This is a genomic window from Candidatus Omnitrophota bacterium (genome assembly GCA_023819145.1).
GTDB lineage: Bacteria > Omnitrophota > Gorgyraeia > DTHP01 > DTHP01 > JBFWKV01.
The window spans coordinates 1-57,671 of the sequence record JAMWCW010000008.1 but is presented as its reverse complement, the minus strand read 5'-3'; the positions used below and the strand labels follow the sequence as shown (position 1 = coordinate 57,671).

At 34.2% G+C, this 57,671-nt stretch carries 54 protein-coding genes (1 of these 54 running past the window's edge); 10 read left to right on the top strand and 44 right to left on the bottom strand.

What is annotated here, in order from left to right; all coding sequences use genetic code 11:
- The 22 genes from argB to NC818_05195 form a co-directional block, all read right to left on the bottom strand.
- Positions 1-503, bottom strand: the 5' portion of a protein-coding gene (gene argB, locus NC818_05300; protein ID MCM8784168.1) for an acetylglutamate kinase. The gene continues 352 nt to the left of window position 1, outside the view; only the first 503 of its 855 coding nucleotides appear in the window; the start codon lies at positions 501-503; the stop codon falls past the left edge of the window.
- Positions 504-509: 6 nt separating this feature from the next.
- Positions 510-1,715: a bifunctional glutamate N-acetyltransferase/amino-acid acetyltransferase ArgJ gene (argJ, locus tag NC818_05295; GenBank protein ID MCM8784167.1), complete on the bottom strand. Its 1,206-nt coding sequence runs from the start codon at positions 1,713-1,715 to the stop codon at positions 510-512.
- A gap of 17 nt (positions 1,716-1,732) precedes the next feature.
- The gene (gene argC / locus NC818_05290; GenBank protein ID MCM8784166.1) at positions 1,733-2,761 is read right to left on the bottom strand and encodes an N-acetyl-gamma-glutamyl-phosphate reductase; all 1,029 of its coding nucleotides are present in this window, start codon (positions 2,759-2,761) and stop codon (positions 1,733-1,735) included.
- Between the two features lie 132 nt (positions 2,762-2,893).
- Positions 2,894-3,325, bottom strand: coding sequence for a 30S ribosomal protein S9 (gene rpsI, locus NC818_05285; protein MCM8784165.1), 432 nt, complete (start codon positions 3,323-3,325; stop codon positions 2,894-2,896).
- Positions 3,326-3,342: 17 nt separating this feature from the next.
- Positions 3,343-3,756, bottom strand: a complete 414-nt coding sequence (gene rplM / locus NC818_05280) for a 50S ribosomal protein L13 (GenBank protein ID MCM8784164.1) — start codon at positions 3,754-3,756, stop codon at positions 3,343-3,345.
- Between the two features lie 312 nt (positions 3,757-4,068).
- Positions 4,069-5,214 (bottom strand): molecular chaperone DnaJ, encoded by a 1,146-nt coding sequence (gene dnaJ / locus NC818_05275; GenBank protein ID MCM8784163.1) that lies wholly within the window; start codon positions 5,212-5,214, stop codon positions 4,069-4,071.
- 85 nt (positions 5,215-5,299) lie between these two features.
- A complete protein-coding gene (gene dnaK / locus NC818_05270; GenBank protein MCM8784162.1) occupies positions 5,300-7,177 on the bottom strand; it encodes a molecular chaperone DnaK in 1,878 nt (625 codons plus the stop codon).
- 19 nt (positions 7,178-7,196) lie between these two features.
- Positions 7,197-7,790: a nucleotide exchange factor GrpE gene (locus NC818_05265; protein MCM8784161.1), complete on the bottom strand. Its 594-nt coding sequence runs from the start codon at positions 7,788-7,790 to the stop codon at positions 7,197-7,199.
- Complete coding sequence (hrcA, locus tag NC818_05260) at positions 7,787-8,830, bottom strand: heat-inducible transcriptional repressor HrcA (GenBank protein MCM8784160.1); 1,044 nt, start codon at positions 8,828-8,830, stop codon at positions 7,787-7,789. Before hrcA ends, NC818_05265 begins: the two co-directional genes overlap by 4 nt.
- Positions 8,831-8,938: 108 nt before the next feature.
- Positions 8,939-11,413: a diguanylate cyclase gene (locus tag NC818_05255; GenBank protein MCM8784159.1), complete on the bottom strand. Its 2,475-nt coding sequence runs from the start codon at positions 11,411-11,413 to the stop codon at positions 8,939-8,941.
- Positions 11,414-11,500: 87 nt separating this feature from the next.
- Positions 11,501-11,797 (bottom strand): zinc ribbon domain-containing protein, encoded by a 297-nt coding sequence (locus tag NC818_05250; protein ID MCM8784158.1) that lies wholly within the window; start codon positions 11,795-11,797, stop codon positions 11,501-11,503.
- Between the two features lie 2 nt (positions 11,798-11,799).
- Entirely contained in the window at positions 11,800-12,333 is a 534-nt protein-coding gene (locus NC818_05245; protein MCM8784157.1) for a type II secretion system protein M, read from the bottom strand.
- Positions 12,330-13,823 carry a PilN domain-containing protein gene (locus NC818_05240; GenBank protein MCM8784156.1) on the bottom strand — a complete coding sequence of 498 codons (1,494 nt, stop codon included), beginning with the start codon at positions 13,821-13,823 and terminating at the stop codon, positions 12,330-12,332. Before NC818_05240 ends, NC818_05245 begins: the two co-directional genes overlap by 4 nt.
- Positions 13,813-14,859: a type II secretion system protein GspK gene (locus NC818_05235; GenBank protein MCM8784155.1), complete on the bottom strand. Its 1,047-nt coding sequence runs from the start codon at positions 14,857-14,859 to the stop codon at positions 13,813-13,815. The genes NC818_05240 and NC818_05235 overlap by 11 nt, the downstream gene beginning before the upstream one ends.
- Positions 14,822-15,490, bottom strand: a complete 669-nt coding sequence (locus NC818_05230; GenBank protein ID MCM8784154.1) for a prepilin-type N-terminal cleavage/methylation domain-containing protein — start codon at positions 15,488-15,490, stop codon at positions 14,822-14,824. The genes NC818_05235 and NC818_05230 overlap by 38 nt, the downstream gene beginning before the upstream one ends.
- A 4-nt stretch (positions 15,491-15,494) precedes the next feature.
- Complete coding sequence (locus NC818_05225) at positions 15,495-15,896, bottom strand: hypothetical protein (GenBank protein ID MCM8784153.1); 402 nt, start codon at positions 15,894-15,896, stop codon at positions 15,495-15,497.
- Positions 15,889-16,398 carry a hypothetical protein gene (locus NC818_05220; protein MCM8784152.1) on the bottom strand — a complete coding sequence of 170 codons (510 nt, stop codon included), beginning with the start codon at positions 16,396-16,398 and terminating at the stop codon, positions 15,889-15,891. Before NC818_05220 ends, NC818_05225 begins: the two co-directional genes overlap by 8 nt.
- 50 nt (positions 16,399-16,448) lie before the next feature.
- On the bottom strand, positions 16,449-16,907 hold the full coding sequence (gene gspG / locus NC818_05215) for a type II secretion system major pseudopilin GspG (GenBank protein MCM8784151.1): 459 nt from the start codon (positions 16,905-16,907) through the stop codon (positions 16,449-16,451).
- A 17-nt stretch (positions 16,908-16,924) separates the two neighbouring features.
- On the bottom strand, positions 16,925-18,142 hold the full coding sequence (locus NC818_05210; GenBank protein ID MCM8784150.1) for a type II secretion system F family protein: 1,218 nt from the start codon (positions 18,140-18,142) through the stop codon (positions 16,925-16,927).
- A gap of 3 nt (positions 18,143-18,145) precedes the next feature.
- Complete coding sequence (locus tag NC818_05205) at positions 18,146-20,113, bottom strand: hypothetical protein (GenBank protein MCM8784149.1); 1,968 nt, start codon at positions 20,111-20,113, stop codon at positions 18,146-18,148.
- Between the two features lie 45 nt (positions 20,114-20,158).
- Positions 20,159-20,503, bottom strand: a complete 345-nt coding sequence (locus NC818_05200; GenBank protein ID MCM8784148.1) for an EamA family transporter — start codon at positions 20,501-20,503, stop codon at positions 20,159-20,161.
- Between the two features lie 45 nt (positions 20,504-20,548).
- Entirely contained in the window at positions 20,549-21,244 is a 696-nt protein-coding gene (locus NC818_05195) for a glycosyltransferase family 2 protein (protein MCM8784147.1), read from the bottom strand.
- Between the two features lie 118 nt (positions 21,245-21,362).
- On the opposite strand from NC818_05195, the gene NC818_05190 reads away from it, so the two are divergent.
- On the top strand, positions 21,363-22,862 hold the full coding sequence (locus NC818_05190; GenBank protein MCM8784146.1) for a phospholipid carrier-dependent glycosyltransferase: 1,500 nt from the start codon (positions 21,363-21,365) through the stop codon (positions 22,860-22,862).
- Positions 22,863-24,719: a hypothetical protein gene (locus NC818_05185; GenBank protein MCM8784145.1), complete on the top strand. Its 1,857-nt coding sequence runs from the start codon at positions 22,863-22,865 to the stop codon at positions 24,717-24,719.
- Positions 24,720-24,731: 12 nt separating this feature from the next.
- Here NC818_05185 and NC818_05180 read toward each other — a convergent pair whose 3' ends face one another.
- Entirely contained in the window at positions 24,732-25,487 is a 756-nt protein-coding gene (locus NC818_05180; protein MCM8784144.1) for a polyprenol monophosphomannose synthase, read from the bottom strand.
- Between the two features lie 288 nt (positions 25,488-25,775).
- On the opposite strand from NC818_05180, the gene NC818_05175 reads away from it, so the two are divergent.
- Both NC818_05175 and NC818_05170 read left to right on the top strand, forming a co-directional pair.
- On the top strand, positions 25,776-26,585 hold the full coding sequence (locus tag NC818_05175) for a hypothetical protein (protein ID MCM8784143.1): 810 nt from the start codon (positions 25,776-25,778) through the stop codon (positions 26,583-26,585).
- Between the two features lie 122 nt (positions 26,586-26,707).
- On the top strand, positions 26,708-26,899 hold the full coding sequence (locus NC818_05170; GenBank protein MCM8784142.1) for a hypothetical protein: 192 nt from the start codon (positions 26,708-26,710) through the stop codon (positions 26,897-26,899).
- Between the two features lie 444 nt (positions 26,900-27,343).
- Here NC818_05170 and NC818_05165 read toward each other — a convergent pair whose 3' ends face one another.
- The 10 genes from NC818_05165 to NC818_05120 all read right to left on the bottom strand — a co-directional run bounded on the left by NC818_05165 (position 27,344) and on the right by NC818_05120 (position 40,779).
- Positions 27,344-30,130: a S8 family serine peptidase gene (locus tag NC818_05165; GenBank protein MCM8784141.1), complete on the bottom strand. Its 2,787-nt coding sequence runs from the start codon at positions 30,128-30,130 to the stop codon at positions 27,344-27,346.
- A 404-nt stretch (positions 30,131-30,534) separates the two neighbouring features.
- The gene (locus tag NC818_05160; protein MCM8784140.1) at positions 30,535-32,241 is read right to left on the bottom strand and encodes a GspE/PulE family protein; all 1,707 of its coding nucleotides are present in this window, start codon (positions 32,239-32,241) and stop codon (positions 30,535-30,537) included.
- Between the two features lie 91 nt (positions 32,242-32,332).
- Positions 32,333-33,535, bottom strand: coding sequence for an electron transfer flavoprotein subunit alpha (locus NC818_05155; protein ID MCM8784139.1), 1,203 nt, complete (start codon positions 33,533-33,535; stop codon positions 32,333-32,335).
- Between the two features lie 86 nt (positions 33,536-33,621).
- Positions 33,622-34,482, bottom strand: coding sequence for an electron transfer flavoprotein subunit beta/FixA family protein (locus NC818_05150; protein MCM8784138.1), 861 nt, complete (start codon positions 34,480-34,482; stop codon positions 33,622-33,624).
- Positions 34,483-34,561: 79 nt separating this feature from the next.
- Positions 34,562-35,716, bottom strand: a complete 1,155-nt coding sequence (locus NC818_05145) for an acyl-CoA dehydrogenase family protein (GenBank protein MCM8784137.1) — start codon at positions 35,714-35,716, stop codon at positions 34,562-34,564.
- 88 nt (positions 35,717-35,804) lie between these two features.
- Positions 35,805-37,190, bottom strand: coding sequence for an SLC13 family permease (locus NC818_05140; GenBank protein ID MCM8784136.1), 1,386 nt, complete (start codon positions 37,188-37,190; stop codon positions 35,805-35,807).
- Entirely contained in the window at positions 37,183-37,623 is a 441-nt protein-coding gene (locus NC818_05135; protein ID MCM8784135.1) for a CBS domain-containing protein, read from the bottom strand. Before NC818_05135 ends, NC818_05140 begins: the two co-directional genes overlap by 8 nt.
- 240 nt (positions 37,624-37,863) lie before the next feature.
- Positions 37,864-38,064: a cold-shock protein gene (locus tag NC818_05130; protein MCM8784134.1), complete on the bottom strand. Its 201-nt coding sequence runs from the start codon at positions 38,062-38,064 to the stop codon at positions 37,864-37,866.
- Between the two features lie 152 nt (positions 38,065-38,216).
- Positions 38,217-39,248: a hypothetical protein gene (locus NC818_05125; GenBank protein ID MCM8784133.1), complete on the bottom strand. Its 1,032-nt coding sequence runs from the start codon at positions 39,246-39,248 to the stop codon at positions 38,217-38,219.
- 58 nt (positions 39,249-39,306) lie between these two features.
- Entirely contained in the window at positions 39,307-40,779 is a 1,473-nt protein-coding gene (locus tag NC818_05120; GenBank protein MCM8784132.1) for a glycosyltransferase family 39 protein, read from the bottom strand.
- 123 nt (positions 40,780-40,902) lie between these two features.
- On the opposite strand from NC818_05120, the gene NC818_05115 reads away from it, so the two are divergent.
- The 3 genes from NC818_05115 (at position 40,903) to NC818_05105 (ending at position 43,252) form a co-directional block, all read left to right on the top strand.
- Positions 40,903-41,823 (top strand): hypothetical protein, encoded by a 921-nt coding sequence (locus NC818_05115; GenBank protein ID MCM8784131.1) that lies wholly within the window; start codon positions 40,903-40,905, stop codon positions 41,821-41,823.
- Positions 41,781-42,794 (top strand): radical SAM protein, encoded by a 1,014-nt coding sequence (locus NC818_05110; protein ID MCM8784130.1) that lies wholly within the window; start codon positions 41,781-41,783, stop codon positions 42,792-42,794. The genes NC818_05115 and NC818_05110 overlap by 43 nt, the downstream gene beginning before the upstream one ends.
- 155 nt (positions 42,795-42,949) lie before the next feature.
- Positions 42,950-43,252, top strand: a complete 303-nt coding sequence (locus NC818_05105; GenBank protein MCM8784129.1) for a PqqD family protein — start codon at positions 42,950-42,952, stop codon at positions 43,250-43,252.
- Here the strand turns inward: NC818_05105 and NC818_05100 are convergent.
- The 4 genes from NC818_05100 to NC818_05085 are packed head-to-tail and all read right to left on the bottom strand — an operon-like array spanning position 43,217 to position 47,909.
- On the bottom strand, positions 43,217-44,419 hold the full coding sequence (locus NC818_05100) for a nucleotidyltransferase family protein (GenBank protein MCM8784128.1): 1,203 nt from the start codon (positions 44,417-44,419) through the stop codon (positions 43,217-43,219). The two genes, NC818_05105 and NC818_05100, sit on opposite strands and share 36 nt — an antisense overlap.
- Entirely contained in the window at positions 44,406-45,344 is a 939-nt protein-coding gene (locus NC818_05095) for a glycosyltransferase family 2 protein (protein ID MCM8784127.1), read from the bottom strand. The genes NC818_05100 and NC818_05095 overlap by 14 nt, the downstream gene beginning before the upstream one ends.
- The gene (locus NC818_05090; GenBank protein MCM8784126.1) at positions 45,326-46,795 is read right to left on the bottom strand and encodes a B12-binding domain-containing radical SAM protein; all 1,470 of its coding nucleotides are present in this window, start codon (positions 46,793-46,795) and stop codon (positions 45,326-45,328) included. The genes NC818_05095 and NC818_05090 overlap by 19 nt, the downstream gene beginning before the upstream one ends.
- Before the next feature lie 10 nt (positions 46,796-46,805).
- A complete protein-coding gene (locus NC818_05085; GenBank protein ID MCM8784125.1) occupies positions 46,806-47,909 on the bottom strand; it encodes a glycosyltransferase family 4 protein in 1,104 nt (367 codons plus the stop codon).
- A gap of 35 nt (positions 47,910-47,944) precedes the next feature.
- On the opposite strand from NC818_05085, the gene NC818_05080 reads away from it, so the two are divergent.
- Together NC818_05080 and NC818_05075 are read left to right on the top strand one after the other, a co-directional pair.
- Positions 47,945-48,709, top strand: a complete 765-nt coding sequence (locus tag NC818_05080; protein MCM8784124.1) for a class I SAM-dependent methyltransferase — start codon at positions 47,945-47,947, stop codon at positions 48,707-48,709.
- A 214-nt stretch (positions 48,710-48,923) separates the two neighbouring features.
- Complete coding sequence (locus NC818_05075) at positions 48,924-50,477, top strand: hypothetical protein (protein ID MCM8784123.1); 1,554 nt, start codon at positions 48,924-48,926, stop codon at positions 50,475-50,477.
- Here the strand turns inward: NC818_05075 and NC818_05070 are convergent.
- Together NC818_05070 and NC818_05065 are read right to left on the bottom strand one after the other, a co-directional pair.
- Positions 50,440-51,168, bottom strand: a complete 729-nt coding sequence (locus tag NC818_05070) for a glycosyltransferase (GenBank protein MCM8784122.1) — start codon at positions 51,166-51,168, stop codon at positions 50,440-50,442. The genes NC818_05075 and NC818_05070 overlap by 38 nt on opposite strands.
- Before the next feature lie 14 nt (positions 51,169-51,182).
- On the bottom strand, positions 51,183-51,587 hold the full coding sequence (locus tag NC818_05065; protein ID MCM8784121.1) for a hypothetical protein: 405 nt from the start codon (positions 51,585-51,587) through the stop codon (positions 51,183-51,185).
- Positions 51,588-52,100: 513 nt separating this feature from the next.
- Here NC818_05065 and NC818_05060 point away from each other — a divergent pair.
- A complete protein-coding gene (locus NC818_05060) occupies positions 52,101-52,370 on the top strand; it encodes a hypothetical protein (protein MCM8784120.1) in 270 nt (89 codons plus the stop codon).
- 422 nt (positions 52,371-52,792) lie between these two features.
- Here the strand turns inward: NC818_05060 and NC818_05055 are convergent, their stop codons facing one another.
- The 5 genes from NC818_05055 to NC818_05035 all read right to left on the bottom strand — a co-directional run.
- Positions 52,793-53,992, bottom strand: coding sequence for a hypothetical protein (locus tag NC818_05055; protein ID MCM8784119.1), 1,200 nt, complete (start codon positions 53,990-53,992; stop codon positions 52,793-52,795).
- Positions 53,993-54,009: 17 nt separating this feature from the next.
- A complete protein-coding gene (locus NC818_05050; protein MCM8784118.1) occupies positions 54,010-54,213 on the bottom strand; it encodes an NAD(P)-binding protein in 204 nt (67 codons plus the stop codon).
- A gap of 10 nt (positions 54,214-54,223) precedes the next feature.
- Complete coding sequence (locus NC818_05045) at positions 54,224-55,396, bottom strand: glycosyltransferase family 4 protein (GenBank protein ID MCM8784117.1); 1,173 nt, start codon at positions 55,394-55,396, stop codon at positions 54,224-54,226.
- A gap of 109 nt (positions 55,397-55,505) precedes the next feature.
- Positions 55,506-56,747 (bottom strand): radical SAM protein, encoded by a 1,242-nt coding sequence (locus tag NC818_05040; GenBank protein ID MCM8784116.1) that lies wholly within the window; start codon positions 56,745-56,747, stop codon positions 55,506-55,508.
- Positions 56,713-57,671 (bottom strand): radical SAM protein (locus tag NC818_05035; GenBank protein ID MCM8784115.1); only part of this gene is annotated, 959 nt, incomplete at its 5' end. The genes NC818_05035 and NC818_05040, both read right to left, overlap by 35 nt.

Here is a 57,671-nt window from a genome sequence, read left to right as displayed (position 1 = left end):
GGAATAACTATAGGAATTGCTTTCTCTTTCAAAACTGCCTTTATCGGTTCAGAATTTACCTCTGTAATTTCACCTACAAATCCCAAATCAATCTCATCTTCTATCTTTTTAACTCTGATTATATCGTCCTTTTTCCCATCCAACCCTTTAGCTTCTACTCCTAAAAGTTTCACCATTTTTATCAGTTTCTGATTTATGTCGGTAAGGGTCTCTTCCACTATTTTTATCATTGCTTCATCGGTTACTCTCCTGCCCTCAACAAACTTTACCATTTTACCTAACTGTGCTGCTTTCTGGGTAATCGAAGGTCCACCCCCATGCACAAGCACAGGTTTGATACCTACAAAATATAAAAAATTTAGGTCTTCTAAAAGACGCCTCTGGGCATTCTCATTAAGAATTATTTTACCGCCGTATTTAATTACAAAAATTTTGTTACGGAAAGCCCTAATATAAGGCATTGCCTCAATCAAAACATCCGCTTTTTTAATTACTTCTTCCATTATAGGCTATTCGTATCCTGCGTTTATGCGTACATAATCCTCTGACAAATCGATTGTCCAGAGAGAATATTCTCCTTTACCCAGATTTAAATCTATTTCTACTTTTATTTCTCTCTTTTCTAAAATCTTCTTAAAATGCTGGAAATCTTTTCCTACAGGCTTACCGCATCTGAAAACAAATTGCCCTCCTAAACTAATATCTAACTTTTCCGGATTGAGTCTAGCCTCTGACGCTCCACAAGCAGAAATAATCCTTCCCCAGTTAGGGTTCTGACCATACATCGCAGTCTTAAACAAAGGAGAATTTGCGATGGTTCGGGATACTCTCTCCGCCTCAAATCTGTTCTTTGCTCCTTTAACTTTTATAGAAATAAATTTAGTCGCTCCTTCACCATCTAAAACAATTTGACGCGCTAAATACTCACATCCAAAACGTAATCCTTCTGAGAAAACAAGAAAATCACTCTCTTCTAAATTATCTATCCTTCTATTTCCCGCCAAGCCATTGGCCATAATAATCACGCTATCGTTGGTACTCATCTCTCCATCGATGCTAATGCGATTAAATGAATTATCTACGGCCTCTTTAAGCGCCTTCTTTAACAGTTTGGAGTTTATACTCAAATCTGTGGTTATAAAACAGAGCATAGTTGCCAAACGAGGGTTAATCATCCCCGCTCCCTTTGCCATGGCTCCAATCCTTATCTTCTTACCCTTTATTTTCAATTCCAAAGCTATATCTTTGGGTTTTTTATCGGTGGTCATTATGGCTCGACTTGCCAAGCGGTATCTATCTTTCCTTTTAGTATTTATCAAAAGAGGAATCGCTCTTTCTATCTTCTCTACGGGTAATCTCTTACCAATAATTCCTGTAGAAGCCATCAACACAAGAAATGAATTAATACCCAAAACTTTTGCTACTTTATCTGTTACCCTCTCTGCATCCGATAAACCCTTCTCTCCTACTGCACAATTAGCATTTCCGCTATTAACAATAATTGCCTGAGCTCGCCCATACCTATTCAGCCGTGTTCTATCCAGAACTACATGGTTTGCGGGGAAATGTGAAGAGGTAAATAATCCCACTGCCAAAGCGGGTTGTTGGGAGTAAATAAGCGCTAAATCTAATGCATTTCCCTTTTTTATACCACAAGAAATACCGCTTGCTTCAAAACCATGGGGGGCAGTAATCCCCCCTCTAATTATCTTCATGCTTTTAGTTTAGCAACTTATTTAAGCCCGACGGTTTCTTCCCATCCCATAATAATATTTAAATTCTGTACCGCCTGTCCACTGGCTCCTTTACCTAAATTGTCAATAGCAGATATCACAATGGCCAAATCACTCTCTTGATCTACGCTAATACCAATATCACAATAATTACTGAATTGCACTGATTTCAATTGTGGTAAATTACCCTCTTTCAAAACACGCACAAAGGGTTCATTTTTATAAAAACTATTGTAAAATTCAAGGAGATCTTTCGTAGAAAATTTTTTATTCAATTTTATATAAATACAACTCAGAATGCCTCGACTTAATGGTAAAAGATGGGGGACAAATATAGTTTTTATATCTTTATTTCCTATCAAAGAAAGTTCCTGTTCAATTTCCGGGATATGTTGATGAGCATTTATTTTATAGACACGAATTGTTTCATTAACTTCATTAAAAAGTAAATCAGTTTTTAATGTCCTCCCTGCCCCGGTTGCTCCCGATTTTGTATCTACAATAATCGTATTCTCTTTTAAAAAACTATTCTTTACCAAAGGTAAGCTTCCTAAAATCACTCCTGTAGGATAACATCCGGGATTAGCTATAAGTTTATTTTTCTTAATCTCTTCTCGATAAACCTCAGGCAAACCATAGACTGCATCTTCTAAAAATTTCTTATTGCTATGTTCAAAGTTATACCATTTTTTATAGAGCTTTTCATCCTTAAGACGAAAATCTGCACTTAAATCAATTACTATTTTATCCCTTTTCCTTAATTCGGGAACGATGGTATGGGCATAACCATGGGGAGTCGCAAGAAATACTACCTCTGATTTTTTAGCCAACTTTTCTATATCCAGTTCCTCACAAATAAGACTAATTTTCTTTTTAAATTGAGGAAAGATCTCAATTATATCCGTAGGTTTATCTATTTTTGCGGATAAATAATTTATCTCTACTTGAGGATGATTAAGTAAGATGCGGATTAATTCCTCTCCCGCATAACCCGTTGCTCCCACAACCCCAACTTTAACCTTATCCATTTCTCACCTTAAAATTAAAATAAGATAGGAAAATTCTATGCTAAAAATTTAAAATAGTCAAGAAATTTTTCGTCGGAGGCTTAGTTTATTATATATTGCTTTAGATTTTTTGAATATCAGAAGTATTTTTACCTAACGCTTCGTCCACTGGAATCTCTTTCTCGCACCTTTCTGCCCATATTTTTTACGTTCTTTTTCTCTGGGATCGCGAGTTAAGAGACCGCGTCTTTTCAGAAGAGGTCTAAAAGTAGGATTAATGAGGGTAAGGGCACGGGAGATACCTAAACGTAGAGCATCCGCTTGACCAGTCAAACCACCTCCTTCCAATTTAGCAACCACATCAAATTTCCCTAAGGTGTCAGTTGCGCGAAATGGTTCGAGGATTAGTTTTTCATAAAGCGAACGGTGAAAATAAAGATTATATGGTTTTTTATTTACTTGAATTTTCCCCGTTCCCTGAAAAAGCCATACTCTCGCCACTGCGGTTTTCCTACGTCCTGTAGCAAGAATTTTCGTTGTTTGATTTTCCTGATTTACCACATTGTCATTTTTGTCATCTACCATCGTCTTTCCTCTTTTCCTTATTTAACCATTACGGGTTTCTGTGCCAAATGGGGATGTTTATCATCAGCATAAACTTTTAATCTCTTTAGTAGAATCTTCGTTAGTTTATTCTTAGGAAGCATACCTGCTACAGCGTGTCTAATCACCTCTTCAGGCTTACGATACAACATCTCCGAAAGAGGTATTTTCTTTAAACCATCCGGATATCCCGAATAGCGTTTATAAAATTTATGGGAAAGCTTATCGCCAGTGATATTAATTTGACGAGCATTAATAACAATAACACCATCGCCATCAGCCAGATAGGGCACATACGCCGGCTTATGCTTTCCCATGAGAATCCTTGCCGCTTTAACTGCTAATTTCCCTAACACCTCTTTTTTTGCATCTATTAAATACCACTTTATATCTTCCTTATCTCTAACTGCCATTTTTACTCCTTTTCCAAATTAGAATAATAGCGTAGAATTTTACAACCATCAACCCATTTCTGTCAACAAGAAAATTAAATTTCTCCATCTTGTTAATTCCATAAATCCTCATTCCTAAATGAATGCTCCGAACATCAAAGAAAATATTTCAAAAAATAATCCTGTTAACACCAAGGTAGAAAAATTACCCTTCTAAAAACATATAATAAGTACAGAATCTTATCCGAAAGAAATTTCTCTAAAAAAGACCCCCTGAAAATAACCATAAAACATGAGCGTTAACCAGTATTTAAGAAATTTAGGCACCCTTATTTATTTAAATATATGGCGTAATTTTTCGCGGAAGGAGCGGGTTAAAGGGAGGGAATCTTCTCTTAATGCAGCAGCAAAATCACGCAAAAGTTTCTTTTGTTCAGGGGTTAATTCTGTCGGAACCTCTACCACTACCCTCACCAATTCATCTCCCTGTCCTTGGTTATGTAATCTGGGAAAACCTTTGCCTCGGATACGAAAAACTTTACCCGACTGTGTTCCTGCAGGGATCTTCATTTTTACACCACCATTTAAAGTAGGAACATCCACCTCTCCTCCTAAACAGGCAGTAGCAAAACTTATGGGAAGTTCTAAATAGATGTCATCCTCATGTCTTTCAAAGAGCGGATGAGGTTTAACATAGATTACTACATACAAATCTCCCCTTACACCAGAAACACCCGCCTCGCCTTCTCCAGTAAGACGCAGATGCGACCCTGTATCTACGCCGGGAGGAATTTTAACTTCAATTTTTCGCTCCACCTTCTCCCGCCCCTGTCCACGACAGTTAGGACAGGGAACCTGAACTTTATACCCTTCGCCTTGACAGGCAGAACAGGTAGTAGTTAAAGTAAAAAACCCTTGGGAAACCCTTGATTGCCCTGTTCCGTGACAACGCGAACATTCGACTTTTTTTGTCCCCGGTTTAGCCCCTTCCCCTCGACAAGCAGAACAAATTTCATACCGCGAAACCTCTATGGTTCTTGTAGTCCCGCGCGCAGCCTCTTCAAAAGAGATTTCCAAATCAAACTGTAAGTCCCTCCCTCTTCCTGTCTTACGAGAAGTTCTTCGCCCACTTCCAAATAAACCAAAGTCACTAAAAAGTTCTTCAAAGATGCTACCTCCAAAACCTAAATCCTCAAAGATGCTTCCAAAGTCTGCTCCCCGGAAAATATCCTCGTAACTATATCTTGAATCAATTCCCGCATGTCCAAATTGGTCGTACTGAGCACGTTTCTGATCATCAGACAAAACTGCATAAGCTTCAGAAATTTCTTTAAATTTCTCCTCTGCCTCTTTTTTCTTATCCTGCGGTGCGCGGTCAGGATGGTATTGCATTGCCAACTTACGAAAAGCAGCTCTTATCTCCTCTTTGGAGGCTCTCTTATCTACACCCAGTATTTCGTAATAATCACGTTTCGCCATTTTAGTAAAAAACCATAAACTCTAAACCCTCAATTCTAAAATTTATTTGAAATTGCTTAGAGCTTTGAATTTTGGATTTAGAGTTTTATTTCTTATCCTCATCATCTACTTTATATTCCGCATCAATAATGTCTTCTTTCTTTTCTTCTTTATTTTCCGTTTTCTCTGCTTTTTGTTCACGGTGGGTTTCTGTTTTCTGACCAGTAGCTCCCGCTTGTTTATAAACCTCTTCTGCCAGTTTGTGGGAAGCACGGGTCAATTCCTCCATATTCTTTTTGATTCTTTCTATATTCTTGTCCTTAACCGCGGTTTTTAAGTCATTAAGTTTTGCCTCAATCTCTGCCCGCTCACTCTGGCTGATCTTATCACCAAATTCTTTTAAGGATTTTTCTGTAGTGTAAATCAAAGTATCTGCTTGATTTATTAATTCTACCTCCTCTTTTCTCTTCTTATCCTGTTCTGCAAATTTCTCCGCCTCTTTAACCATCTTTTCAATATCCTCTTTCGATAACTTCTTAGGAGCAGTAATTTTCATTGATTGTTCCTTACCGGTCCCTAAATCCTTTGCCGAAACATGAACAATACCATTGGCGTCGATATCGAAAGTAACTTCAATTTTAGGAATTCCCCGTGGTGCTGGAGGAATACCAATCAAATCAAATCTTCCTAATTCTACATTATCATCTGCCATCGGCCGTTCACCTTGAAGCACACGGATAGTAACTGCAGTCTGGTTGTCGGCCGCGGTAGAAAATATTTCAGATTTACGGGTAGGAATTGCTGTATTTCTCTCAATCAATTTTGTAAAAACCCCTCCTAATGTTTCAATTCCTAAAGATAAAGGAGTAACATCTACGAGTAATACTTCCTTCATCTCTCCTTTAATAATTGCTGCCTGAACCGCTGCTCCCATAGCGACGCATTCCATCGGGTCTATTCCACGTTCAATCTTCTTCCCCACCACTTCCTCCACAAATTTCTGTACCGAGGGCATCCGGGTAGGCCCTCCCACCAGTATTATCCTGTCAATATCCCCAGCCTTAAGTTGTGCATCCGCTAACGCCTGTTCTATGGGGTGCCGGCATCGTTCAATGATAGGTGAGACTAATTCCTCTAACTTAGCGCGGGTAATGTTTATTGTAAGATGTTTAGGCCCTGTTGCATCCGCGGTAATAAAAGGAAGATTTATGTCCGTAGTGAGCGTACTGGAAAGTTCAATCTTTGCCTTCTCAGAAGCTTCACGGACTCTCTGCATAGCCATTTTATCATTATGCAGGTCTATCCCTGTCTCACGTTTAAACTGCTCAACCACATACTCAATAAGTGCATTATCCATATCCGTTCCACCCAACTGAGTATCGCCACTGGTAGAAAGAACCATAAAACCTCCTTCTTCGCCCATCTCCATAATGGTAACATCCAGTGTTCCTCCACCCAGATCAAAAACCATAATTTTTAAGCGCTTACCTAATTTATCCAAACCATAGGCAAGACAGGCAGCAGTAGGTTCATTGATAATGCGTAAAACCTTCAATCCCGCAATTTCTCCTGCGTCTTTGGTAGCGGTTCGCTGATTGTCATCGAAATAAGCAGGGCAAGTAATTACCACCTCTTCAACTTTATCTCCTAAAAATGCTTCTGCATCACTTTTGATTTTTTGTAAAATAAACGCAGAAATTTGTTGTGGAGTATACTCTTTACCATAGACTCTAAATTTGTAATCTGTCCCCATCTTGCGTTTGGCAGCAAAAATCGTCCCCTCGGGATTAATTGCTGCTTGTCTTCTTGCAGGCTCTCCCACTAGTCGTTGTCCATCTTTAGTAAAAGCGACATACGAAGGAAAAGCCTTCCCCGAAGCCACTCCAGCCCCTTCGGCAGAAGGAATAATCGTAGGTCTTCCTCCTTCTACTACCGCAGCCGCAGAATTGGATGTTCCTAAATCAATACCGATTGCTTTAGCCATTTTTTATTTCACCTCCCTTTTAATTTGTACTCTGTTGTTCGGGTGCACTACTTTTTTCTTTCCTCTTGGCTACTTTAACCACTGCAGGTCTTAACACTTTATTGTACAAAAGATATCCACTGCGAATTTCTTCTACAATAGTATCCTCAGGATGTTCTGTAGTGTCCACAATCATTAAAGCCTCGTGTCTTGTCGGGTCAAATTTTTCTCCTATTACCTTCATCCGCACCAATCCATTCTTTTCCAAAACCTCTTGCAATCTTTTATGTATTATCTTTATCCCTGTAGAAAGCCCTTCATCAATATGATTTTTTTCTAAACCTTCCAATAGACGCTCAAAATCATCCGCGATAGGTAATAACTCAGATAAGAGCTTCTGATTAGCAAAAAAAATAAAATCTTCCTTTTCCTTCTGCATTCTCCTTCGAGCATTCTCAAACTCCGCTCCTAAACGCAAAAGTTTATCATAGTATTCTTCCGCAAGATTAGCTTTTCTCCGCAGTTCTTCCCACTCAGAGGAAACTGGCTGCTCTCCAGAAGAATCTTTATGATTCTTTTTTTCCGTCGCAGAAATATCTTTAACCTCTTTTTTATCTTCCGAATCTTTCTTCATATTCCTCTATCCTGCAAAATATGCTCTAAAATTTGGGATACATACTTTACAATGCTCAAAACATGGGCATAGGCCATCCGTGTGGGACCAACTACTCCCAACGCACCAACCACTTTTCCTTCCAGATGGTAATTTGCAGTAATTAGGCTCAAAGATTTTACCTCCTCAAAAATATTCTCTTCTCCAATATGAATTTTTACACCATCTTCTTCCATATCGCGCGCAATGATATCCAGAAACAATCTCTTCTCTTCTATAAGGTGCAGTAATTTAGTCAAAGCAACCCTGTCTTCAAATTCAGGTTGAGAAATAATTTGAGTTGTTCCCTCAAAACAAAATTTTTCCTCCTCCAGTTTTTTAAACGCTTCTTCCAAAAGAGAAAAAGCGTCTTTGAAGAGATTATAGATAGAAAAATCTTCACTCAATCTCTTCTGCAGAAGATATTTCCATACTTCACTCAAATAAATTCCTTCCAATTCTGCATTAAAAAGATTACTAATTTTCTCTAGCTGACTCCGTGAATAAACCTGAGGAAAACGCAGAATTAGATTCTTAATCAAACCAGCATTGGTAACCAATACCATCAAAACGGAATTATTGCCAATATCAATCAATTCAATATGTTTTAATCTACTTTTGCTCAGACAGGGATAAACCACAATCCCCGCCTCTTCTGATAAACGAGCTAAAAGGCGACTGGTTTTATCCATGAAAGTAGATATATCTCCCTTAGAGGTAGAATATTCCCGCATAATTTCCTTTTTCTCCTGAGGAGTAAGTTCCTCTAAAGGCATTAAATTGTCTACATAATAGCGATATCCCTTATCCGTAGGAATCCTGCCTGCGGAAGTATAAGGATGCATAATATAACCTTCTTCTTCCAAATCCGCCATAATATTCCTGATGGTAGCAGGTGAAAATTTAAAACGTAACTTCCTCGCAATGGTCCGCGACCCCACCGGCTTTGCTTCTTCAATATAGGTTTCTACAATTGTACCTAAGATTTTTTCTTTTCTTGAACGTAAATCTACAACCTGCATCTCGGCTCCTCCATTTTAGCACTCTCGTAATGAGAGTGCTAAAATGATTATACATTACGTTTAAAATTTTTGTCAAGAAAAATCGTTATAGAAAAGAGAGGGAAATTATTAATGGACTTTTTGAACAACCTCTAAGAAAGCTTCTACAATACGGGAGTCGAACTGCGTTCCTGCTCCTTTTTTGATAATCCGCATTGCCTCTCTTTTGGCATAGGCTTTGCGGTAAGGACGGTTAGAAATTAATGCCTGATACACATCTGCAACAGCCACTATTCTTGCTCCTAAAGGAATTTCCTCTCCCTTTAAACCAAAAGGATACCCTCGTCCATCATAACGCTCATGATGATAGAGCACAAAAGGAATTATCTCTTTAAGAAAATGAATGGAACGCAAAATATCTGCTCCAATCTGCGGATGTTTTTTTAGTTCATCAAACTCTTTCGAGGTAAGTTTTGACTTTTTTAACAAAATTTTCTCGCTTATCCCGATCTTCCCTAAGTCATGAAGCATAGCAGCATCGCTAACTTTTTCTATCTCCCCCGGAGAAAGCCCCAAAGCCTTGGCTGTCTCTACTGCGTAAATCACGGTCTTCTCCACATGTTCTCCGGTATAATCATCTTTCAACTTGATTGTGCGGGCAAAAGCATAAATTGCTTCCCTTATACTTTGATTAGCACGTTTGGTGAGTTTATCTATCTTTTCTTTCAACATTTTGGTATCTTTAGCACTATCCTCTTCGCTAAATACCTGCTTATCTTTATGGTAAATTTCACTGGAAAAAATGTTGTTTCCTCCGTGGTCTTTTATCTTTCCTAAAAGTCTATCGGCTAGATTTACCAATTCCATACCACTAGACACTCGATCATAGGGATAAGAAGCAATCCCCATACTCACTTTAAGATGGACCCTTTGTTGGGCACTACCAAAGTTAAAACTGTTTATCTTTTCCAAAAGACGTCGCGCAAGATTTACTGCTCCCAAATGGTCCGTATCCGGAAGAATAAAAATAAACTCTTCTCCTCCAAAACGAATAACTGTATCGTATATACGCACCATTTTCTTACAAAGGTTAGCCAATTGTTTCAGAATCATATCTCCAAAATTATGTCCATATACTTCATTTATTGATTTAAAATAATCTATGTCCAGCATAATCACAGAAAGAGACAGTCCATATCTATTACTCCTCTGAAACTCTGACTCTATAACTTCCGTAAGATAACGATAATTATACAATCCCGTATGACTATCTTTTAGTGAAAGCAGCTTCAATTTTTTATTTGTCCTTCTAAGGTTAAGAGTTAGGTTATGTAATAAATCTTCTGCTTTTTTCCGTTCCGTAGCATCTCTTACATATTCAATTACTCCTTTCATCTCTCCCGTCAGAGAATCAAAGAGCGGAAAAGAATATAAATCAACCCACCCCACAGTTTCTCCTTCTGGTCCACACTTCGCGACCACTTCATATGCCTGTTTCTGAGTTTTGAGCGTCTTCTGGGTAGGACAGATAGTGCAGGGTTCTTTTCTCTTATGGTAAGCAAAATAACATTTCTTTCCCACTAGTGGCATACTATAAGCATACCATTTTTCCATAGTGTGGTTGACACTGATAATATTCAGTTCTTTGTCTAAAATACTTATTCCATCCTGAATGCTCTCAAACACGCTATAAACAAAACGCCGTCCTTCTTCTATTGCAAAATCTGTCTGTTTCCGAGCTAAAGCATTCGCTAGAATTTCCCCTACTATTTTCAATAAAAAAACACAATCATCATCCCATTCTCTTTCTTTAAACACCGAATCAAAACCCAAAAATCCGGTCACTACGCCATTTAAGAGCATCGGAACAAGTAAAGCCGATTTTGTCTGTTCTTCCCTAAACTCCTGTTGTTCTCTCAAAGCCTCGGGAGGCAATTTCTCTACTGAAGGAATATAAACCACTTCTTTTCTTTTCTCTAACCTTTCCCTCAACCAGGGAAAATCTTCAACCATCAATTCTCTAACCCTTTCCTTTTGAGGAGTAATTCCTTCCTTGCACCATTCATATGCATAATAAACTTTTGTGCGGTCTTCGCTCACGCAAAAAACATACGCGCGATCAGCTTCCGTAAACTCCCCAATTACCCGGAGTGCCTCATCGATTAACTTATCCATTTCACTCAGCCGGACACCGACAAACATGGTAGCAATATCCATCACAATTGATTCCAATCGTTTATAGTAAACAATGTCTTCTTTTTGGGCAACCATTTTCTTCCCGGTAACCAAGAAAACTTCGATTTCTTTGAGAAATGAAATATTTACTAAGAAAGGAACTTCTTCCTTTGCCCGACAAATAAGATTAAGCTGAATACAAAAATTAGAAAGATTCTTTTCTTGCATCTCCTGTAAAACATAACGTATCTTTTCTTTGTAAGAAGTAGGGACAAAGAGCTCCACCCAATATTCATTTTTTATTTCTTCTTCCACGTAAACATTGAGTTCGGGGATATGGCAGGAAAAAGTCAATATTCTACCTTCTTTGTCCAAGGAAGCTACAAAGGAAATGATGCTCTGTTTTATTTCTTCTTTTAAAGAAATCATTGGCTTTTGGGAAGGAAAATAAAAGGGCCCTCACACCATCGCCCATCCTTTAAAAAATATAACACAAAATTCCTTATCGGGCAAGACTTATTTTCTATCCCCTTCTTGAGTATAAGGGCATCCTCCCGGCGGAGGACCTTTGGGGCTATAGTCAGGAACAAAGTTGATCGGGCCCATACGCTGCAATTCATTAAGCACCTCCATGGTGGATTCTCTTTTAGATACCGAAAAACTTGAATACACTTTCTCCAATTTTCTACTTCTACAAAAATTACAGCGGTATGTTTTCCACCACAAAAAGAATCCTTCTTTTTCAAATGCAGATTTTTTATAGAGTGTAGTTATCTTGCCACAATTTAGACAACGATATTCATAAAATGGCATATTCAAATAAATATTTTAATCAGTTGTATAGAAGAGCGTAAAACATCTTGGGTTCCTGCTTTGGTATTGATGTTTAGACGCACAACTCTAAAGAGGTGTTTTGAACTTTGAAGCTCATAGAGAAAGCGCACCAGTGAGTTAATCTCGGACTCAACATCCATTCTCACCTCAAATTTATTATAAAAATCTTTGGTCTCCATTCCTGAAGGCACGATGTTAGTAATTGCCACCCCCGAAGTTCTGGCAAGTTTCTCTATCTCCTGCAATACTGAAGCCAATGCCTCTTCGCTTGAGCCTTTTACCTTAAGGTAATCTGCATAAGTCTTATATTTTGTTTCAATCTCTTTCTCCAGAGTCAATATATTTGTATACCGAGAAAGTTTATTATAGAGATTAGAAATCTGATTGTTCATACGGCGCCATCTTTTTGCCACAGGAGTCACAAAAAAATTGATTGAAACTGCTATAACAATTACTGCTACCGTAGCAAATAAAAGAAACTTTTCACGTTTTGAAAATTGACTAATTAACTTCATTTGCCTTTTAAAGGAGAAAATATTTCAAAATCGGTTAAGCCTTCTGAGCCAACTCGTTTCCTTACAAATTTTACCTGAGAATTAGAAAAGTATGGAGATTTATCCAACGTAGCCACAAATCTAAACACACTTGCCATCTCCGTAGAAGTTCCTCTCAAAGTAAGTCCTTTACCATCTTCAAAATCAAAATTTACCAAATTTATTTCTGCAGGAACTGTCTTATAAAGTTCAACAAGGATATCTAAACTTATGCTTCTATCTGAAAAAAGGTCCTTTATTAACTCTAAATTCCTCTTCTTCTCCTCCAAACCCTGTGCTCTTATATTTATTTTTTTCAACTCATCATTCAAATAACGCACCAGAGACGCCTTTTCGTAAAACTTCCTGTAAATAATTCCTACGAAAGTCAAAATAATCAGAGCAATAAGTATAATACCAAAGATAAATTGGTATTTCTTTTTCTCCTCATCCCTTCTCTTTATCTCCGGAAGGGGCAGAAGATTAAACTTATCTAAAATATCTCTCCCCAGCCCCAAACCTAATACTGAATTGAGTGATACCCGATGTATATCAAACCAGTTCTCTTCCAAAACATCTCTTTTAAATCCAATCTTTTCCAAAGGCATCTTTATCTCAATTTCTATCTCAAACTCATCCTTAAAATAATTCCTAATTCTGTCCAATATAGCAAGGGCTCCTGTAAGAATTATCTTATCCACCTTTAAATCAGCATACTCTTTCATAAAAGTAGAAAGAGAAAGTTTTATTTCATCTCTAAAATTCCTGAATACTCTAAGATCTTCATCATTTTCTAAATCCTCTACCCCTATTTTGATAGCGCGACTAAAGAGGAGTTTACCCGAAGGAACAATTATGCTTACCTCGGTATAAATTGTATCTACATCAATAAGGAAAACTGTTTCTTTACAATCAGGATAGCTAGCATAAAACCATTCACAGGTATTCAGTGTCCTAAAACTTATTCTCTCAGGTTCAATGTTACAACCTTTCAATAATTTCAAATGTTTAGAAACTGTTTCCTGATGGACAATGGCTAAGAGTATATCGGTATAGCCAGTAGAATCTATTCCTAATTTAATACAAGAATATACAATTTCTTCCTTGGGATAAGGAATCTGTTTAGTTATCTGAAAATCAAGCATCGCTGCTAGTTCCTCAGGTTTACTTGAGGGAAGTTTTATATACCGCACGGTTGTCTGATGACGGGGAAGACAGGTTAAAACCAAACCTCTTACTTTTATCTCCGAAAGCACCGTTTCCAAAGTTTTAACTATCGTTTCGTCATCTGGATGAGGAATATTCCGCGTAAATAAATAAACGAGATTCGTCGTTCCCTTTTTTCGCTCAAACTGTGCCAATTTCAGATGCGTATCGGATATTTCTAAACAGGTAAAGTAATTTGCCGAAGAAAATATCTCTTTTAAATTTTGATACCATTCTTCTAATTTTGAAAAAAAATTAATTTTCATTCCAGTAAATTATTTTTCCTTCAGGAGAACTAAAGAACGTTCTAACTGTTTTTCTAACCCTTTCTGTTTTTGCCTCTATATTTACCTGAAATACAGTGGAAGTAAAAGTAATCCAATCCCCAATTATTACGCTTAGGGAAGAAAAAAGTGCATCTTTTATTTCTTCAGGCAAAGTACTCACTATCTCCCGGATTACAGGTAAATTAAATAACCCTTGTGCAGAAGAAAAAGGGCGAAATGCAATTATCTCCTCAACCACTCTATCTAAATAAGGTGCTATTTGAGGAACAGAATGAAAAACAGAAACAATTGCGCTTAAAACTTTTTCCTCGGCAGTATTTATATTTATCTTGCCATTACCATAGATGGTAAAATATTTTTGTAAAATATTAAACTTTTCTTTATCCATTCCCTTTAATAATAACAATTCTTCCAAAATTTTAAATTCACCATTACGGTTAATATATCCATAGTAATCATTTTCAGTTTCTCCTTCAGGAGTTATTTCATCTTTATCGCGCCAGTCAATTATTGCTTCAATTATATCAGAGGTAAGAATAGTCTGACCACCTCTATTTATAATATCCATCAAATTAACCACAAACATTCTTAATGCATTTAAGTCCTTTGTATTTAAGTTAATCTTCCTTTCTTCATCAATCAACCCATAATAATAAACGGGGTTTCCCTCAGTATCATAGTGGTTTAAATATCTTATATTTACTATTGTTTCTTCAACCTCCTTATCTTTAAATACATCATTGTTCTCTTTACCTGCCCAGGTGTCATTCAAGGAATCATAAGCAGGGCTATTATCAAGATTTTTCTTTACATATCCTGCCCAATATACGCCTGCTTTTGCTGAAGAAAGTGCTTTTAGGCGAGAAGTAAATATCTTTGATATTTTCAATTCTAAAGAAATTCTCCAAGCAAAGGCAGAAACCACCAATAATAAAATAAAGAGAATCCAAAAAGCATTTATAAGAATTGTTCCTTTTTTACGGCAACACTCTTTTTGCGCTAACGATATCCACATATTTTTCTATGCTAATCTCCTGATAGTCAACTTTTCTACTTATGGGGACCAATTGAGGAATAAAAAACACAATTTTTATCTTTACCTGAGTAGGTAAATTATTCTTTTGCAAGTCAGTCTCACCCCAATTACTGAACCAGTTTTCTTCAGTATCGCTTTTCCTTTCCAAATAAGAAAACGTTAACTCTTTAACTAAATCAAATACAACCTCTCCCTGAAAATCATCTTCTTTAAAAGGTAAGGGAATGAACGGTTTTTCATCACGTTTAATTAAAAAAATATCTCTTTCTAACTCCTTGCTCTTTTCTGTGTCTTGTTCTATGCTATAAATTAGACGTCTTATCTCTCCATTCTTCAGTGTGTAAAAAATAATTTTATTGGACACCCCTTGGAAATCATAAGTTTCTACACTTGTATCAAAAGATTCTTTTAAATCTAAATCCAAAGCGTTGCGCAACTCTTGTCCCATTCTGTCCGTAAGCAATCTTAACTCCTGATAGCGTTCTAAAATTGCCTCCATCTTCCTCCAGGCAGTAATGCCCATATTAAAAACCGAATAAAGCATAACACTAACTACAGCAAAAATACTTATTGCTAAAAGTAATTCTATAAAAGTAAAACCTTTTCTCATGGAATCAAGAAGTAATTTTCTTTGGCATAATGGTTACTACAGTCAGCTCCCGTTCTCTAAAAACCTCCCTCCAGATTACAGTAACCGCTACCTGTACTAAATTGGTAGGTTTACCTTCTTTATCATATATAACCTCAACTTTTGCTATCCATCTAAAATTTTCATAATCCCCACTGAATCCGCCAGAAACCTCGCCCTCTTTCCATTCGTTAACTATATCAATTTCACCCTTTTTCTCTATCTCCGCAAGCTTTTCTTCTAAAAGGAAACTGGCATGGGTGTAATTCTTGGAAATACGCAGGGCATGAATTTCTGAACCCAAAGCATTCATCGCCAAAGTCAAACCCACCGCAAGAACAACTACCGTAATTAATGTCTCCACTAATATATAACCTAGTCTATTCATACACTTCATACACTTCTTCTAAAGTTATCCTTCCAATAACTCCTTGGGGAATAATTTGGAATTTAGTTCTTTCGTTAGAAACAATTATTTTGGGTGACTGTGAGGATTCTTTGTCGCGTTCAATAAAATCGATACTGCCATCATGACGAAAAACAAATTCTCTTGCTCCTGAAAAAATAACTTTTATAGCTTGGGGAATAGTCAAAGAAAACCTTCCCTCTAAAATTTCTCTTCCTCCTGAGGTATTTTGCGGTGGATCTTTAGTAAGAAATAATAAATTTTTCTCTTTTAAAAAATAAATTTCTACTCCTTCGGCAATCGCTTTACTCTGAGCAAAACGCAACAATGTCGAGATTTTTTTAGAAAAATTGGCCAATTCTAAAGTGCTAAAAGTGGAACGAAAGCGGGGAATAGCAATCGTTACCAAAAACGTAATTAACAAAATTATTGAGAATAATTCTATAAAGGTAAAACCCTCTCTCTTTATAAAATTTTTCACCAAAATTGATAAATTAAGTTAGACTTACCTCGTGTAAAAAATTTTTTCTCTGCTTATTCAAGCCCTTTCTCTTTTTCCTTCCAACTCGCAATATCATCGCCTTCGCCTTGCTCATCATTACCGTCGGGACCCCATGACCATAGTTTATAAATTTCTCTTTTCTCCTGCTGACTAGGGGGTGCGTATTGATAAGGATTGCCCCATGGGTCACGGATAATTAATTCGCCACCTTCCTCCTCAACGCACTTCTTAAGATAAGGCCCTTTCCAACGTTTTCCTCTTATTTCATCAGTGGGCATCTTGCACAATTCGTCAATGCTTTGAGGATAACTTCCCACATCCATCTCAAACATATCTAAGGCGGTGGCAATGCTTCCATGGATGTCTGCTCTTGCTGCCGCCTTCCTTGCCTCTTCAGAGCGCCCCACTAAACGCGGCACCACCATCCCTACCAAAATACCCAAAATAATCACTACCAACATCAATTCCACCAAAGTAAATCCTTTCCTCATTCCAAATCACCTCCCTTTTACCATGACACAAGATTTAACTGAAATATCGGTAAAAGCATAGAAATTACAATAAAGCCCACAACGGTTCCCATTACCAAAATTAACGCCGGTTCAATTAAAGAAGTAATCACCTTAACCACTCTCTCTACTTCTCGCTCAAAGGACTCTGCCACTTTCATCAGCGAATTCTCTAACACGCCACCTTCCTCGCCCACCGCAATCATATTAGAAACCAAAGGAGGAAAATATGGACTCTTGGTTATCGTTTTAGAAAGGCTAATCCCATCGCGCACATCGTTATACATCTTCTCAATCTCTTTCTTAATTACCCTGTTCCCAATTACGGGGATAACAGTATCCAAAGCTCCCAGAATAGGAACACCGTTCTTTAGAAGTGTAGAAAGGGTGCGACAGAAGCGCGCAACTTCCGACTTCTTGATTAATTCTCCAAAAAGAGGAATTTTTAATTTTAACCGGTCAAGGATAATTCCTCCTTCCGGAGTATGTGCACGCCGTTGAACAACAAAATATAAAAAGGCAAGAAAGGATAGAATAAGCCACCAGAAATCTTTCAAAAAATCACTCATTCTAATCAGCATTAAAGTAGGAAGCGGTAGACTTTGTCCTAAATCTTTAAACATCCCCGCAAGCCGAGGAATAACAAAACTCATGAGAATAAAAACTGTTGCCACTCCCACACATGCCATGAGTATAGGATAGGCAAGTGCACTCCGCACCTTTGCTTTTAATTCTTCTTCTTTCTCTAAATATTCCGCTAAACCCAAAAGAACGTCATCCAACATACCCCCCACTTCTCCTGCCTTTACTAAAGCCACATAGAGCCGAGAGAAAACCTGCGGAAACTTTGTAAGTGATTCGGAAAGTCTTTTACCATCTTTTATCTCTTTTGCAAGGGAAGAAATTAACTGGCGCATCATCACACCCGGAGTCTGTTCTTCAATAAGATTTAAAGCTCTGATTAGCGTAATACCCGAATCAATAAGGTCGGAAAGTTGACGGGTAAATAAAGTTAATTCGCTACGCTTCACTTTCCCTTCTTCACGGAGTAAAGAAAATTTTTCTCCCTCTTTCAAAACACTATCTTCGACGATGCTTAGGGGATAATAGCCCATTGTCTGAAGACGGTCTATCACCTGTTCACGACTCTCTGCCTCTATTGTCCCTTCCACTATTTTCTCTGGTTCTTCTTTTGCTTTATAAACAAATTTAGGCATAGCTTACCTCAATTTCCAGAGTAAAACAAACAGACCAAGGAAAAATATTGCTGTAAGTAATTTTATCTTTGCCAAATGCCGCTGAGCAAACTTAGCAAAACGCTCCGAAGTCAGTCCATAGAGCACTAATACAAAGATAACTACCAGCGGCAAAATAAACATTAGATTATAAATAAAGAGATAAAGCATTGCTCTTACTCTAAACTCAGAAACTTTAGTAATAAAAGTTATCGTCGGCAAATACACTTGCCCCGTGCAAACTGATTCCAGAATAGAGACGATAAAACCAATCACTAAACTTAATAAGACAAGTCTCAATATACCTATTGGTTTTTCTTCTGTGCCTTTTTCTTTTCTATATCCTCTTCCAATAATTGATTGAATTCGCCATTTAATAGCGTGAGGAAGTTTCAATTTTATATCTTCAAGATTTTTTGTCTTTCTATAACGGAAGAATTCAAGGAAATTAATCAAAGCAAGGATGATTACCAAGATGCCTACTAGCATATAGAAGATTTCTACTAAGGTATGATATATTTTTAGTTGCGTAATGAATTTAAAAATTCCTAAGCCCAGAAAAAAATAAGTTAAGAAGATGCTTAAAATAAAGAATGTTCCCAGATAAAAAACTTCTCTTTTACGATAACCCGCAAAACTTAAGAATGATAGAAAAAAGACTAAAGTAGTAAAGGCACAAGGATTAATCCCGTCAATTAATCCTGCCCAAATGATTGTCCCAAAGGTAAAGGTTTTAAAGAGATTAATAATTCTTTCAGGAATTTTCTCATCTGTCTTTTCCTTGGTTACAGAAACCATCTTTTCTCCAGAAACTTTGAGAATAATCTTTTCTAAACTTTCCCTTATCTGACCTGCTCCAACTAGAACGTTATTACCAACAAAAATCTTGGGAATAGACCCCGACTCAAGAATACCGTATTTTTCTTCTAATTCCATTAAATAACTAAAATTCTGTGGTTCTTCTATATTATAATAAACTATTTCCACCAAATTTTTGTATTTGGTGATAATTTCCGGTAGAAATTCCTCCTTTACCTTATGGCAGGCATGACATTTGGGAGAAAAAAACATAAGTATTTTTATGTTCTTTTCAACCACCGCGTTTGGCTCTTCTATTTTGTGCTCTTTGTCAAAAGGAGAGAACATCGTCAGTTGTTCAAGGCTGGAAATTAAAAACTTATTCTGCCATAAAAAAGTGGGAGAAGCATGAATATTTAACTCCTTTGCGTATTGATAATCTTGGAGTAAAAGCTTATCTGCCTCAACCAACTTTTCCTTTAGCTCAGCGTAACCTATTCCCAAGGTTCTAATTGCTTGTCGATAAGAATATTTATCACGTAATAAAAGATAATCAAAGAGCTTATTCGGCCAGTATTTTTGTATGACTACTCTTCTCCGGTTCTCATTCAATTCTCTCAAACCATGAAGAGCATCCAATTTACCTTCTTTAAGATTCACCAGATAGTGAATTTTAAAATCTATATTATTTAATTTACTGATTTTTAAATAATTAATTAAACGCTTCTCTGCCCTATTACTGTAAGGGCAGAAACTCATACTGAAAATCTCTAACCTATTGGGAATAAGTTCCCGCTTATATAATTCCAAACTTACTATTCTCCTAAGGACTTCGCGAGGAATGTATGCATAGTTTTCCTCGGTGATAATTCGAAACTTCTTTATCGTCTCCTCGGATAAAGAAGGATTTTCAAAAACTACTGCAGGAATAAAATCTAATTTTAAAAAGGATAAAATTTCCTTTGCTTCTTTTGCATCAAAATCAAGTAGCTTTATTTCTATTTCAGGGAAGTTATTTCCGAGCCATTTTCTTAATCTCTCTACTTGATAATCTTTTTCACGGGCTATAAGTAAAGAAGAAACTTCTCCTTCAGCAAAGAGGAGATTTAAATTAATAATCAGGAGAAAGATGCTAAAGATTATAAATTTTTTCATAGCAAAGTTATTATACCATACCTAAGATATAGAAGCTAATTAAACTTATTTCTGCAATAAACCTATGCCAAAAGAAATTAAAACTACCCCCGCCCAGCGCCAAAAGGTAATATTTTCCTTAAAAATTAACCAGGAGAGAAAAACAATCACAATGTAACCCAAGCTTAACATAGGATATGCGTAACTTAAATCGACCCTAGAAAGAATCACTAACCAGATAAGACTGCTTAAAAGATAAAAGAAAAAGCCAAGAATAATAAAAGGATTCTGCATAATATGAATTAATAGCGTAGAAAATTCTCCCTTAAATCCAATCATTCCTTTTTTCAAGAATACTTGCCCAATTACTCCTAAAATCACCGATATTAAAATAAGAAAGAATGGCTTCATACCCCTCTCCCTTCATTTAACCATTTAACTATTCAACTTAACTATTTAACTAAATCTTAGTTTCCATCCCATCTTAATCAATTCCTTAAAAAACCTTAAAATCACCTTAAAGTTTGTACCGGTTTGTTTCCCGTGCATCCGTGGATAATGGTGCACTCCTACTTGCTTTATTCTAAAACCCCTTTTTTTAATTTTCACCAATAATTCTGTTGAGATTAAAGCTCCTTTTGATTCCAATTTTATATTTTCTACTGCTTCTTTTTTAAATAACTTAAACCCGCAATCCACATCTTCTATTCCTAAACAAAACAAGATATTTACCAATAGATTAAAAAGCCAGGCATTCAATTTACGATGAAAAGAGTCCTTTCTTCTTAGCCGATAACCCACCACTACATCAAAGCTCTCTAAAAGAGGCAATAAATTTCTTATTTCTTTGATATCAAATTGGTTATCACTATCCATGAAGAAAACCAAATCTTTGGTAGAATTTCTAAATCCAGAAGTAAGTGCCGAGCCATAACCTAAATTTTTAGAGTGATGGACCACTTTAACCTGTGGATTTTTTTTAGATAAATCTTCTGCAATTTCTCCTGTTCTATCTTTGCTCCCATCGTTAACAATAATTATCTCATAATCGGAAGTAATTTCTTTTAAAAAATCTAAAGTAGATAAAACTACCTTTTCGATATTTTTTTCTTCATTATAAGCAGGGAAAAAAACCGAAATGTTTCTTATCATTTAATAAATCTTAACTAATTTAAAACTGTTTAAAACAAGTGTTCTAAAAAATTAGAACATTGTTTATCATTTAAAATAAAATTGACATTTTATGTTCTTTATTTTATATTAAAAACGAATGCAAAACAATAATTTATTTAAGCAGCACCGTTCTAAGATTCTCCTCTTTCTTACCCTACTCTCTTTACTCACCCGCTTAATTAATTTAAGTTCTGTCAATAAAGTCGTCTTTGATGAAGTGCACTATGGGAAATATATCTCAAGTTATCTAAAGCGGGAATATTTTTTTGATGACCATCCTCCTTTGGCTAAACTCTTTATGGCAGGTTTAGCAAAATTATTTAGTTTAGATCCAAAAACAAGTTTTGAGCATATTGGTTCAGCATATCCCAAAGAGACCCCTCTTTTTGTTTTAAGACTTGTTCCTGCATTGTTTGGTGCTTTATTAATACCGCTTATTTTTCTTTTTACACAAAAAATTACCCAATCTCCGCGTGCAGGATTATTGGCTTCTTTATTTATTCTTTTTGACAACGCCTTTTTGACCCATTCACGGTTTATTACTCCTGACCCATTTTTAATCTTTTTTATTATCTTTACCATATATACTTTTCTAAAAAGCGAAAATGGAAAAAGAAAACGCTGGCTTTTTATCGCTGGGATGAGTGGAGGTTTTACGATATCTACTAAATGGATTGGTTTAATTGGTCTGGGGATAGTTTTGATAGAAATTCTTTACACCGAGCGTCTAAAAATAATGAAAAAACCAAAAAAAATAATTATGTATTTTCTTACTTTTGTAATTATTCCTTTAATCATTTACTATTTTACAATTTCCATCCATTTCAAAACATTAAATCATGCGGGAGGATTTAAAGAAGTTATGGGATTAAACAAAAGCATGTTTTATAGCCATTCACGCCCTCTAACTCATCACTATTCCAGCAAATGGTTTACCTGGCCTTTTATGGCAAGGTCGGTGAGTTATTTGCATTCTTCTCTGGGAAGTAACCACGTGCAAAATATTACCTTTTTAGGAAACCCTTTTGTCTGGTGGTTATCCACACTGGGGATAATTACTCTTATTATTCTGACCTTCCTTAAGAAATTCTTTCCTTTCAGGAATTTAGCTGAATTTAGAGGTAAAGAGATTATTTTAAGCGGTTATATCATTTCCTTCCTCCCTTTTATGTCTATTTCCCGTTGTTTATTTTTATATCATTATCTTACGGCGCTTATCTTTGCGTTAATTGCTACCGCAGTTATTTTAGATAAATTTCTAGCAATAGAAGAAATACCCTCTCCACTTCCAAGTATATTTACCTTAATTACCGCGCTTCCTTTACTTATTTTAATCTCCCGCGCCGTTTATTTATGGTATATTCCCCAAGAGACTCCTTTTTTATTAGGAAGCTTTTTTATTATTCTGGGGAGTTTATTCAGTATTTATCTTTATTTTATAACCAAAAGAAATATTTATAAAATTCCTCACTACTGGTTAATAGCCCTATTTTTCACATTAATTGGCTGTTTCTTAATCTTTTCACCTTTAAGCTATGGTCTGCCCATAAGCCAGAAGACATTTGATTTTTATATGTGGATAAAGAGTTGGATATAAATGATAGGGATAATTTTTTGTTTAGCAAGTTTTCTCTTAGGAACAAGTATTGCTTTATATTTTCGGGGATTCCCACGGATTGAGGAAAAATTTACTTTAGGGATAATTCTGGGTTTTACGCTTACCACTTGGATAACCTTTATATTGTCCCTGATTATTGGCTCACTGAATATAAAATTAATTTTGGTAGTAACTATAATTTCTGTATTCTTCTCTCTGGCTCTTTTAAAATATGCTCAAAAGAAAAAATTTCCTTCAATAATTCTTCCCTCTAAAACTTATCTTTTAACCATTATCCTCTTCAGCTTAATCTTTTCTTTAGTTAATTTCAATACCTTTAAGTTTGATACGCAAGGAAATTTAAGAGCAATGTCTACCGCCTGGGGAGATTATGCCCTCCATCTTACTTATATGATGCATTTTTCGGAAAAAACCCCTTTAACCTTAAACCACCCTCTCCTCGTAAAACATAAACTTATCTATCCCTTCCTCACTGATTTTCTTTCAGCAATTATGTATAAGGGGGGTTTAAGTTATGTAAATTCTATTGTTTTTATTAACCTAATCTTAGGAATTGGGCTTATTTCTATAATTTTTCTTTTTACTAAAGAATTTAGCCATTCAGAAATTGCGGCGTTATTTTGTCTGCTTCTTCTCTTCCTTAATGGAAATTTTGGTTTTCTCTTTGCTTTAGGAAAAGAGCCAAAAGAAATATTCTTTGCCCAATCTTTCTATACTAAAATTGATTCCAAAGGGCTTGTCTGGGGAAATGCACTTTCAGTCCTTTTCCTTTCACAGAGAACAATTATCTGGGGAATGGCTATTTCCGTATTTATCTATCTTATTCTTCTAAAAGAATTTTTTAAAAATAACGAACCGCGAATTTCCGTACAGAATCTTATCCTCGGAGGATTTCTTTTAGGTTGTCTCCCATTGATCCATACTTCTTCTTTTATAGTTTTAATTTTTGTTTCTTTAATTCTTTTCATCTTTCGTCTCCGAAAAGAATGGATTTATTTTATCGTTCCGGCGATTATCGTAAGTCTACCTCAAGTATTTTATCTCATTAGCAACACCTTACATAAATCTTTTTGGCTCAAACCGGGCTGGATGCTAAATTCACCTAATCCTATACTCATTTTTCTTTTTTGGATTTATAACTTCGGATTTATTTTCTTTCTACTCATCAAAGGTTTATTTCTGGTAAGAAAAAAAGAGATTATTTTTTATCTACCTTTTCTTATAATCTTTCTTTTGGCCAACTTTATCATGGTTCATCCCTTGGACTGGGACAACGCTAAATATTTCCTGCATTGGTTTTTCATAAGTTGTGTTATTGCCAGTTTTACTCCGATAAAGATTTTAGAAACCTCGCGTTGGAAAAAACCTGACCGATTATTTTTAGTAATTATCCTGTTATTTTTTTCAGTATTTTCTGGAGTAATTGACTACATTTACCTTAATCGTATAAGTTTTGTAATGGCAAATAAGAAAGAACAAGCGATTGCCTCTTGGGTAAGAAAAAACATAACACCTTCTGCTTTAATTTTAACCTCAGATACTCATAATCATCCTGTTTCTATGTTAAGTGGAAGGAGTATTATCTTGGGCTATCGGGGATGGCTCTGGTCTCATGGATATAAATATGATGAGATAGAAAAAGATATACAAGAGATTTATCGTATCGCAGATTTAACCTTCATCAAGAAATATAAAATCACTCATATTGTCATCAGTCCTTATGAAAAAGAACTTAAACCCAATCTGCGGACTTTTCTTAAATCGAACCGCTTTAAAGAAATCTATAAAACAGAAATGGAATCGGGATTTTTTCGTATATTTGAGGTAAATTATTAATCAACGAGAGTATCAAATGACAACGAATAATCCAAATATCATTGTACGATTCGTTATTCTTCGAATCATTTCGTTTCCAAAACGTAGTTCCCAGACACGCCACATGGCTTCAAGAATTATTCTCAGGTTAAGTTTTGATTTTCCTCTTTTTCGTTCGTAAAAAACAATGGGAATTTCTTTAATGCGAAAATTATTTCCCCAGACTAAATAATTCATTTCGATTTGAAAAGCATAACCCTGCGAGTGTATTTTATCCAAAGTAATTTTTTCCAGAACTTTTCTCCTAAAACATTTAAAACCACTAGTGGGATCATTAAGAGGCATTTTTGTGATGATGCGGACATAAATACTTGCTACTTTACTTAATAATCTCCGCCAAAGGCTCCAATTTTTAATTCCTCCTTGCGAAATATAGCGTGAACCAATCACCAAATCGCAAGTCTTTATAGCTTCAAGCATTTGAGGAATGTATTTTGGGTCATGAGAAAAATCTCCATCCATCTGAAGAATAAAATTACAATCTTCTTTTAAAGCAAGTCTAAATCCTTCAATATAAGCGGTTCCTAAACCCAATTTTTGAGGACGATGTATAACTTTTAATTGCCAAACTTCCTCTTTGAGTTCATCTAAAACTCCTCCCGTCCCATCGGAAGAATTATCGTCAATGACAATAATTTTAGAAACATTTTCCACTGCTAAAATCTCTTTAATCAGAGGCTTTATGTGTTCTTTTTCATTGTAAATAGGGATAACGACCACAAAACTCATGGGAAAAATTATAACAGAAAATAAGAAAGCTAACAAGAAATTAAACACCCATATAGCCCACCTCGTAGGTGGGAAGAAAGTCCACCTACGAGGTGGGCAGGGGGTTTAAGGTAATTTTTTTCTTGACAAAACAATTTATTTTGCTTTATAATAATTTCAAATTTTATGCAAGTTATTTCTAAATTTATATTTATCCTAAAAAAGGAGGTGATGGAGAAAGAACTCTATTAAATTTCAATTTAACTCCTTAACTTTCCTATAAAATCCTATAAAAAAGGAGGAAGAAGAATGAAAAAAATATTTTTCTTAAGTATGGTGGTTTTAATTTTTCTTCCTACTCTTGCTCATGGCGCAAGCATTGGAGGTGCAGAAACGCAGGGACAAGGTAGGTTAGGGGTGGGGGTGGATTCTTCATTCATTTTTGAGAGGAAATTGAATTTTAAAAGTTCCTCGGGCCTTCTCGTAGGAGATGAGATAAAAAATGCAAAAATAAATAAAACTTACCAAGCTACAGTAAAAGCTTCTTATGGGCTTTTAGATAATCTGGAGGCTTATCTAAAATTAGGCGTAGCGGATTATACTTTAAAAGACGAAATCTACAACGGCGGTGTAAAAACTGCTACCGATAAATTTAATACTGACTTGGGAGTTACTTATGGATTAGGGCTAAAAGGAGTCTATCGTTTTAACAAAAATAATTATCGAGGATATTGGTTTAAGAGCGACTGGTTAAACGACTGGATGGTGGGCTGTGATTTGCAGTATTTAAGATCGCAAAGTAAAGCAAAATTAAATGAAGAGGGCAATTCTACAAAGTATAAATCTTTTGTGGTCCAAGAATGGCATATTGCTCCTTATCTGGCTAAAAAAATTAATAATTTTACTCCTTATTTTGGCATAAGATACTCTGATATGCGCACCACCATAAAAGAACCCAAAGACTCAGGCTGGGCAGATAATAACAAATACGAAGCAGATAAAAACTTTGGCATCTTCTTGGGAACAGACTACTTGGCAGGAGAAAGCATAAACTTAAACTTTGAAGGGAGATTCTTAGATGAAACTGCGGGAAGCTTTGCCGTAAATTGGGTGTTTTAAAAAACTATTCTCAATTTCTTAATTGCTAAAAAGATACTCTGCGATTCTTAAAACTTTACAAAGAGAGTTTTAAATTTCTTGACATATTTTTATTGTTTTGTTAAACTAACTTTGATAAAAGAATGAAATATTATTTTCGAAGAATAGAATTAGGAAAAATGTTTATTGATGTAGCAAAGTATATTGTTACAATCATAGTTATTGGTACTTTATTCTCGGAAAAGATTAATTTGCGTATCTTAGTGTTAGGAATTTGTTTAGCTTTAGCTATGGGAATTATCGGATTCCTAACCCTTCCATTGAAGGAGGATTAATAATGGCTATCACAGAAATTGCGTTATTAGGTGTGGGAATAATAATGTTAATTCTCTTCCTCTTTGCCAAAATTACTGAATATATTTCAGAAAAGCGTCATAAACACGCCTAATTAAAAAATTAAAATTTTAAAGCTCACCATTTAACTAAAAAACCTCTTTATCTAACATTTGTCAGACTACGTGGCAGGAGAAAATCTAAACTTAAATTTTGAAGGAAGATTCTTATGTCAAAAAGGGGTCAGGATTCTTATGTCAAAAAGGGGTCAGGCCCCTTTTTTAGGCCCTTTTTAATAAAGTATAACACAATCATAAGAATTGTCAAGTGTAAATTTTAAGGGGTGTAAAAGCAAAAAGTAAAGATATAGATATGGGGTCAGCAAGATATGGGGTCAGGCACTTTTTTGAAAAAAATTGCCAAAAGGGGTCTGACCCCTTTTTGTTTCACTCGCATAGCGTTGTGTCGGTGTCGGCGTCGGTGTCGGCGTCGGTTGTTCCTTCTGGCGTCGGTGTCGGTGTTCCTTCTGGTGTCGGTGTCGGTGTCGGCGTCGGTGTCGGTGTAGGTGTCGGCGTCGGCGTAGGTGTCGGCGTAGGCGTAGGTGTCGGCGTAGGTGTCGGCGTAGGTGTCGGCGTCGGTGTCGGCGTAGGTGTCGGTTTTTTGGGGGTACATCCTTCCAATATATTTGAACCAGGACCACACCACTTACCGAACATGCATACGTTGCCCACTTCATCTCTCTCTCCATTTTTACATTCTGCAGTATAAGAATCTCTTCCTGGTTCTCCTTCACTACTATATTCGTAGGGATCTCCTCCTGAGTAGCTTCCTTCACAACCAGGAGCACACCATCTTACCCATTTTGTTTTACCATCTCCACATGTTACCGCAACCCAGTCTGAACATGTTCCTCTACAATATTCCTCCCACTCATTTGAAGTTTTACATTCACAACCTCTTATTGTACATCTGCAACTCATTCCCTGACCAGTAATGGACTTGCTGCAGCTTGCCTTATCACATTCTTCACCTCCTCCTCCATATCCTATAATATCAAACGTAATATCATGCGTATACTCCTTTCCTGGCTCTAAATTTCTTAGAACATTAGTTTGTTTTTTAGGCTCAAGGCGGTCTAAATTATATTTTTTAGTTTTATCCAGTTTAGTGAATTTTATCAAGTATTTCCCATCTTTATCGGTCTTGGCTTCCTGGGTTTGCCTGTTTTCATCATTTTTGTCTTTTAACATAAGTTTAACAGTAATTCCTTCTTTAGCTTCTCCATCTTCCGTTACTTTACCCTTAATCCAAATTTCATCTTCAGGAACAGTTCCTTCAGCTTCTTCATTATCTTCTTCTTCAGCTTCTTCATTATCTTCTTCTTCATCTTCGTTATCTTCTTCCTTTATAGAGAAAGAAAATGCTTCTTCTACCGCATTGTAAGCATTGATTCTTTTTGCTAGTGTTCCCTCAATTTCTATTTCTTCAGCAGTAGCAAGGATTAACTCTCGTAGCGTATCTTTGTCAAGTTCAGGATTTAAGGTTAAAATCAAACCCGCAATCCCTGTAACAAAAGCACTGGACATAGATGTCCCTGCTAAATAACCGTAAGTATCGTCAGGTAGTGTACTATAAATGTCTCCCTCTAATTTATCCCCTGCCGGTGCAAAAATATCTACCCCTTCTCCATAAGCACTCTCGAATGGTTTTCCATACCAAGGATTATCAGTAGCCGTTCCTCCATAATCTCGTTCTGCAGTTTCCCAGCGTTCATCCACAAAATCGGTCCCTCCTACACCCAAAACCTTTCTATATCTTGCCGGATATAAAACACAATCTTCTCCATTTCTTCCTTTACCGGCATGATTTCCCGCTGCGGCTACTAATAAAATATCACTGGAAAAGGCAAGTTCAAAAGCATCTTCTAAAACTGGCTCTTCCATCAAATCCTCCCAAGTTCCCCACGACATGTTGATAATTCTCGCTTCTTTTTCAATCGCATAAGCTATAGCCTCAGCTAACACATCAGCCTCTACCTGCTCTCCTTCAGCATCCAGTGCTTTGATAATAATGAGTTTTGGGGTAGGGACAATTCCCGCAATGCCAATTCCATTATTTATTACCGCACCAATGATTCCTGTTAAATGTGTGCCATGGCCATTATCATCATCTGCTTCTTGGTCGTCATTTACAAAATCGTAATCTAAATCTTTATCAATGTTTTCCGCTAAATCCGGATGGTTAAGGTCACAACCCGTATCAATAATGGCTATTTTTATTTCCGGATAGTTAGCTTCGCAAATAGGAATTGGCTCAGGAGGAGGTGGTGTTGAATTGGTTCTGATTACTAATGTCTTAACTCCTCTACTATCGGAACTTGTAGCAGTATGAAGTTGTTCGCAACTTTTTTCATAATACTCCTTTACCACTTCCCACGCATCGGCTATCTCCAATACCTCTAGCGCCCATTGTTTTCCTTCCAAATAATCCGGGTCATTAGGCCAATAATCACTAACCACTGGTTTAACCACAGGTGGTTTGGGCAGAGAAGGAAGATTATAACGTTTTAATAAAGTGATAGGAATTATTCTATTTAAATAGGCTTCTACTCCTTCAATATTATTAGCCTCTTTGATTGCTTCCCGCTCCCTTCCTTCCTCTACTTTAAGTTTTGTATATTCTATTTTCCCCTCGGGCAAAACTTGCCTTATCATTATTTCGCCAGGAACATAAGAACCAGGTTTAGTAAGAAGTAAATCAGTTTTATCTAGATATTCTCTTGCCTTCTGGGTAATTTCCGGATGTTGGGCAAGAAGTCTGTTTAAGGTTTCTTTAGGCTTTACTTCTTTAATCTCTAAACCTCTTTCCTTTAAATATGCTACAACATCTACCTTTTCAGTTATCATTTTGACAGGTTTTTCTAATTTAGTAATTGCCGGCTTAGGAATTTCAAAAGAATTCTCCTCTAAAGCAAGCTCTTCCTTGGCAATCTCCCGAGTTTCCTCCTTTTCCGGCTCTTCAATTTTTGCCATCTCTTGTAGTGGAGAAACTCCTTTAAAGAATAGAGCCTTTATCCCAATGGCTAAAGCTAACCCCAAAATTACCACTCCTAATCCTAAAAACAGGCGATTTAAAATTTCTCCTCTTTTGTTATAAATTCTCTTTTTCATCTCAATCGCCCCCTTTAAAAATTTTATCCCCCCACGCTTTCTTCCCCTACTTTTCTTATCCATTTTACCCCCTTTTTGTTTATCCCTCCGGCCCCAAAGGGCCGGGGGGGGAGAATTTTTTTAAGGCTCAAAGAGTTTCTTTCCTTTCTTTCCCCTTCTTTCTTTCCTCCACCCCTTCATTTTACGCCTCCTTTATTTGAGCCTCACCTGAAAATAAGCAATTTCTGTGCCAGATAAGAAATGAACTTTAGCCTGATGAAATAACCATTCCTAAGTTGATGTTCACCAAGATGTTACATAAATATGTAAATTTTAGTTATGTTCGTAAATTTTATTTTCCGAAATAAAAAAATTTTAAAAAGTTGTAAACTTTTGTTGCAGAATAAGAATTATGAATGTAAATCACTAATATGATTGAAGTTATGACAGGTAACTATAGTTACGGGGTGGAACTTTTGTTGCAGGTGTTACTCCTCGCGCTGAGTGACACGCATTACTTCTGCCGGGGTAGTGAGACCCTTAAGCACTTTTTCCCAGCCATCCTGACGCAGAGTACGCATTCCCATCTCCATTGCCTTTTTCTTAATCTGGTCGCTGGAAAGTCGCTCCATAATCATTTTTCTTATTTCATTATTGATAACTAAAAATTCATAGATTCCCGTTCTTCCCCGATAGCCGGTAAACTTGCATTTTTCACATCCCTTACCTTCAAAGATGGTTATTTTGTCAATATCTACATTCTCCATTACTTCTAATTCCTCCAATACATCTTTACTGGGCTTTATCGCTTTTTTACAATCAGGACAAATTAGTCTTACTAAGCGCTGAGCAATAATACATTCTACAGAAGAAGCGACCAAAAATGGTTCAATGCCCATATCAATTAAGCGGGTAACTCCTCCACTCGCGTCATTGGTATGTAAGGTAGAAAACACAAGATGCCCGGTCAAAGCCACGCGAATAGCGGTCTCCGCAGTTTCTAAATCACGCACTTCTCCCACCATGATTACATCGGGGTCATGTCTTAATATCGAACGCAACCCTGCTGCAAAGGTAAAGCCAATCTTGGGATGAACCTGCAGTTGCACTATCCCTTTTAGTTGGTATTCTACAGGGTCTTCAATGGTAATAATCTTTATCCCGGGTTTATTTATCTTATTTAGACAGGCATAGAGAGTAGTGGTCTTTCCGCTTCCGGTGGGTCCGGTATTAAAGATAATCCCATGCGGCTTAGCAATCATTTCTTCAAGGATTTTTAAATCTCGCTCCGAAAGACCAAGCTCTTCCAGGCTATAAAGCATCCCCGGGCTTAAGATTCTTATCACTACACTTTCTCCAAAAACACAGGGAATAATAGAAATACGCAGGTCGTAATCTTTTCCTTTAATCTTAATAATTATTCTTCCATCCTGAGGAAGTCGGCGTTCAGCAATATTCAAATTAGACATAATTTTGATGCGGGAAACAATTGCCGAAGCAAAATGGCGAATTCCCGCCGGGACAGAGATGTCGTTTAAAACCCCGTCTATACGAAAACGCACTTTAAGCTCATCTTCGTAGGGTTCAATATGCACATCGGTAGCCCGCTCTTCTACTGCTTGAGTAAGCAATTGATTAACAAATTTTATTACCGAAGCGTCTTCCGCCAACTCCTCTACTTCTTCAGTTACTACTTCCGTAACTTTCTCTGTCTCCTCAACTACTGTCTTCTCCATCATTTTCTCTACTGTTCCCGCGCCTACGCCATAATATTTTTTTATCCCCTCAATGATATCTTTTTCTCCTGCTAAAACCGGTTTTACCTCGTAGCCTAAAAGTAGTCTTATATCGTCAATGGTATGAATATCCAAAGGATCAGTCACCGCAACCACCAGTATTCCATTTTCCATCTTAACGGGCATAAGTTTATAGTAAGAAGCAAATTTTGCGGGAACCTTTTTGATAATCTCTGGCTCTATCTTGGTTTCTCTTATGCGCACAAAAGGAATGCCTAATTGTTTGGAAAGAATAGGGAAAAGAACCTCTTCGCTTACAAACCCCATTTTCACTAAAGTAATCCCTAAAAATTCCTTGGTTCTTTTGTGTTCTTTTAGCCCCGCATCTAGTTGTTCAGGAGTAATTACCCCTGCCTCAATTAACATCTCTCCTAATTTTAAAGTTTCTCTTATTGCCATTATCTCTCCTTCGTCAGTACGGGTTAAAAGGTAATTTGTTAAAATGACAAATTAAATAGATTTTTCCATTTAACTATTAAACTATTTTTAACTATTTCCTCAGTACTTCCTTAAATTTCTCTGTCAACGCAGGAACTATTTCAAACAAATCCCCTACAATTCCATACGTAGCCACATTAAATATCGGAGCATGGGAATCTTTATTTATGGCCACAATTATCTTTGAAGATTGCATGCCAATTAAATGCTGGATTTGACCGGAAATCCCGCAGGCAATATAAATCTTCGGGCAAACTGTTCTTCCTGTCTGGCCTACCTGATGTGAATAAGAAATCCATCCGCTATCTACCGCTGCTCGTGAAGCACCGACCGCTCCACCCAAAACTTTTGCTAAATCTGCAATCAAATTGAAATTCTCCTGTTTTCCCAACCCTCTTCCACCAGAAACAATTATGTCTGCCTCGGCAAGGTTAACGGTTGCTTCTATTTCCTCTACAATATCCAACAACTTTGTGCGCGACAAGAGTAATTTCCCGTCATAATTACCCCGAATAATTGTCCCTTTTCTTGTCTTATCTATAGCCAATTCTTTCATTACCTTATGTCTTACCGTGGCCATCTGCGGTCGATAATCAGGACAAATTATCGTTGCCATGATATTTCCTCCAAAAGCGGGACGGGTCTGTAAAAGAAGTTTTTTCTCGGGGTCAATCGCCAAACCGGTGCAATCCGCGGTTAAACCAGTTTTCACATTTATGGCGACGCGAGCAATCAATGACCGGCCAATGGCTGTTGCTCCACAGAGAAAAATCTCTGGTTTGTATTTTTTAATCAATTCTGTAATAACATTAGTATAGGGCTCATCCTGGTAGTGATAAAGTTCTTCTGCTTCCACTAAATAAACCTTATCTGCTCCTCTCCAAAAAAGCTCTTCTATCCGCTTGTTCTCTATCTTATATCCCAAAACCACGCAAGAAACATCGGTTTTTAAATCTTCTGCCAAGCGCCTCGCTTCTCCCAAGAGTTCAAAAACTACCGGTTGTATTATTCCTTTTTTTTGTTCCCCAAAAACCCAAATTCCCTGGTAATCGGTAACCGGTGCTCGGTAATCGGTAACTGATTTCTCTAAAACAATAGCAGAAAATTTACAAACGGAAACACAGGCACCACAGAGATTACATTTATCAAGGTCAATAACCGCTAACCTCTGCTCTATTCTTATTGCCCCAAAAGGACAAGCCTTAACGCAGAGTTTACATCCCGTACATTTTTCTTTAATAACCACTATCCCCATCTTTTTATTTTGGTTAAATGGTAAATTGTTAAAAGGTTAAATAACAGAATCCTTTCTATTTAACTAATCAACTATTTAACTATTTACTAAATAATTTCTGATTTAAGTAGTTCCACCAACTTTTCCACCACTTCTTTTGTCTCACCTTCTAAAATTTGTCCGCCTTTGCGTGGTGGAGGCGTAAATATTTTTACCACCCGCGTCGGAGAACCTTCCAATCCCACATCTTTTTTATCCAAACCTAAATCTTGGATTCCCCATTTTTTAATTTCTGCACATCTTGCCCGAAGTTTTCCTTTTAATGAAGGTAGACGCGGTTCATTTATTTCTTTTACGACGGTAATCAAACAGGGAAGCGGAACCTCAACTACCTCATAACCTTCCTCCATCATCCGCTCAACCCTCGCCACATCGGCAATGGGTAACTGGTGCTCTGGTGTTCTAATCTCTTCCGTATGGATAAGGCTCGCCTTCTGTGGCTGGCGTTCTGATATTTTTATCTCCTCAATCTTCTTCACATAGGTTACCTGCGGTAGATCTAAATGGGCAGAAATTCCCGGGCCAACTTGAGCGGTGTCTCCGTCTATTGCCTGCTTACCGCAAATAATCAGGTCAAAATCGCCAATTTTCTCAATCGCTTTTGCCAAAGTATAACTGGTTGCCCAAGTATCAGAACCGGCAAAGGCTCTATCGGTAATCAAAATTGCTTCATCGCACCCCATGGATATAGCTTCACGCAATGCCTCTTCTGCCTGAGGAGGGCCCATGCTTATCACCGTGACTTTACCACCGTATTTTTCCTTTAAACGAATCCCCTCCTCTATAGCATACATATCAAAGGGATTAATAATCGACGCTACACCTTCCCGAATTAAAGTGTTTGTCTGGGGATCAATTTTAACCTCAGTTGTATCTGGAACCTGCTTGATACAAACAATTATATTCATTGTTGGTTAAATGGTAATTGGTTAAAAAGGTTAAATGTAATGGAACTTCGTTCTTTAGCCAATTTAACAATTTGACTAATTATTTTAGCGTTTCCTTAATGAGGTTCAAAGCAATAACATTACGCATAATCTGGTTTGTTCCTTCGTAAATCTGGGTAATTTTGGCATCGCGCATATATTTTTCTATGGGGTAGTCGCGCATATAGCCATACCCACCAAAAATCTGCACACAATCGGTAGTAACTTTCATACATACATCTGAAGCAAATAATTTTGCCATGGCGGACTCTTTGGCAATGTTTTTTTCTCCTTTATCCACTGCCCGGCAAACCGCATAAATCAAGGCGCGTGCTGCCTCAACATAAGTAGCCATTTCTGCAAGCATAAATTGAATTCCCTGAAAACTGGATATTGTCTGTCCAAATTGTTTTCTCTGCTTGGCATATTCTATGGTCAAATCTAATGCTCCTTGGGCAATACCCACTGCCTGTGCTGCTACCCCCGGCCTGGACATATCAAATGTTTTCATAGCCACAATAAAACCCATCCCCTCCTTACCTAAGACATTTTCTTTAGGCACCTTACAGTTATTAAAAACAAGTTCTCTTGTTGCGGAAGCGCGAATCCCCATCTTTTTTTCCTTTTTTCCAAAACTAAATCCTTCCATCCCTTTTTCTAAGATAAAGGCAGTAGCACCCCTTGCCCCTTTGCTTCTATCGGTCATCGCTATCACCGTATAAACCTCCGCTTCTCCTCCGTTGGTAATCCATTGCTTTGTTCCGTTTAAAATATAATAATCTCCTTTTTTCTCTGCAGTAGTCTGAATTGCTGAAGCATCTGAGCCGGCATTTGCTTCGGTGAGCGCAAAAGCCGCCAACTTCTTACCGCTGGCAATGTCCGGAAGATATTTCTTCTTCTGCTGGTCATTACCAAATAAAATTATGGGATAAGTTCCTAACCCCGTAGCTGCAAAACAAACCGCAATTCCCCCGCAGGCACGTGAGAGCTCTTCAGTAACAATGGCCAATTCCATAACCCCTCCTCCTAAACCTCCATACTCCTGGGGAATATAAACTCCAAACAAATCACTTGAGGCTAAAATTTTCATTATTTCCCAAGGGAATTCTTCGCTCTCATCATATTTTGCCGCTACTGGTTTTATCTTTTCTTCCGCAATCTTCCTTGCTAAATCACGAATCATCACCTGTTCTTCTGTTAAAAGATAATTTAGCATCTTTTCTCCTTTCCCTTACTTTTAATTTAACATTATTTTAGATATTATAGATATACGCAATGTCTTTGTCAAATTGCATCTTCTTAAGTTAACTTGTTATTATCAGATAAAGCCAAGCAAAAAGAGTTGTTATTACACCAATTATTAAACCTATCCCTAACCAGCGGAAGAATTTTATCTTTATCCCTTTCTCTTTCTCCAAAAGTCCCAAGGCAACAATATTTGCAGTTGAGCCAATCATCGTAATATTTCCTCCAAAACAACCTCCAAAAAGTAGTGCCCACCAGAAAGAATTCGTTACAAAGCCAAAAGAATGGAAACTCTGCACAATGGGAATAAATGCCGCTACCAAAACAACATTGTCCAAAATACTTGAACCAATACAGGAGGTCCAAAGTAAATTTGTAACCAAAACTTTAGGATTTTTACCTGCAAACTGCACAAGATATTTTGCCAAAACATCCGTTGCTCCCGTATATTTTAATGTTCCTGCTTTAGCAAATAAAAGCATGAAAAACAAAAGAGTCCACCAATCCACTTCTTTCTCAATATATTCTTTAGCCTTTCTGTGTTTCCAAACCATTACAAAACCAGCAGAAATCAAAGGAATCACCAAAAGTATGGTATTTGTTTCTAAATTCCATAATAATTCTAAACGGTGATGTAAACCAATAAAAAAAAGAGTAACCCCAAATATACCCAAACCTAGTCTTAATTGTTTTTCCGGAGGAACAGAAATAAGCTTAATGAGTATCTCATTGTATCCAAATTCTTTTATTTTCTTATCCAATTCCTTAATCGGTTTTTTAAAAATAACAAAGAATATAGAGATGGTTAGAAGCAGACAAAAGAACATCAAAGGAAATGCTCTAAAAATAAAATCCTCAAAAGTAAGACCGCCCTTTGCTGCAATTAAAATTCCAATGGGATTACCCAGAACAGTTCCTGAAGAACCAATATTCGTAGCCAGAACACACATAATGATATAGGGGGTAGCTAAAACTTCAAAATAATCACAAATCTCTAAAACAAGAGCACTCATAAAAATAATAGAGGTAACCTCATCCACTGCACAGGCTAAAATCGCTGACATTAAACACAGTACAACCACAAATTTCTTCGCTGTAAGTTTTTTTATGCGGATAATTAAACCTATCAACCAAGCAAAAAATCCAACTTCTTTCAATAACCCAATTAAAACCATCATTCCTACTAAAAAGAGTATCACTTCTAAAGAAGCAAATTTTATAACATTTTCTAAATCCACGGTTCTCGTCATGAGGAGAATAGCGATACCTAAGAAAGCGATGGCTAAACGAAAATCCCAGAACAATAATGTTCCCATAACCGAAGCCGAAAAAATAGAAACGCTTAAAGCCTGATGGGTATTCATTCCTATACTTATGGATAAGAACCCACAAGCGATAGCTGTAATAAAAAGAATCAGAAATTTTAAGAAAATTTTATTACTCATTAACAAACGCTTTTACTATATCCTCTCTGGCAATTATTCCCACCACTTTTTTATCTTTGTCCAAAACAGGGATGCGTCTTACCTTCTCGGTAAGCATGATACGGGCAACTTCACATAAGGCGGTATCTTCATTCACGGAAATAACTTCTCTACGCATAACTTCTGCAACTTTATGATTTTTTAGTTCCTCTATCTTTTTTCTTATCACTTTTGGGTTGTCATCATAAACAAATTTTCCCACTCTCTCCCAATAACTCGGTAAAACTACCTTTAAAACCTCTTTCTCAGTAAACATCCCCACAAGTTTTTCCTCTGCATCAATTACCGGCAACCCACTAATTCCCATCTGAAGAAGGAGATTTAAAGCCTCCCTGATACTCATCTCCGGAGAAAGACTCTTTACCTCTTTCGACATTACCTCTTTTACTTTCATCACTACTCTCCTTTTATAAAAGTAAATTCTTAAGTTAAAATTGCGCCGATAACTACGAATTTAAATATAAGTAATAACATTATACCAGATTAATCTCTCGATTTCCAGAAATATATGGGAATAATATAATAAAAAAAGGGACAACTTTAGAACAAATCTAATAATTGTCCCTTTTATCGGTTTTCTACTTTTAGGGAAATAGACTCTTCCTTTAAGAAAAACTCTATTCCACTGCTAATTCTATAACTTCACTACATTAGCAGCTTGTTTCCCTTTGGGTCCTTGGATTACCTCTAACTGTACTTCTTGTCCTTCATTCAAAGTTTTGTAACCTTCTCCTTTGATGGCGCTGTGATGCACAAACACATCTTCACCGCTGTCAAGGGTAATAAATCCATAACCCTTCTGATTAGAAAACCACTTCACTTTACCTTTCATCAACTTTATTCACCTCCTTTCTATTTAAATTACATCTATAAAAAAATCGTAAGGTGAAAATAAAAAAACCTTACGATTTAAAGATGTCCAACTACTTCCAATTTCCTCCTACTTTCAACCTTTACACACTCACTATATCACATTATAATTATTTGTCAAGGGAAAAAACTTTCTGAACTCGCTCTTACCAAACTATCGCCCTCTTTAATAACATCCATTAGCCCCTCCATAACTGGCTCTGCCACTGCCAAATCTTGATAAACCCGCGTAATCTCAAGCTTACCCAACAGTTTACTTCCCCGATAAACCTCAAATATTTCTCCCACCACTAAATCATCTTCTCTTCCTCCCATAACCACAAATTTATTTTCTCTATCTATGAATAGAACAACTGGCTCCTTGGTTATAGCAATTCTCTTCTCAACTTCCTTTTCCTTAGACATCTCTTTTAATTCCTCATTTTCTTTTCGTAAAACTTCTAACTTTTTTTCTAATTCCTTAATCCGATTATAAAAATCATACAATTGCACAAGAATCCGATATTGCTGGGCAAATTGTTCGGTTATATCTACCACAGTAAAATCCGGAGGAATCTCTGTGCTAAATTCTTTATCGTCTATTTCCGGATTTACTTCCACCTCCGTAACCTCTAAGGTAAAAATCGGCTCATCTTTTTCACTATAAATAATAAATTTATGAATAAAATTATACTCTTTATCTATCCAGATTTTGCATTTATTCCCCCAAAAAGGATATTTAGCCAAAATCCCAGAAATTATAGAGATCTCTTTATTACCTTTTTTCTCTATCCCTTCGTGGTTATAAACAGATAATAAATTGCTTCTTGAAATAGCAAAAATGTCCCAAATATTAAAATGTAAATCCTTACCGAAATACCATTTTATTCCAAACCAATTATGGTAGTCTCTTTTTTCTACTTTATTAGTTAAATAGTTATAATTTAAATTAATTCCTGTAATAAAATTTTCAATTATTTTTATTCTTTCTTCATCTTTTTTCTCAGAATAATTATTGACCATATTATTTATAACCCCGAAATCTCTTTTAAAAATAATCTCTCCTTTCCCTGAGTATCTGCCATATTTTGTCCTCGGTATTTCTACAAAATAATAAATCTTGGCTGTAGAGATCTCTTCTCTGTTAAACAAATCTAAGTTGTCTACCATACACTTTGGAGAAGAAAACCAAAGAGACGAAGCCAACAAAATGACTATAAATAATAACCTACTTTTTTTCATATAATTTTAGCAAAATCCCATCTAGCCACTGTTCGAATATAGTCAGGTAGTTTTTATCCATCCATGACTTAACTTTTTGGGAATTTTCATCTAACTTGCCGCTTCTCGGACAATCAGAAAAAAGCATCCATATTCTATCACTATCAAATCCTATTAATCTATTTACAGGAATCCAGTTATTTCCTTCAGAATGAGGTCTGTTCCAATTAGTATCCCATATTTCTGGAGAAAAAACATAAAAACATAATATCCCTTTATTTTGTTTATAAAAATTAAATTGTAGAAATACATGGGTATTTATAATACATATTATATCATTTTTATTCACTCTTCTTTCTAAATAATTAATTACAGGCCTTATAGGCTTTTTAACGTAAGCACCTGTATGGTGTGTAAGAGACGAATGTGTGATACCTTGGTAATAAAAAGATAGACTCTGAACTAACAAAAAAAATATAGATAATTTTACAAAATATTTTAACTTCTTCCTCCCTATGGACTCTAAACCTATCCCTAAGATTAAATAATAATAAGGAGAAGAAATCATTAAGGCACGATCAAGATAGATGGAAAATAAAAATTTAGAAAAGAAAAAGGCAAATAAAATGGGTAAAATAAATAACATCAAACATAACCAAAAGTTGCTCTGTAATTCTTTTTTTTCTCTAAGAAAATTTATGGCGGAGAGAAATAAAATAAGAGTCAAAAATAATGAATATTTATACGCCCAATTAGGAGCATTATAACCTAAATTAAAATTTTCTAAAGTTATAAACAAAGATTTAAAACTAGGCACAGGTATCCAAAATCCATCTATAATACAGCACAGATTTAATAGAAACCGCGGTAGCCAAGGAGAAAGGAACAAAAAAATAATTAATATACTTATTGTAAGCCAATAAACATAATATTTTTGTTTTTTAACAAACAAAAATAATAAAACAATAAATAAACATACTAGCAAAAAGGTAATATAAAAATAGTGGAGATATATTCCAACAACAGATAAAAAAGTGAAGGGAAATAAAAATAAAATCTTTTTTTCCTTTAACCCTCTAAATAAAAAATATGATGACAAAATACCACACAAAACCAATGCACTATAAGGTCTTGCCTCCTGAGAATACCAGATATGAAATGGATTAAAAGCCAATAACCCGGTAGAGAACAAAGCGATTTTCTCATTAAATAAATTTTTTCCCAACAAATAAAGTGAGGCTATAGATAACATACTGAAAATTAAAGACGGAATACGAACAGTGGATTCAGAGAATTTAAAAAATTTTATCCAATAATAAAGAAGAGTATAATACAGATAAGAATTATTCGCTAATCTAAAATTCTGCGCAGTCTTAATCGCTAAAATCTCATCATACCAGAGTTCCCACTTTCCTAAACAGTAAATCCTTATCCCCAAAGCTAATAATAAAACTATTAGAAGAATAACCTTAATTCTCATTATTTTTTATTTTGTTTTTACATATTTAAATTTTCTAAAATCGATGTAATTATTTTAAAATCTATTATATAATATTCTACTAACAAATATTAAAATCTGCAATACAGTTTGTGTTCAAAAAAAATGGGAAGTATTTTTTTTATTAAAAAAGAAGGCCTTAAAAATTTCTCCTTACAGTTTTATAATTATAAAATTAAATTACTCTCTGACATCCCCTTACTTATTAACTATCTAAAAAAAAACTACCTTAACTTACCAAAAACTACCCCTCAAAAAGAGATAGAGATTATATTTCTAAGAAAACCAAAAACAAGTAAATCAATAAAGTGTAAATTTTCTCCACGAAAAATGCATTTTAATCATACCCCATTTTATGAATATTTCTTAGATTTTGAAAATCTTTCAGCATTTATAACTATGCACAAATATCTCAATAATCCTATCGGATATTATGCAATTTTCCAAAATACGCTTAAAACATTGCTTCAAGCAGAAGGATTCTTTTCAATCCATGCCTCCAGTTGGACAAATGATAGAATTTCCGTACTTGCTACCGGCAAAAGTGGGGCTGGTAAATCTACTTTATTAATTAATGCTATTCAGAAGGGATATAAAATAGTAGGAGATGATTCTATTTTTATCGCTAAAAAAGAACATATCATAACTGCGGGATTACCTTACATAGGTGGATTTAAAAAACAAAATTTCAAGTTGGATTTAGCAATTAGTAATTGGATTAATAATTCAAAACCAACGCATATCCTTTTTTTGGAAAAAGCTGATGATATCTGCCATTTCCAAATTGTTATTCCTTCTCTAAAAGAAACTTTGCTGAAACTTCTTTGTGAAATTTTTCCCCTACGATTTGCAGCCGTAAATAAGGTCTTTTTGACTAAAAGAGTGATTGCACTTTTATATACATTGACACTTCAGGCAAAAAGTGTTATATTAAAAATCAATCCCTTATTATTAAAAAAAGCAAATTTAAAACAAATAAACCTATGGCAGAAAATAGAAGAAATTATATTGAAACAATACATATAGAAATAACGCGTTCCTGCAATTTAAAATGCAAATATTGTTTTTTGGAAAAAGATAATATCGAACTAGACAAACAAATCTATCTTTGCCTATTGGACGAGTTAACTAATCTTGGAACCCTGACTATTACCCTTACCGGAGGAGAACCTTTAATTAGAAAAGATATATTCTATCTTATCCAAAAGGCAAGAAAAAAAGGATTTAAAGTAGGGCTTCTTACCAATGGAACTTTAATTGATAAATCAACTGCCCATCGTCTATTTAAACACGGTGTATTTGATTTTAAAGTTACTCTTTACGGTGCCAATGAAGAAACCTATGAGAATTTTACTGGAAAGAGAAAATTTAAAAATGCTCTAAAGGGGATTGAAAATCTTCTTAACATTGGAGCAAATATAGGCTTAATTTATCCTATTAATACTCTCACTTATAAAGGCATCCCAGAAATAAAAAAAATATATAATAAATTAAAAAAAAATAGAAAAAATATAAATCTTAAATTCTCTTCTACAATTGCTCCTACCCGAAGATTTTCTTTGAAAACTTTAGAATACGAACTCCCTCCCGATGGTTTAATTACCTTAGTCAATCGCTGGAAGATCAAATTATACAAATTAGACCGTTCTCACTTAATCCGTTTTAAAAATAATCCTATTCCTTGTGGAGCAGGTATAACAAGGTGTTATATCTCTGCAGAAGGACGGGTCTTTCCATGCGCAGTTTATTATAAAGAAGCGGGGAATATCCAAAAGCAATCCCTTACAGATATATGGTATAATTCTCCTTTATTCACAAGACTACGAGAGTTGAAATTTTCTGACTTTAAAGATTGTCAAACATGCTATTATAGAAATATCTGTATATTCAAGTGCCCTGCAGTTTTTGAATTCTATAGCGGTAATCCCACAAAATGCCCCGATAAAATATTCTCAAAGGCAAAGAGACTAACAAATTTATTAGCAAAAGGAGGTTAGAATAATGGATAAGAAAAACATAATTAAAAATCAAGAAAAAAGAAAATATGAGAAACCCACAATAAAAAAAATGAATAAATTTCCCAAAGGCATTGTAAACACTCAATGTATATATTCTCCACCGCAATGTGTTGACATAATAGTGTGTGAGTAGCATGGAAAAAAACAAAAAAGTAATTAAACCTGAATTTATATTTAAAAAGAATAAAAACAAACTTGCCTGGAGAAAAATAGAAGATACTTTAGTTCTTTTATATATACCTACTAATGAAATATATGAACTTAATCGCACTGGAGCATATATTTGGGATAAGATAGATGGTAAGAAAAACATAAAAGAAATTATTGTAGAAATGTGCACGAAATTCAATATAAATTATACTCAAAATTTGAAAAGAGATATAATAAAATTTATAGAAAAATTATGCAAATGGGATATTATTAAAATTAAAAAATAATAATTTAGTAGGTATATATAGAAAACGAAAGCTATATTTGATTCTTGTTTTTTGATTATAAGGTTTTAAATTATAAAATTTTGCAAATTGTTCTAAGGGAATGTTTAAAATATAATAAATTGGTTCAAAGAAACCATCATAAAATAAAAAATGGCTCTGAAGGTAATTTTTTCTCAGATTTTGTGCGAGCAAGTCATTAAGAAAGCATAATTTTTTGAGTATTAGTTTTTCGATAATTTTCCTCTTATAATTAGATAATGGAATTTTTTTTGCAGAATATTTAAGCTCAGGAATTTCAATAATAGAATTGGCTAAGAAAATTAGAAAATAACTACACGACCATAAACCTTCTTTTTTAGCTTCTTTTAAAAAATAATCCCAATCAAAATCCGAACCGTATTTCCTAAATAAAAGGGCCGTATCAATAACATATTTAAAAGAAAAGGGATTACCAAATCTTCTCAAATGTAAAGCCAGAGAAAATAAATTATCCTCAGGAGATAATAAATTTATATTGTTATTATTTTTGATCCTAATTGTTCTTAGCCTTTTCCACAGATTGGCCAAAACATATCTACCTTTCCTTTTAAAATCAAGCGCCCAATGAAGATCTACCATAATGGGTAAATCATTGTTTTTTTCTTTATCTCTAAATGAAATGTGACATTGATATAACTTCCAATAAGCTTCCTCTAAACCATGCAAGTCTTTTTGAAAACCCAAGTTCATTAAAACACTCTCTCCTTTACTATAATATTCTCTACGTATTAAAATATCTATATCAGCAATAGACCTAACATAAAAACTATCATATAAATCCAATAAAAAGGCAACTCCTTTAATGGGTAATATTTCTATTCCCTTTTCTTTAAATTTATCGTATAATTTTATAAATTCTTCAAATATTATATGGTTCTTAAACCCTGTATTAAAATAAAACCACTCAAGCAGAGTTTTTGTCTTTTGAGGAATTAAATGAAACAGCGAGGATATAGCCAAGTAAAACGCAGGGGCTATCTCATGATATATAATTAATTTATCCAATATTTCCCAATTTATATGCTTATTTTCTAAAATACGCTTTATTTCGTTTTTATGCCCACCATTAATTACGGCCTGAAAAACATTTCGAATTAAATACAATTCTGAAGATTTAAAATATCTCATATAAACTTATTATCCCTAATCGAGTAAATAAAGTTATGCGCCTGCGTTTATTAAGTATTTTATGCAGAAGATAAATTATCTCAAAGGTTGCTTTAAAGACAAGTAAATTAGTGAATATTAGATATAAAAACCTTGGGATATCATATAATAATAAAAATACTAAATTTTTTAAAAAATAACCCCAACTTTCATTCTTTAGCATCGTTAGAAAGCGATTACGAAAAGAAAGATATTGACGCATTTTTCTACTTAAACCAAAACTATTTCCTAAATGATAGCATAAAGCATTTGGTATGAATAATCCTTTAAAACCCATTAAATTTGCTCGCCATGCCAAATCTACATCCTCAACTAAGAAAAAGAAATCGTTATCAAAATATTCATTATCACCAATTTTTATTTTCTCAAACATTTCTTTTTTATATAAAGCACAGGCTGCAGACGGGCCAAAAATATCTCTTTTATCATCATATTGACCAAAATCAATTTCGCCCTCCCCTCGATTATAAAATCTCCTTATGCGCGTCAAAATAATTCCTGTAGAATCAATAGTTTTTTTATCCATCTTAAGAATCTTTGGACTAAACATCCCAACAATTGATGAACTATTCTCTGCCTGATTTATCAATTCTCGTAAGAAATTTTTTTCCAGAATTACATCACTATTTAAAGTAAGGATATATTCTCCTTGAGAAATCGCAATTCCCTGATTATTTGCCCGACAAAATCCTAAATTTTTTTTATTTTCAATCAATTTTACTTGAGGAAAATTATCTTTTATAAATTCTTTTGTCCTATCTAAAGAGTTATTGTCCACTACAATCACCTCAAAATCCTTAAAATCCTGTCTAAAAATTGAAATAAAGCAATCTTTAATTATTTTTATTGCGTTACAGGTTACAATGATTATTGAAATCTTTGCCATAAGAAATTAAGTTCCTTCAAAAAACGGATAAAGATTTTCTTGGTTGTTTTCCAAAATCCGTATTTTTTCCATACATAAATTAGCCAATTAAGCCATAAGCCAGTTTTAAAGCGATAGACAAAATATAAATGGTCTCTTATCTTAAAAGCTAAATTTTTTATTTCTTCAATTTCTTCCTTTTTATATTTTGGATAACTTACTACACTGAAATTCCCTCCATCAAATTTAGAATAATCATTTTCTACCAAATAACCTTTTTCCTTTACCAATCTATAGAATTCTGTTCCGGGTTGAGGTGTGCAGATAGAAATCTGGGTATTATCAAGAAGACCATTAATAATTAATCTCTTCATTAGTTCTATAGTCTCTAAATCGCTCTCTTTTGTTGAACCCCAGGCACCAAACATAAATGTTCCGTAGGTTTTTAAACCAATGCCTTTGGCTATTTTCAATATAGAAAACAATTTCTCCAAATTAAGTTCTTTGTTTATTGATTTCGCTACACCTTGATTTGCAGTTTCAATGCCAAATCTAATCTTATAATATCCCGCTTCACGCATTGCCTCAAGCACCTCCTCATCCATAAACCAGATATCGCACATCGCCTCATAATGAAGTTTATTTAAACCATTCTCTTTTATTGCCTGGCATAAATTCAAAACAAAATCTTTTCTTACATTGTGCACCTCTTCATCAAAAAATATTCCCTCCATTTGATGATATCTATTTTTTAAATATTTTATTTCAGAAATTATATTCTCAATTTTTCTGGGACGCCAGTTAGCTTGAGCATAATAAATATTCCTTGCTACACAAAAATTACAATTTCTCGGACAACCCCTTGAGGCATACATCTGAATCTCTATATATTCTGAAGATGGCTCTCCAGGCATACCGTAATCGATACGCCTAACATCTTCATCCTCAGGGAATGGAAGAAAATTAACATCTAAAAGAGGTCTCCGTGGATTAGGATAGAGCCCTAAGATATTTTTTGGGTCTTTTCCTTGTAATAACTCTAAAACAGTCAACTCATATTCACCAATACAGACATAATCTACTCCTCTATTTAGCAATTCTTCAGGAAAGGCTGATGCATGTTGTCCAACAAAAATAATCTTTGTCCCTAAATTTTCCTTAATCTTTACAGCCAATTCTAAATTTTCTTCAATCATCCTTGTAGCGGATTCCATAATTAACCAATCTGGCTTTTCCTGTAATAACTTCTTATAATAATTTTCTAAATCCAGTCTTTCCAAGCAACCATCTACCAATTTAATTTTATGGTCTGTTTCTCTTTTTAGAAGTGAAGAGGTATAAGCTAACTCCCAGGGATAATAGGCAAACCAATTATTTAAAGACCTTACTCCTTCAGACCAGCGCGAAGGAGAATGGATTATATAAAAACCATTTTTATCTCTACCGATAGAATTAGCCAAAACTACCTTCATAATTTTACAATCAAGGACTGTCCTGTTTTGCCAAATTGAAAAGTTTTTTGCCGATAATTTCTAAAGAATAATTCTCCTTTACAGTCTTTAAGGCCTGCTCACCTATCTCTTTTCTAATCTGATAGTTTATCACTAAGGTTTCTAATTTTTTAATAAATTCTTCTTTATCAGTGGCTAAGAAGCCATTTTCTCCATCTTTAATAATACAGCTACACTCACCAATATTACTACAAACCACTGGTTTTGCCATCGCCATATATTCAAAAAGTTTAGTTGGGCTTTTGGCTAAATTGAATTTTGTATTCTGAATTAGAGGAACTAAACCGATATCAATTATAGAAAGATAATCAGGCATTTTGTCTGGTTCAATCCAACCTTTTAGAGAAATATTTTTCTCTCCAACTTTATTAATCATTTTTTCTAACTCACCAAAATAAATTCCATCTCCTGCAATTTCCAAAAAAATATTTTCATATTTCTTTCTCAATTCTAAGAAACAATCAATAACAAATTTTATATTTTCTATATCAGGTTTCCTGTGCATTGTTCCTATCCAGGAAAAAATAATCTTAGAATTGTCTCTGTTAACTTCTTGAGGCTTAAATTTTTCCGTATTTACTCCTGAAGGAATGTAATATGTTTTTTTATTAAATTGAATTAGATAATTTACTAAAAATCTGCTTGCCCCAATACAAAGAGAAGCAGTTTTTGCCAATCTGCGAGTTAAAAACTCTGCCTTGGAACTTGGTAAAATGCCAAAGTAATATTTCGGATTTTCTCTTATCTCCCAATCATCTAAATCAAAAATTATTTTATTTCTATTTAAAATTGATAAAAACCAGGAGGCGAAAGTATGGTAATGGAAGCGGTTAATAAAAAATATAGTATCTTTCTCTTTTTTGAGTTTTTTAATGGCTTTTAGGTTATATCTTATTTTATCTCTTAATCTTAACTTATTTTCTTCTTTCCCTGATTTAGCTCCTAAGTGGTCAGCGAAAGATAAAACTTCGGTATCCATGCCATATTTTTTTAATTCTTTTGCGAAATTATAGCATCGAATCCTTGCTCCCGCTAAATCATAACTTTCACGGGTTATAAAAACTATTTTCTTCATTGAAGTTAAAGATATTTTACTATATTATAGGTAATATGCAAAGTAAATGCTTTAATTCTGACTATGCCTATTTTTACGATTTAATCTATAAAGATAAAGAATATAGAAAAGAGACTGGTTTTTTAGAAAAATTGTTTAAAAAATTTCTCAATAAAAAACCTAAAGATATCTTAGATTTAGGTTGCGGGACAGGAAACCATAGCCTAGAATTGATCAAAAGAGGATATCGGGTTACAGGGATAGATATTTCCAAAGATATGGTTAAAATTGCCAAAGAAAAATTAAACAAAGCAGGTTTAAGAGGAAAATTTTTAGTAAAAGATATTACAAACTACAGACCGAGAAAAAAAATTGATGTGGTAATTTCTTTGTTTGCAGTGATAAATTATATTACCGAGATAAAATCGCTAAGGCAATTATTTAAAAATGTCTATGCAAGTCTAAAAAGAAATGGTCTTTTTGTTTTTGAAGTCTGGAATGCTTTGAAATCAACCGATTCTTTTTCTCCAAAAAGTTTTAAGGAAATAAAATTTAATAATAGTAAACTGATCCGCGAGGGAAAAATAAAAATTGATGAATTAAAACAAGTTTGCAGAATTGATTATAATTTAAAATTATTCAAAAATGATGGACTTCTTAAAAACTACAAAGAGACACATATTTTAAGAATTTACTCTCCTTATGAATTAGAAAGGTATCTCAACTTAGCAGATTTAAAACTAATAAATATCTATCCCTCATTTGAATTTATAAGAATAAAAAATGATGACTTCCATATTATCTTTCTGGCAAAAAAATAGAACTAAATTTTTCTTAATTCTCATTTTTATTTTCCATACAATAAACAATTTTATAATTATCTCTCAAGACAATGCCCCTTTCGTAGAGGATCAATTAGGATACTACTCTTCTTCGCTTAGAGTATACGAAGCTATAAGAAATCCGTCATTGTCTTTTAAAGAAAGAATATGTTTAATTTTTGATACTAACTCGATTTACCCTTTTTTGAGGCATATGGCTACTTTACCATTTTTTATCCTTTTAGGACCTTCTCTTAAAACAGCTCTTCTATCAAATCTCTTATATCTTTTTATCTTAATCTATGCGTTATATAAAATTGGAGGAATCTTAGATAATGAATATACCGGAATGGGCACTGCTCTATTGGTGAGTTTTTACCCGGGAATCTTTGGATTTTCCCGTGTGTATATGTTAGATTTTTCTATTACAGCTTTAGTAGCTTTATTTTTTTATTTTTTGCTTGAATCCGAATATTTTCAGAAAAAAATATACTCTTTTTTTTCGAGCCTAACCATTATAATTGGATTACTTCATAAACAAACGTTTCTTATTTATTTTTTTATCCCATTCTTAATATATTCTTCTCACGCTATTTATAAATTTGGGAAGATAAAAATAATTAGTATTTTGTTTTTTGTCTTACCCTTACTTATTGTTTTACCGTGGTATCTCCAACATATGCCTGGCCAACTCTATCTGTTGAATGCGGCAAACACATCATTTACGATCAATAGGTTAAATAATATATACAAATTCTCTTGTCTAAACCTCTGGAAATATCAGCTTTATCCTCTATTAACTATTCTTTTATTTTTCTGTCTTTTTTTATATTCTATTACAAAATCTAAACACAAGATATTTATTCTAAGTTGGTTATGCACGCCTCTTTTTTATTTTCTTTTTTTCACTTACGAAGATTTTCCTAGACACACTCTTCCGTCACTACCTGCCTCAGGAATAGTTATTGCTTATGTTTTAAATAATCTTCCTCAATACATAAAAATTTATAAGGGAAAAATCTTAAACTTATATAAACATAAAATATTTCTATGTCTTTTTTTATTTTGTCTGGTTCAATTTTTTATTATCAATTATAAAAAGGATAAATATATCTTTACAAGTATTGATTTTGATAAAAGAACACACAGAGAGGGAATGCTTTACGCCGTTAGTTTTGATTACGAGGATATAGATAATATTATAGACTTAGTTATAAAAGACATGAAACTAAATAATGAAAAAATGATATTCATTATCGGATTAGCTACAGATGATTTATTCGAAGATATATTGCGATTTAAAATTATACAACGATGGAGAATTCCTTATGTTTTTGAAACAACACTTGAAAAAATATCCCATAAAATTAAAGACAAAATGCTTACCCCCCGAGTATTATTATTCCTATTTAATTTAGAGAAAGATTGTCACGGAAGTCCAAAAATAATTTTTCAGCCATATAATTTTGATTATATTTTAATTACTGAGCCAATTGAAAAATACAGCGATGCTTTTTATTCTTTAAGAGAATTAAGAAATCCTCTGTTTAGACATAAATTATACACTTTTTTACATGAAGTTATAGAGAAGAACTACAATATTAAAATTTCGTATTCTGAAGCAGAAAAGTTATTTTTTGAACTCTTTCTTGAGATACAAAATAATCAATACAATTATCAACTATTAAAAAAAATTGAACTACCAAAATCTATTTTTAAAAACCCTTATCCTAAAATTTATTATCTCTATAAAAGAATAAATCTCTAAATTTAAGCCTTATTACCATCAGAAAATAGAAGAGAGAGTTCTTAAATAAAATGAATAAATTGGAACCAATTTTGCTTTTCCCCTTCTTTCTTTCCCGAAATATATAAGGAGCTTCTTTTATTTTAAATCCTTTCCTCTCTGCCTGATAAATGAGGCTTAGACAATATTCACCATATTTACCTTCTATTTTTAATTCCTCTAAGAACTCTTTTTTTGTAATAACAAAGCCCGATGTGAGATCGTTAGTTTTTGTATTTAATATTTTTTTACTCAATAAATTAAATAGTCTTGATGTAAGAATACGCATTCTACTTTCTCTTAAATCTTTTCCTCCTTCAATATAACGCGAACCTAAAACTATATCATACTCAGACAAAAAATCAACCATCTGTGGAATAATCTCTACGGGCATAGATAAATCTGCATCCATCCAGCCCACAATTTCGGTAGAAGCATTTTCTATCCCTGTTCTAATTGCCGAAGCTAATCGGCTTCCTTTATTTTCAATCAAGATGATATCATTGTCTTTCGCCATAAATAATTTTACTATTTTTTCTGTTTCATCTGTAGAACTATCATCAACAAAAATTACAATTGTATCTTTAAGGGTTTTTTTTAATTTCTCAATTAAGATTTTTATATTTTCTTCTTCATCTCTCACCGGCAAAATTAAGGTAAAATTTCTTTCCATTCCTCAACTCTTATTTACATATTAGGGTTTTTAAGAAGAAGATTTGTAATATTTTCAGGAAATAATATGCCTTTTTGAATAACTATAAAATTTCTCAAATATTCTATTTTCTCGACTGCAATTCCTTTGGGAATATCTCTGGATAACATAAATAAACCTGCAAAATCAGGCCTTTCTAATAATTTCGAAGAAAACCCAATTAAGAAATCAAATTCCTCTATATTAAATAAGAAATGTTTATTGACCTTATGAGGATAGCAGCCGTCACAACTTAGAAAAATCTTATTTTCAATATTAAATGCCTTAAGATAATTACTCAGCATTACGCAATCATCACCTTTAAAAAATTCTTCTTCTATAATCCCTATTTTATTTTCAGATTTAGAGAATTGAATTATTTTATTATTAAATTTTTGCATTACTATGTAGTAATTATTCCTTTCTGGTGGATGAGCCCATTCAGTATCAACAAAAGGAAGATACTTATAATAACTGATTAAAAAAAATTGTAAGATTCCTAAAAAGAGAAAAGATAAAATAAGAATTTTTTTACAATCTTTTTAAGAGGAGAATCTAATAATCCAAATACTGAAATTAATACGATTGATCCCAATAGAGGAAATAAATACCTCCGGTGTTTGGTTATGATTAAAGAAAAAATAAAATATGTTATAAGAAACCAAAAAACAATAAATTTAAAATTCTCTTTTTTTATTGCTCTAAAACAAAAAAATAGACCTAGCAAAAACATAACTGTAAAAAGAGGAGAGATGTTTAAGCAAATTCCTTTAAGATAAAATGTGAGGCGAGATAAAAAATTATTTCCTACAAACTGGGAAGTAACATTCTGGGTCAGGATATGTTCGTGAAAAATAACTAACCCATCTCTTGAGAATAATTGACTCCACCAGAGTAAAGAAATTAATAAAGCAATGTTTAACGAAATTATAATATTTAATAAAATTTCCCTTGAGATGTATTTCTTATCTTTAAGAATTACAAAAAGAAAAGGCCATATCATAAAAAATATTAATTGTATTTTTATAAGTGTACCAAACCCTAAACTAAAACCAAAAAGAATACTAAATTTACGATTTTTAAAATTATCAGTTTTTAAAAGAAAAAAGGTTGTTAGAATTACAGCACTTGTTAGTGGAAAATCAATTCCATATTGTCTGGATAATCCAAATATTGCCGGATAAAAAGAAATAAAATAAGCAGATAATATCCCTACTTTGGGAGAATGTATTTCTCTACCTAAAAGATACATACCAATAATTAAGATAGCTAAATAAATTATATTACTAAACCTTATGAAAAATAATATATCTTGAGAGATAAAAGATAAAAAAGCAGTAATTAAATGAATAAATGGAGGCCATATTAAAGGTGAATAATTTTTAATATTAAACAGAAGAGTTAAGAACAATTCTATTTTTTTAATGAAATTTCTTGAGAAAAAAATATTTTTTCTAAATTTTCCCGAAGTAATAAAACTATTCCGATATGATGCGCAACATCAGCTCCTCTACTCCCATAATCTCTTTTTATCCAATAATAATTATTTATCATATGGAATAACAATAATATAAGAATTAAAAAATGATATCTATATCTCACAATTTTATTCCTCATTTTCTAAATACTTTGCCTCCGCACCTATGCTATCTATCATCAAATGATAAGATTTATTATTAATTATACTCTGTGCGGCAAGTTTTCCCATTTCTATAGCATGGTCTTGATTATTATACCCAAAACAACCAGCTCTACCAATGGTTATAAGATTTTCAAAGATACTTAAATAAGCTTTTATTTTTTCCAGATACTTTTTATAGTCTAAAGTATAGACTGGATAAGCAAATTTTTCTTTATGAAGATAATAGTCCATAATATCACCTCTTTTTAAAAAACCTAAACTTTCCAGCCAAGGAAGCGCAAGTTCTAAACACTCGTTTTTATTCATATTATAAATTTCATCATCAGCCCAGCAAAAGAATTCTAAAAGTAAGGATGTTTTACCCTCGGGAGACATTTCTTCACTAAAGTTTTTAGGTTCAGTTATTCTCCCAAAGGGGATCTTTTTATCATAGAAATAAATCCATTGGCAAGGAGAGAATGAATTTCTGTCTATTGTTATAAAAAGGCTAATATGCGACCTGAATCTTAATTTGTTTGTAGCCTGAATAATCTCTTTAGGAGGGAGTGGATTTAAAAGAGATAAAAATTCACTTATAGGAATTGAAGAAACAACATATTTGGGATAATAAACCGATTCAAGCCCATTCTCATTTATAATAATTTTTTTTATTCTATTGCCGTTATGAAAAATCTCTTTTGGAAAACTATTTAATTTAATCGCACCTTTTGCCAGAATTACATTCTTAATCTTTTCATATATCGAACCAATTCCTTTCTTGGGGTAATAGAAATAGTTTACTAAACTCCTACATTGTTCCTTCGGGCTGAAAACCAAATTTTTAATTACTACAGGAAGAGAAAGAGACTTTATTCTCTGTTCAAACCAGTAAGAGGAAATATCTGATGCAGGCAATTCCCATATCTTTTCTGTATAATTGAGTAAATAGTATTCAGCTAAATATCTGCCAAAATTATTAATTGCTTTTTCTTTAAAAGAACAAATATCGTTAATTCTTACTAATCTTTTCTTAAATTGCTCATAAAAATAATCCCTAATAAATCTTTGCACTTTTAAAATATCTGTGCTTAACAAAATTTCTTTAAATTTTAAAGGATAAGAAAATAATTTACCTTGATCATGAAATTTTGTACATCTATTAAGCTGTGTCCAATCTTTTCCCATCAAATCACTTAAAAAATTTAAGAGTGATTTGTTTTTGGTATAAAACCGATGGGCCCGATATCTGTCTTAAACCCATCATATTCTAATGTTTTTGCTAACCCTCCTACTTGTTTTTCTTTCTCTATAATAATAAAAGATTTTTTCGCTTTATATAAATAATAAGCCGTAAAGAGCCCTGACAGACCTGCGCCTATAATTAAATTTTCTTCCTTATCTGACATAAATTAGATATTATTTAGCAAATTTACTATAAACTAAATTCAAACAATTAATGCCTGTCTTCCAATTATATATTTCTTCTGCTTTTTTGCGAGCAAGAATTCCTAAATTTAATCTTAATGTCTTACTCTCAAGAAGTCTTAATATATTCTGTGCTAAATCATAATAATCACTGGGTTTAACAAGAATACCGCATTCCTTTATCATTTCTTTCACCTCTCCAACATTTGAAGCAACAATCGCTTTACCCGAAGCAAGATACTCCACAATCTTCAAAGGGCTCTTACAGCGTGTAATTTTATTATCTTCAAAACAGGCTACACAGACATCTGCAGAGGCAATAAATTTAGGAACCTCATCATGAGGCACGGGTCCGGTAAAGATAACTCTACTATCCAAATTAAGTTTTTTTGTAAGTTCTTTAAGAGAGTTTAATTTAAAACCTCCTCCAACAATAAGAAAGTCAACTTCTTCGTCCTCTTTTTTCTCTAAGATTTTCTTTGCGGTATAAATAAATTGCTCCGCATATTGCCCACTGTGGAGCTGACCAAGATAAAGAACGACCTTCCCTCTCAAATTAAATCTTTTTCTCACCTCCTCTCCCGATACAGAGGGATTAAATTTTTCCAAATCTGCACCCACAGGGATAATACAAATTTTTTCCTCAGGAACACCCAATTTAATACATAAATCATAAAGGGCTTGACTGGATACAGAAATTGTACCTACCAAGTGAGGAATTAAATTCTCTGTGATCCGCATAAACTTTCCCACAATATTTCTCAAAAAGTGAGAATCAGGACATTCATAAAATATTTCTGTCTCCCAATCATCCCAGTCATAATGAATAGGCTTATTATTTAAAAAAGAAGCAAGCAAAGCAGGGATAGACACCCAATAAAAACACTTTTGGAAATGAATTATATCTGCCCATTTTGTTAATTTATTTACTATAATTATGTTTTTAATGAAATTGATTAAACTCAATTCTCTTCTTAAGGGGATTACTTCTAAAGAAGGATTGAGATATTTTGGTTTAGTCTGGGCATTAAACTCGAGAGGGAAATAAATTAATTTTACTTTATGACCTAACCCGGTAAACTCCTTAGCAAAACTAAAAATTCTTACTGTCCAAGGTTCTAAGGGAGAAAATATATCATGAGGATGAAGCATTAAAATCTTCATCTTCCCGGAAAAATTATCCAATTTCTTAATCTCTTTAAGATTAAAAGATAGATTTCTGCAAAGATGCTTAATAAAAATAGAAAAAATATGATTACCGCCCGATAAAATCTCATGAAATTAATCTAAAAATTATTCCTTCCAGATAAGTTAAAGAATTTATTCTATTGTAAAAATATAAATTGCGTACCAAGTCATCACAGATACGAAAACAACCGATATCCTTTCCATCACCATTTCCTATGAGATAAAAAAGATTGTCATCTCTATTTCCATTAATAGTCTTTCTTCTAAATTCCTGCATTAATTCTCCATTCCAGATTTCTCTAAAACTATTTTTATACAAATTCCCTACTGGGAAACGATGTGCCTTAAGACAGGGAATAACATTACCATTGGCTAAAATCCTTGAAAATAGCCAACCACTATAACAGGGAATACTATTAATAAAATTTCTTTCATATTCTCCTTTTATTGCTTCTTCTTGAGAGATCCTTCTTAAAAAATGCTCAAAATTTAAAATCTTTATTTTATTTTTTCTTTGTAAAATTCTCTGGGAAATTTCTTTTATTTTTTTAAATTCTTCCCTGTTAGGCAATAAAACATCGGTTTTGTCAGGGATTACATCTAAAATCGTATATTCAATATAATCTGCCTTAACATCTTCAGCAAATTTAAGCATCTCTTCCATCTCAAAGTAATTTAAATTAAAAATAACATTATAAATCTTCACTTTGGGTAATTTTCTTTTTAGAGAATTAAGGAATATTAAATTTTCTTTTATTCTATAAAAATCTTCCTCATTTCTATTAGGATGAATTATTTTGTAGGTCTTAACTGAACCTGCCCAGAGACTAATGGTAAGATAATCCAATCTCAATTTGATAAGTTCATCTATGATTTTTTTATTTAATAAAGCAAAATTTGTATTGATGTGGCAGATAATTTCTTTTTGTTTAATTCTTTCTAATACTCTAAGAACCTCTGGATATAAAAATGGCTCCCCTCCACCAGAGAGAACAATTTCTCTTGTCCTTAAGTATTCCAATTCTTCAAGAAGATTAATTACTAAAGGAAAGGCAAGGGAATCCTTATTTTTATTGTTTTCTCCCAGTAAAGGAGAATTGCACCAGCAGGCAAGACAACGGTTATTGCATTCATCAGTCAAATCTATTTGAACCGAAAACGGACCCGAGAAAGCAAAATATTTACTTTTTATTCCTTTAAGACAAAAATATTTATCTTTTAGCATTGAAGGGCTAAAATATCTAAAGACTTTGAATATAGCTTCAGGAAAGGGGTTATCAGTAAAGACTTCTTTAAGCCTTTGATAAGACTTTATGAGCTTCCGCATAGCTTAGAATGCCTTTTTGATAATCTCTCCAGATTTGCAAAGCAAGGTTCTTAAATTCTTCAATCTTTCTATAAGTTAAATTTTCCGTATTTATCACGCAATTATAATTCCCGTCATATTCTCTCCAATCATAGGAAATAATCTTTCCAGCGCGTTCACAGCCTTCAAAAAGAATGGTTCCTGGGAAAGGAGTAACTAAGGAGAATTGAAGAGAAAAAGGAGCTAATTCAACAGCAAGCTCAATTGTTTTTTTAACTGACTCAATTGTTTCTCCAGGCAGACCAAACATAAAGGTAAGATGAGATTTTATCCCCAATTTTTTAGTCAAACGAATCATCTCTATCGCTTTTTGGAGATTCATATTCTTACCAATCTTGTCTAATAATTTTTGCTCTCCTGATTCTACACCATACTTTATTGCCCATACGCCGGATTTCTTTAAAGCGAAAAGTTCTTCTTTATCCATAAGGTCAGGTCTGGCCATAATCGCCCAGGGAATGTTAAGCTTGCGTTTTTTTATCTGGTTACAAATTTCTAATACTCTCTCTTTACCAATATTAAAAGTATCATCATCAAAATAAATAGACCTAAATCCCATTTCTTTAACTAAATATTCCATCTCCTCCACAACTTTTATAGGGTTTCTTGTCCGAAAAATATTTCCCTGATACATCAGTGATGGCCAGAGACAGAACAGACACTTAAAAATACAGCCTCTGCTTGACCACATCTGCACTGAGGGTAAAGGCATCTCTCCGGGAGCATCAATGTAAACTTCCATCGGTAAGCTTTCCCTCAATGGCCAGGGTAGAGAGTCTAAGTCTTTAATCAGTGGACGCGGAGGATTTATCTTTACCTCTCCGTCACTTCTATAAATTAAACCAAGGATATTTTGAAAAGAGAGATTCTCTTTTATGCTCTTTA

Coding starts and splice junctions, on each gene's coding strand:
- NC818_05055 (MCM8784119.1), bottom strand. CDS start 53,992: ATGGGAAAAGATTGGACACAGCTTAATAGATGTACAAAATTTCATGAT.
- NC818_05145 (MCM8784137.1), bottom strand. CDS start 35,716: ATGCTAAATTATCTTTTAACAGAAGAACAGGTGATGATTCGTGATTTA.
- NC818_05230 (MCM8784154.1), bottom strand. CDS start 15,490: ATGAGAAAAGGTTTTACTTTTATAGAATTACTTTTAGCAATAAGTATT.
- NC818_05135 (MCM8784135.1), bottom strand. CDS start 37,623: ATGAAAGTAAAAGAGGTAATGTCGAAAGAGGTAAAGAGTCTTTCTCCG.
- NC818_05095 (MCM8784127.1), bottom strand. CDS start 45,344: ATGGCAAAGATTTCAATAATCATTGTAACCTGTAACGCAATAAAAATA.
- NC818_05060 (MCM8784120.1), top strand. CDS start 52,101: ATGTTTAACGAAATTATAATATTTAATAAAATTTCCCTTGAGATGTAT.
- NC818_05175 (MCM8784143.1), top strand. CDS start 25,776: ATGAAAAAAATATTTTTCTTAAGTATGGTGGTTTTAATTTTTCTTCCT.
- rpsI (MCM8784165.1), bottom strand. CDS start 3,325: ATGGTAGATGACAAAAATGACAATGTGGTAAATCAGGAAAATCAAACA.
- NC818_05210 (MCM8784150.1), bottom strand. CDS start 18,142: ATGCCTAAATTTGTTTATAAAGCAAAAGAAGAACCAGAGAAAATAGTG.
- NC818_05065 (MCM8784121.1), bottom strand. CDS start 51,587: ATGCAAAAATTTAATAATAAAATAATTCAATTCTCTAAATCTGAAAAT.
- NC818_05250 (MCM8784158.1), bottom strand. CDS start 11,797: ATGCCATTTTATGAATATCGTTGTCTAAATTGTGGCAAGATAACTACA.
- NC818_05235 (MCM8784155.1), bottom strand. CDS start 14,859: ATGTGGATATCGTTAGCGCAAAAAGAGTGTTGCCGTAAAAAAGGAACA.
- argC (MCM8784166.1), bottom strand. CDS start 2,761: ATGGATAAGGTTAAAGTTGGGGTTGTGGGAGCAACGGGTTATGCGGGA.
- argJ (MCM8784167.1), bottom strand. CDS start 1,715: ATGAAGATAATTAGAGGGGGGATTACTGCCCCCCATGGTTTTGAAGCA.
- NC818_05150 (MCM8784138.1), bottom strand. CDS start 34,482: ATGAATATAATTGTTTGTATCAAGCAGGTTCCAGATACAACTGAGGTT.
- NC818_05155 (MCM8784139.1), bottom strand. CDS start 33,535: ATGGGGATAGTGGTTATTAAAGAAAAATGTACGGGATGTAAACTCTGC.
- hrcA (MCM8784160.1), bottom strand. CDS start 8,830: ATGCAGGTTGTAGATTTACGTTCAAGAAAAGAAAAAATCTTAGGTACA.
- NC818_05085 (MCM8784125.1), bottom strand. CDS start 47,909: ATGAAGAAAATAGTTTTTATAACCCGTGAAAGTTATGATTTAGCGGGA.
- NC818_05070 (MCM8784122.1), bottom strand. CDS start 51,168: ATGGAAAGAAATTTTACCTTAATTTTGCCGGTGAGAGATGAAGAAGAA.
- NC818_05140 (MCM8784136.1), bottom strand. CDS start 37,190: ATGAGTAATAAAATTTTCTTAAAATTTCTGATTCTTTTTATTACAGCT.
- NC818_05240 (MCM8784156.1), bottom strand. CDS start 13,823: ATGAAAATTAATTTTTTTTCAAAATTAGAAGAATGGTATCAAAATTTA.
- NC818_05125 (MCM8784133.1), bottom strand. CDS start 39,248: ATGGTAGACAACTTAGATTTGTTTAACAGAGAAGAGATCTCTACAGCC.
- NC818_05075 (MCM8784123.1), top strand. CDS start 48,924: ATGGCTACTTTACCATTTTTTATCCTTTTAGGACCTTCTCTTAAAACA.
- NC818_05205 (MCM8784149.1), bottom strand. CDS start 20,113: ATGAAAAAATTTATAATCTTTAGCATCTTTCTCCTGATTATTAATTTA.
- NC818_05170 (MCM8784142.1), top strand. CDS start 26,708: ATGAAATATTATTTTCGAAGAATAGAATTAGGAAAAATGTTTATTGAT.
- NC818_05120 (MCM8784132.1), bottom strand. CDS start 40,779: ATGAGAATTAAGGTTATTCTTCTAATAGTTTTATTATTAGCTTTGGGG.
- NC818_05265 (MCM8784161.1), bottom strand. CDS start 7,790: ATGAAGAAAGATTCGGAAGATAAAAAAGAGGTTAAAGATATTTCTGCG.
- dnaJ (MCM8784163.1), bottom strand. CDS start 5,214: ATGGCGAAACGTGATTATTACGAAATACTGGGTGTAGATAAGAGAGCC.
- NC818_05115 (MCM8784131.1), top strand. CDS start 40,903: ATGGGAAGTATTTTTTTTATTAAAAAAGAAGGCCTTAAAAATTTCTCC.
- NC818_05185 (MCM8784145.1), top strand. CDS start 22,863: ATGATAGGGATAATTTTTTGTTTAGCAAGTTTTCTCTTAGGAACAAGT.
- NC818_05195 (MCM8784147.1), bottom strand. CDS start 21,244: ATGATAAGAAACATTTCGGTTTTTTTCCCTGCTTATAATGAAGAAAAA.
- NC818_05105 (MCM8784129.1), top strand. CDS start 42,950: ATGGAAAAAAACAAAAAAGTAATTAAACCTGAATTTATATTTAAAAAG.
- NC818_05045 (MCM8784117.1), bottom strand. CDS start 55,396: ATGAAGATTTTAATGCTTCATCCTCATGATATATTTTCTCCCTTAGAA.
- NC818_05245 (MCM8784157.1), bottom strand. CDS start 12,333: ATGAAGTTAATTAGTCAATTTTCAAAACGTGAAAAGTTTCTTTTATTT.
- NC818_05160 (MCM8784140.1), bottom strand. CDS start 32,241: ATGGCAATAAGAGAAACTTTAAAATTAGGAGAGATGTTAATTGAGGCA.
- NC818_05050 (MCM8784118.1), bottom strand. CDS start 54,213: ATGTCAGATAAGGAAGAAAATTTAATTATAGGCGCAGGTCTGTCAGGG.
- dnaK (MCM8784162.1), bottom strand. CDS start 7,177: ATGGCTAAAGCAATCGGTATTGATTTAGGAACATCCAATTCTGCGGCT.
- NC818_05190 (MCM8784146.1), top strand. CDS start 21,363: ATGCAAAACAATAATTTATTTAAGCAGCACCGTTCTAAGATTCTCCTC.
- NC818_05080 (MCM8784124.1), top strand. CDS start 47,945: ATGCAAAGTAAATGCTTTAATTCTGACTATGCCTATTTTTACGATTTA.
- NC818_05200 (MCM8784148.1), bottom strand. CDS start 20,503: ATGAAGCCATTCTTTCTTATTTTAATATCGGTGATTTTAGGAGTAATT.
- NC818_05255 (MCM8784159.1), bottom strand. CDS start 11,413: ATGATTTCTTTAAAAGAAGAAATAAAACAGAGCATCATTTCCTTTGTA.
- NC818_05110 (MCM8784130.1), top strand. CDS start 41,781: ATGGCAGAAAATAGAAGAAATTATATTGAAACAATACATATAGAAATA.
- rplM (MCM8784164.1), bottom strand. CDS start 3,756: ATGGCAGTTAGAGATAAGGAAGATATAAAGTGGTATTTAATAGATGCA.
- NC818_05225 (MCM8784153.1), bottom strand. CDS start 15,896: ATGAATAGACTAGGTTATATATTAGTGGAGACATTAATTACGGTAGTT.
- gspG (MCM8784151.1), bottom strand. CDS start 16,907: ATGAGGAAAGGATTTACTTTGGTGGAATTGATGTTGGTAGTGATTATT.
- NC818_05180 (MCM8784144.1), bottom strand. CDS start 25,487: ATGAGTTTTGTGGTCGTTATCCCTATTTACAATGAAAAAGAACACATA.
- NC818_05165 (MCM8784141.1), bottom strand. CDS start 30,130: ATGGATAAGAAAAGTAGGGGAAGAAAGCGTGGGGGGATAAAATTTTTA.
- NC818_05040 (MCM8784116.1), bottom strand. CDS start 56,747: ATGCGGAAGCTCATAAAGTCTTATCAAAGGCTTAAAGAAGTCTTTACT.
- NC818_05090 (MCM8784126.1), bottom strand. CDS start 46,795: ATGAAGGTAGTTTTGGCTAATTCTATCGGTAGAGATAAAAATGGTTTT.
- NC818_05100 (MCM8784128.1), bottom strand. CDS start 44,419: ATGAGATATTTTAAATCTTCAGAATTGTATTTAATTCGAAATGTTTTT.